The sequence below is a fragment of the Serratia sp. JSRIV002 genome (assembly GCF_019968725.1).
Classification (GTDB): Bacteria; Pseudomonadota; Gammaproteobacteria; order Enterobacterales; family Enterobacteriaceae; genus Chania; species Chania fonticola_B.
This window is the reverse complement of sequence record NZ_CP074143.1, coordinates 4,828,029-4,885,699: the sequence shown is the minus strand read 5'-3', so window position 1 is coordinate 4,885,699 and position 57,671 is coordinate 4,828,029. Positions and strand designations below refer to the sequence as shown.

General features: G+C 55.5%; 52 protein-coding genes and 1 other RNA gene. 42 read left to right on the top strand and 11 right to left on the bottom strand.

Annotation, left to right across the window (positions count from 1 at the left end; all coding sequences use genetic code 11):
* The first annotated feature begins 609 nt into the window (after positions 1–609).
* The 19 genes from speA to KGP26_RS22855 all read left to right on the top strand — a co-directional run bounded on the left by speA (position 610) and on the right by KGP26_RS22855 (position 19,363).
* Positions 610–2,586, top strand: coding sequence for a biosynthetic arginine decarboxylase (gene speA / locus KGP26_RS22945; protein WP_021806238.1), 1,977 nt, complete (start codon positions 610–612; stop codon positions 2,584–2,586).
* 227 nt (positions 2,587–2,813) lie between these two features.
* Entirely contained in the window at positions 2,814–3,314 is a 501-nt protein-coding gene (gene msrB, locus KGP26_RS22940; protein WP_223498321.1) for a peptide-methionine (R)-S-oxide reductase MsrB, read from the top strand.
* A 20-nt stretch (positions 3,315–3,334) separates the two neighbouring features.
* Positions 3,335–4,057 (top strand): peptide-methionine (S)-S-oxide reductase MsrA, encoded by a 723-nt coding sequence (msrA, locus tag KGP26_RS22935; RefSeq protein WP_021806237.1) that lies wholly within the window; start codon positions 3,335–3,337, stop codon positions 4,055–4,057.
* Between the two features lie 193 nt (positions 4,058–4,250).
* Entirely contained in the window at positions 4,251–5,171 is a 921-nt protein-coding gene (gene speB / locus KGP26_RS22930) for an agmatinase (protein WP_021179757.1), read from the top strand.
* A gap of 111 nt (positions 5,172–5,282) precedes the next feature.
* Complete coding sequence (rluF, locus tag KGP26_RS22925) at positions 5,283–6,155, top strand: 23S rRNA pseudouridine(2604) synthase RluF (protein WP_223498320.1); 873 nt, start codon at positions 5,283–5,285, stop codon at positions 6,153–6,155.
* 246 nt (positions 6,156–6,401) lie between these two features.
* Positions 6,402–6,719, top strand: a complete 318-nt coding sequence (locus KGP26_RS22920; RefSeq protein ID WP_021179759.1) for a non-heme iron oxygenase ferredoxin subunit — start codon at positions 6,402–6,404, stop codon at positions 6,717–6,719.
* A gap of 2 nt (positions 6,720–6,721) precedes the next feature.
* The gene (locus tag KGP26_RS22915) at positions 6,722–7,030 is read left to right on the top strand and encodes a recombinase-like helix-turn-helix domain-containing protein (RefSeq protein WP_021806235.1); all 309 of its coding nucleotides are present in this window, start codon (positions 6,722–6,724) and stop codon (positions 7,028–7,030) included.
* Between the two features lie 20 nt (positions 7,031–7,050).
* Entirely contained in the window at positions 7,051–8,094 is a 1,044-nt protein-coding gene (locus tag KGP26_RS22910) for an aromatic ring-hydroxylating dioxygenase subunit alpha (RefSeq protein WP_223664651.1), read from the top strand.
* The gene (locus KGP26_RS22905; protein ID WP_059201723.1) at positions 8,091–8,846 is read left to right on the top strand and encodes an SDR family oxidoreductase; all 756 of its coding nucleotides are present in this window, start codon (positions 8,091–8,093) and stop codon (positions 8,844–8,846) included. Before KGP26_RS22910 ends, KGP26_RS22905 begins: the two co-directional genes overlap by 4 nt.
* Positions 8,847–8,882: 36 nt before the next feature.
* Complete coding sequence (locus tag KGP26_RS22900) at positions 8,883–9,677, top strand: IclR family transcriptional regulator (RefSeq protein WP_024528299.1); 795 nt, start codon at positions 8,883–8,885, stop codon at positions 9,675–9,677.
* A 127-nt stretch (positions 9,678–9,804) separates the two neighbouring features.
* The gene (locus tag KGP26_RS22895) at positions 9,805–10,746 is read left to right on the top strand and encodes a VOC family protein (RefSeq protein WP_094981464.1); all 942 of its coding nucleotides are present in this window, start codon (positions 9,805–9,807) and stop codon (positions 10,744–10,746) included.
* Positions 10,743–11,954 carry an NAD(P)/FAD-dependent oxidoreductase gene (locus KGP26_RS22890; RefSeq protein ID WP_094981465.1) on the top strand — a complete coding sequence of 404 codons (1,212 nt, stop codon included), beginning with the start codon at positions 10,743–10,745 and terminating at the stop codon, positions 11,952–11,954. Before KGP26_RS22895 ends, KGP26_RS22890 begins: the two co-directional genes overlap by 4 nt.
* A 24-nt stretch (positions 11,955–11,978) precedes the next feature.
* Entirely contained in the window at positions 11,979–13,241 is a 1,263-nt protein-coding gene (locus KGP26_RS22885) for an MFS transporter (protein WP_021806229.1), read from the top strand.
* A 20-nt stretch (positions 13,242–13,261) separates the two neighbouring features.
* Positions 13,262–13,786 carry a cupin domain-containing protein gene (locus KGP26_RS22880; RefSeq protein ID WP_021806228.1) on the top strand — a complete coding sequence of 175 codons (525 nt, stop codon included), beginning with the start codon at positions 13,262–13,264 and terminating at the stop codon, positions 13,784–13,786.
* The gene (locus tag KGP26_RS22875) at positions 13,786–14,604 is read left to right on the top strand and encodes an alpha/beta fold hydrolase (protein ID WP_179250659.1); all 819 of its coding nucleotides are present in this window, start codon (positions 13,786–13,788) and stop codon (positions 14,602–14,604) included. Before KGP26_RS22880 ends, KGP26_RS22875 begins: the two co-directional genes overlap by 1 nt.
* Positions 14,601–15,395 (top strand): SDR family oxidoreductase, encoded by a 795-nt coding sequence (locus tag KGP26_RS22870; protein WP_223500302.1) that lies wholly within the window; start codon positions 14,601–14,603, stop codon positions 15,393–15,395. Before KGP26_RS22875 ends, KGP26_RS22870 begins: the two co-directional genes overlap by 4 nt.
* 13 nt (positions 15,396–15,408) lie before the next feature.
* Positions 15,409–16,203 (top strand): aspartate dehydrogenase, encoded by a 795-nt coding sequence (locus KGP26_RS22865; protein ID WP_021806225.1) that lies wholly within the window; start codon positions 15,409–15,411, stop codon positions 16,201–16,203.
* Between the two features lie 16 nt (positions 16,204–16,219).
* Positions 16,220–17,689, top strand: coding sequence for an aldehyde dehydrogenase (locus KGP26_RS22860; protein WP_115159295.1), 1,470 nt, complete (start codon positions 16,220–16,222; stop codon positions 17,687–17,689).
* Between the two features lie 36 nt (positions 17,690–17,725).
* Positions 17,726–19,363, top strand: a complete 1,638-nt coding sequence (locus tag KGP26_RS22855) for a thiamine pyrophosphate-binding protein (RefSeq protein ID WP_223665685.1) — start codon at positions 17,726–17,728, stop codon at positions 19,361–19,363.
* 56 nt (positions 19,364–19,419) lie between these two features.
* Here the strand turns inward: KGP26_RS22855 and KGP26_RS22850 are convergent, their stop codons facing one another.
* Complete coding sequence (locus tag KGP26_RS22850; protein ID WP_021179773.1) at positions 19,420–20,172, bottom strand: M48 family metallopeptidase; 753 nt, start codon at positions 20,170–20,172, stop codon at positions 19,420–19,422.
* Positions 20,173–20,397: 225 nt separating this feature from the next.
* Here KGP26_RS22850 and tkt point away from each other — a divergent pair, with 225 nt between their 5' ends.
* The 4 genes from tkt (at position 20,398) to KGP26_RS22830 (ending at position 27,028) form a co-directional block, all read left to right on the top strand.
* Complete coding sequence (gene tkt, locus KGP26_RS22845; RefSeq protein ID WP_223664650.1) at positions 20,398–22,392, top strand: transketolase; 1,995 nt, start codon at positions 20,398–20,400, stop codon at positions 22,390–22,392.
* Between the two features lie 276 nt (positions 22,393–22,668).
* Complete coding sequence (locus KGP26_RS22840; RefSeq protein ID WP_371824954.1) at positions 22,669–23,733, top strand: ABC transporter substrate-binding protein; 1,065 nt, start codon at positions 22,669–22,671, stop codon at positions 23,731–23,733.
* A 462-nt stretch (positions 23,734–24,195) separates the two neighbouring features.
* A complete protein-coding gene (locus KGP26_RS22835) occupies positions 24,196–25,965 on the top strand; it encodes an iron ABC transporter permease (protein ID WP_074029700.1) in 1,770 nt (589 codons plus the stop codon).
* Positions 25,958–27,028 (top strand): ABC transporter ATP-binding protein, encoded by a 1,071-nt coding sequence (locus KGP26_RS22830; RefSeq protein WP_223664648.1) that lies wholly within the window; start codon positions 25,958–25,960, stop codon positions 27,026–27,028. Before KGP26_RS22835 ends, KGP26_RS22830 begins: the two co-directional genes overlap by 8 nt.
* A 69-nt stretch (positions 27,029–27,097) precedes the next feature.
* On the opposite strand, the gene KGP26_RS22825 is transcribed toward KGP26_RS22830, so the two are convergent.
* Entirely contained in the window at positions 27,098–27,385 is a 288-nt protein-coding gene (locus KGP26_RS22825) for a putative quinol monooxygenase (RefSeq protein ID WP_021806219.1), read from the bottom strand.
* A 459-nt stretch (positions 27,386–27,844) separates the two neighbouring features.
* On the opposite strand from KGP26_RS22825, the gene epd reads away from it, so the two are divergent.
* The 3 genes from epd to fbaA all read left to right on the top strand — a co-directional run bounded on the left by epd (position 27,845) and on the right by fbaA (position 31,332).
* The gene (epd, locus tag KGP26_RS22820) at positions 27,845–28,861 is read left to right on the top strand and encodes an erythrose-4-phosphate dehydrogenase (protein WP_059201700.1); all 1,017 of its coding nucleotides are present in this window, start codon (positions 27,845–27,847) and stop codon (positions 28,859–28,861) included.
* A 72-nt stretch (positions 28,862–28,933) separates the two neighbouring features.
* A complete protein-coding gene (pgk, locus tag KGP26_RS22815) occupies positions 28,934–30,097 on the top strand; it encodes a phosphoglycerate kinase (RefSeq protein WP_037375818.1) in 1,164 nt (387 codons plus the stop codon).
* A 155-nt stretch (positions 30,098–30,252) separates the two neighbouring features.
* Positions 30,253–31,332 carry a class II fructose-bisphosphate aldolase gene (gene fbaA / locus KGP26_RS22810; RefSeq protein WP_021179781.1) on the top strand — a complete coding sequence of 360 codons (1,080 nt, stop codon included), beginning with the start codon at positions 30,253–30,255 and terminating at the stop codon, positions 31,330–31,332.
* 92 nt (positions 31,333–31,424) lie between these two features.
* Here the strand turns inward: fbaA and KGP26_RS22805 are convergent, their stop codons facing one another.
* Positions 31,425–32,093, bottom strand: a complete 669-nt coding sequence (locus KGP26_RS22805; protein ID WP_223665684.1) for a DUF1345 domain-containing protein — start codon at positions 32,091–32,093, stop codon at positions 31,425–31,427.
* A 230-nt stretch (positions 32,094–32,323) separates the two neighbouring features.
* Here KGP26_RS22805 and mscS point away from each other — a divergent pair, with 230 nt between their 5' ends.
* The gene (gene mscS / locus KGP26_RS22800) at positions 32,324–33,190 is read left to right on the top strand and encodes a small-conductance mechanosensitive channel MscS (RefSeq protein WP_021806216.1); all 867 of its coding nucleotides are present in this window, start codon (positions 32,324–32,326) and stop codon (positions 33,188–33,190) included.
* A gap of 265 nt (positions 33,191–33,455) precedes the next feature.
* Here the strand turns inward: mscS and KGP26_RS22795 are convergent, their stop codons facing one another.
* On the bottom strand, positions 33,456–34,655 hold the full coding sequence (locus KGP26_RS22795; RefSeq protein ID WP_223664647.1) for an NAD(P)/FAD-dependent oxidoreductase: 1,200 nt from the start codon (positions 34,653–34,655) through the stop codon (positions 33,456–33,458).
* A 229-nt stretch (positions 34,656–34,884) separates the two neighbouring features.
* Between KGP26_RS22795 and KGP26_RS22790 the strand changes: the two genes are divergently transcribed.
* Both KGP26_RS22790 and argO read left to right on the top strand, forming a co-directional pair.
* A complete protein-coding gene (locus tag KGP26_RS22790; RefSeq protein WP_021806214.1) occupies positions 34,885–35,391 on the top strand; it encodes an Rrf2 family transcriptional regulator in 507 nt (168 codons plus the stop codon).
* Positions 35,392–35,515: 124 nt separating this feature from the next.
* Positions 35,516–36,139: an arginine exporter ArgO gene (gene argO, locus KGP26_RS22785; RefSeq protein ID WP_021806213.1), complete on the top strand. Its 624-nt coding sequence runs from the start codon at positions 35,516–35,518 to the stop codon at positions 36,137–36,139.
* 159 nt (positions 36,140–36,298) lie between these two features.
* Here argO and cspA read toward each other — a convergent pair whose 3' ends face one another.
* A complete protein-coding gene (cspA, locus tag KGP26_RS22780; protein ID WP_021806212.1) occupies positions 36,299–36,511 on the bottom strand; it encodes an RNA chaperone/antiterminator CspA in 213 nt (70 codons plus the stop codon).
* A 1,343-nt stretch (positions 36,512–37,854) separates the two neighbouring features.
* Here cspA and KGP26_RS22775 point away from each other — a divergent pair.
* Positions 37,855–38,586, top strand: a complete 732-nt coding sequence (locus KGP26_RS22775; RefSeq protein ID WP_021179787.1) for an oxidative stress defense protein — start codon at positions 37,855–37,857, stop codon at positions 38,584–38,586.
* Positions 38,587–38,623: 37 nt separating this feature from the next.
* On the opposite strand, the gene KGP26_RS22770 is transcribed toward KGP26_RS22775, so the two are convergent.
* A complete protein-coding gene (locus KGP26_RS22770) occupies positions 38,624–39,517 on the bottom strand; it encodes a LysR family transcriptional regulator ArgP (RefSeq protein WP_021179788.1) in 894 nt (297 codons plus the stop codon).
* Positions 39,518–39,733: 216 nt separating this feature from the next.
* On the opposite strand from KGP26_RS22770, the gene rpiA reads away from it, so the two are divergent.
* On the top strand, positions 39,734–40,393 hold the full coding sequence (gene rpiA / locus KGP26_RS22765; protein WP_037375716.1) for a ribose-5-phosphate isomerase RpiA: 660 nt from the start codon (positions 39,734–39,736) through the stop codon (positions 40,391–40,393).
* A 426-nt stretch (positions 40,394–40,819) separates the two neighbouring features.
* The gene (gene serA / locus KGP26_RS22760; RefSeq protein WP_223664646.1) at positions 40,820–42,058 is read left to right on the top strand and encodes a phosphoglycerate dehydrogenase; all 1,239 of its coding nucleotides are present in this window, start codon (positions 40,820–40,822) and stop codon (positions 42,056–42,058) included.
* Between the two features lie 47 nt (positions 42,059–42,105).
* On the opposite strand, the gene KGP26_RS22755 is transcribed toward serA, so the two are convergent.
* The 3 genes from KGP26_RS22755 to zapA form a co-directional block, all read right to left on the bottom strand.
* Positions 42,106–42,714 carry a 5-formyltetrahydrofolate cyclo-ligase gene (locus KGP26_RS22755; RefSeq protein WP_021806210.1) on the bottom strand — a complete coding sequence of 203 codons (609 nt, stop codon included), beginning with the start codon at positions 42,712–42,714 and terminating at the stop codon, positions 42,106–42,108.
* Positions 42,715–42,766: 52 nt separating this feature from the next.
* Positions 42,767–42,950, bottom strand: a non-coding RNA gene (gene ssrS / locus KGP26_RS22750) — 6S RNA.
* Positions 42,951–42,991: 41 nt separating this feature from the next.
* A complete protein-coding gene (gene zapA, locus KGP26_RS22745; protein ID WP_021179791.1) occupies positions 42,992–43,321 on the bottom strand; it encodes a cell division protein ZapA in 330 nt (109 codons plus the stop codon).
* Positions 43,322–43,616: 295 nt separating this feature from the next.
* On the opposite strand from zapA, the gene KGP26_RS22740 reads away from it, so the two are divergent.
* From KGP26_RS22740 to KGP26_RS22705, 8 genes are all read left to right on the top strand, one after another.
* Positions 43,617–44,195 carry a YecA family protein gene (locus tag KGP26_RS22740; RefSeq protein WP_024486381.1) on the top strand — a complete coding sequence of 193 codons (579 nt, stop codon included), beginning with the start codon at positions 43,617–43,619 and terminating at the stop codon, positions 44,193–44,195.
* Positions 44,196–44,285: 90 nt separating this feature from the next.
* Positions 44,286–45,599, top strand: a complete 1,314-nt coding sequence (gene pepP, locus KGP26_RS22735) for a Xaa-Pro aminopeptidase (RefSeq protein ID WP_021806207.1) — start codon at positions 44,286–44,288, stop codon at positions 45,597–45,599.
* A gap of 1 nt (position 45,600) precedes the next feature.
* Positions 45,601–46,779, top strand: a complete 1,179-nt coding sequence (gene ubiH / locus KGP26_RS22730; protein ID WP_223664645.1) for a 2-octaprenyl-6-methoxyphenyl hydroxylase — start codon at positions 45,601–45,603, stop codon at positions 46,777–46,779.
* 228 nt (positions 46,780–47,007) lie between these two features.
* Entirely contained in the window at positions 47,008–48,210 is a 1,203-nt protein-coding gene (gene ubiI / locus KGP26_RS22725) for an FAD-dependent 2-octaprenylphenol hydroxylase (RefSeq protein WP_094981474.1), read from the top strand.
* A 509-nt stretch (positions 48,211–48,719) separates the two neighbouring features.
* Positions 48,720–49,817, top strand: coding sequence for a glycine cleavage system aminomethyltransferase GcvT (gcvT, locus tag KGP26_RS22720; RefSeq protein WP_059201694.1), 1,098 nt, complete (start codon positions 48,720–48,722; stop codon positions 49,815–49,817).
* 29 nt (positions 49,818–49,846) lie between these two features.
* Entirely contained in the window at positions 49,847–50,233 is a 387-nt protein-coding gene (gene gcvH / locus KGP26_RS22715; RefSeq protein WP_021806203.1) for a glycine cleavage system protein GcvH, read from the top strand.
* A gap of 85 nt (positions 50,234–50,318) precedes the next feature.
* Complete coding sequence (gene gcvP, locus KGP26_RS22710) at positions 50,319–53,198, top strand: aminomethyl-transferring glycine dehydrogenase (RefSeq protein WP_166733285.1); 2,880 nt, start codon at positions 50,319–50,321, stop codon at positions 53,196–53,198.
* A 174-nt stretch (positions 53,199–53,372) separates the two neighbouring features.
* The gene (locus KGP26_RS22705) at positions 53,373–54,119 is read left to right on the top strand and encodes an SDR family oxidoreductase (protein WP_115159283.1); all 747 of its coding nucleotides are present in this window, start codon (positions 53,373–53,375) and stop codon (positions 54,117–54,119) included.
* Between the two features lie 33 nt (positions 54,120–54,152).
* On the opposite strand, the gene KGP26_RS22700 is transcribed toward KGP26_RS22705, so the two are convergent.
* Positions 54,153–54,761, bottom strand: a complete 609-nt coding sequence (locus tag KGP26_RS22700; RefSeq protein ID WP_094981477.1) for an HD family hydrolase — start codon at positions 54,759–54,761, stop codon at positions 54,153–54,155.
* 236 nt (positions 54,762–54,997) lie between these two features.
* Here KGP26_RS22700 and KGP26_RS22695 point away from each other — a divergent pair, with 236 nt between their 5' ends.
* Together KGP26_RS22695 and KGP26_RS22690 are read left to right on the top strand one after the other, a co-directional pair.
* Positions 54,998–55,672 carry a hemolysin III family protein gene (locus tag KGP26_RS22695; RefSeq protein ID WP_037375710.1) on the top strand — a complete coding sequence of 225 codons (675 nt, stop codon included), beginning with the start codon at positions 54,998–55,000 and terminating at the stop codon, positions 55,670–55,672.
* Positions 55,673–55,903: 231 nt separating this feature from the next.
* Entirely contained in the window at positions 55,904–56,401 is a 498-nt protein-coding gene (locus KGP26_RS22690) for a DUF2165 family protein (protein WP_071681920.1), read from the top strand.
* A gap of 39 nt (positions 56,402–56,440) precedes the next feature.
* Here the strand turns inward: KGP26_RS22690 and ygfZ are convergent, their stop codons facing one another.
* On the bottom strand, positions 56,441–57,433 hold the full coding sequence (gene ygfZ / locus KGP26_RS22685; RefSeq protein WP_223665683.1) for a tRNA-modifying protein YgfZ: 993 nt from the start codon (positions 57,431–57,433) through the stop codon (positions 56,441–56,443).
* Between the last annotated feature and the right edge of the window lie 238 nt (positions 57,434–57,671).

Below are 57,671 nucleotides of genomic sequence, written 5' to 3'. Positions count from 1 at the left end.
TTCATTTTGCATTTTGCCCGGGGGTCCGGTATAAACTGCGCGCGCGGTTCATTTGGTGCACAGCGTGTTGCAGAAAATTGAAACTTTCTGTAAACCCGGCAACGCCGCGCCATGATCTACCGTAGGTACCCAATGATGGGGCCGCCGCTTCATTGAACGTTCACGTTCTTATACTATATAGAGGCTTTGTCGTTCATCGCGAGCGGCATGCGTGGAGGTGGTTGGATTAATGATCCGTTGTCTACTGGTTGTTGGTTCTCAACAGCAGTGCCGTTCTGGCGCGCATTCTTGTGCTATTTCCCGTCTTGTCTCTACGCCATCTACCCGATGTTACACACATCTGGGCGCCACTCAGGATTCTCGGGCCGGTTAACGGCTGTCTGAAGCACTGAACAAGGGTAGCCTGCAGCCAACTGTGGGATGATTCTTTACCCGATTCACGAGGTTTGAACAGGGTGTCTTACAATAAATCTATTGGGTATAAACCGATCGCTGACCACGAACGGCAGGTGAATTCACTGCTAAAATGGGGTGTTTCCGGGTTGTTCTCGCGGGTTGTAGCTGCGATAGTGGCTGACTATATCGTCAGTATGCAAGGTGAGGCGAGTAATGTCTGAAGATATGCCGATCCAACGCCCGTCAGTAGCGGGTGATAATTTATCTTTACGCTCCATGCAGGAGGTTGCCATGAATGATCGTAATGCCAGCAAGATGCTGCGCACTTATAACGTCGCCTACTGGGGCAACAATTACTTTGACGTCAATGAGCTGGGCCACATCAGCGTGTGCCCGGACCCAGACGTCCCGCATGCGCGCGTCGATCTCGCCGAGTTGGTGAAAGAGCGCCAAAAAGATGGACAGCGCCTGCCAGCCCTGTTCTGCTTCCCGCAGATCTTGCAGCATCGCCTGCGTTCCATTAACGCCGCGTTCAAACGTGCGCGTGAATCCTTCGGCTATGAAGGTGGCTACTTCCTGGTTTACCCGATCAAGGTTAACCAGCACCGTCGCGTGATTGAATCACTGGTCAACTCCGGTGAACCACTGGGGCTGGAAGCCGGTTCCAAGGCGGAACTGATGGCGGTACTGGCCCACGCCGGTATGACCCGCTCGGTGATCGTCTGTAATGGCTACAAAGACCGTGAATATGTTCGTCTGGCGCTGATCGGTGAAAAGCTGGGGCACAAAGTGTACCTGGTGATCGAGAAGATGTCGGAAATCCAGATGGTGCTGGAAGAAGCTGAGCGCCTGAATGTCGTACCACGCCTGGGCGTGCGTGCCCGCCTGGCCTCACAAGGGGCAGGTAAATGGCAGTCGAGCGGTGGCGAGAAATCCAAGTTCGGTCTGGCCGCCATTCAGGTATTGAAGCTGGTGGAGACCCTGCGTGAAGCGGGCCGCCTGGATAGCCTGCAATTGCTGCATTTCCACCTTGGTTCTCAGTTGGCCAATATTCGCGATATCGCCACTGGCGTACGTGAGTCTGCGCGTTTCTATGTCGAGCTGCATAAGCTGGGCGTAAACATTCAATGTTTCGACGTAGGTGGCGGCCTGGGTGTGGATTATGAAGGCACCCGTTCGCAGTCCGACTGTTCGGTCAACTATGGCCTGAATGAATATGCCAACAACGTGATTTGGGGGATCGGTGATGCCTGTAATGAGCATGGCCTGCCGCATCCAACGGTGATCACTGAGTCTGGCCGTGCCGTAACTGCCCACCATACCGTGCTGGTTTCCAACGTTATTGGCGTTGAGCGCAACGAATTCTGTGAGCCGGTTCCTCCGGTCGAAGATGCGCCGCGCGCTCTGGAAAGCATGTGGGAAACCTGGCAGGAAATGAACGAGCCGGAAAACCGTCGTTCGCTGCGTGAATGGTTGCACGATAGCCAGATGGATCTGCACGATGTGCATACCCAGTATGCCCATGGCATGTTGGATCTGACCAAGCGTGCCTATGCCGAGCAGCTGTATCTGAATATCTGTAACAAGATCCAGCAGCAGCTCGATCCGAGCAATCGCGCGCACCGGCCAATCATTGATGAATTGCAGGAGCGGATGGCGGACAAGTTCTACGTCAACTTCTCACTGTTCCAGTCGATGCCGGATGCCTGGGGTATCGACCAGCTGTTCCCGGTCTTGCCGTTGGAAGGCTTGGACAAGCCGCCGGAAGGCCGTGCGGTATTGCTGGATATCACCTGTGACTCCGATGGCACCATCGATCACTATATTGATGGTGACGGCGTAGCCACTACCATGCCGATGCCGCCGTACGATCCGGAAAACCCGCCTTTGCTGGGGTTCTTTATGGTTGGTGCCTATCAGGAAATCCTGGGCAATATGCACAACCTGTTTGGCGATACGGCGTCGGTGGATGTGTTTGTGTTCCCTGATGGCAGCGTAGAAACCGAGCTGTCTGATGAAGGCGATAGCGTAGCCGACATGCTGGAATACGTGCAGCTCGATCCGATCGCGCTGCTGGCTAAATTCCGCGATCAGGTGAAAGAAACCGATCTTGACGCGGAGTTGCAGGCGCAATTTGTCGAAGAGTTCGAGGCTGGTCTGTATGGCTATACTTATCTCGAAGATGAGTAAGTTATGCCGATAGGCTGACATACTTCCTATCCAGGGGCGCGGCAGAGGCTGCGCTCCTTCATTTTTCCCTCTTAGCCCTTACCCCGCCAAATTAGAAATTCCATTTAAACTTTCAACGTATTAATGCAGCGTTCCCAGTTATCACAAATTTGTGAACTCTCCGTGAGGATTTGGTCACGACTTTCTCTGTAGTTTGTCATTGTCGGTGAATAGCACCAGAGGTAACGATGATGATCAACAGACGGTATTTTATTCTGGGCGGCGGGGCACTCTCTGTGGCCTATGCCGTGGGCGTGCTGCCTGCCCTTTTTTCTCGTTCGGCGATGGCGGAGACGTTTGCCGTCAACTATACCGCAGAGCAATGGCGGCAACGGCTCTCTGCCAGCCAATATGCGGTTTTGCGCGAGGAAGGCACAGAGCCCCCTTACAGCAGCTCGCTTAACGATGAGCATCGCGAGGGGCAGTTTGCCTGTGCGGGTTGCCAGCAGGCGCTGTTTTCTTCCCACACCAAGTTTGACAGCCACACCGGCTGGCCCAGTTTCTGGCAACCCCTCGAACAGGCGGTGGCGACGCGTAAGGATCGAACGCTGGGCATGGTCCGCGAAGAGGTGCATTGCAGCCGCTGTGGTGGGCATTTGGGGCACGTATTTGATGATGGCCCGCAACCCACCGGTTTGCGCTACTGCATGAATGGCATCGCCATGCGGTTCACGCCAAGCTCTGCCTAACCAGAATAGTGAGGAATAACATGAGAAACGTAGACAAAACGCTACCATCGCTAGGTAAATACGGCATATGGGGCGCGATAGTGGTTGCCGCCGGATTCTGTTTGCAGAGCGTGGCTTGGCCACTTGGTGATGCCGAGGCGGCGGTAGCGATCCCTGCGCCGGTAATAGACGAAGCGCCGACGACATCGCGCTCGGAAACCGCGATCTTTGCCGGTGGTTGTTTCTGGGGCGTACAAGGGGTGTTCCAACATGTTAAAGGCGTGACCAATGCCATATCCGGTTATACCGGAGGTGCGGCACAAACGGCTAATTATGAGGCCGTCAGTGGAGGGGATACCGGCCATGCAGAGTCGGTGCAGGTCACCTTTGATCCACAGCAGATTACCTATGGCCAACTGCTGCAAATCTATTTTTCGGTAGCACATAACCCAACCGAGCTCGATCGCCAAGGGCCGGACAGTGGCACGCAATATCGCTCAGCCGTTTTCCCACTGACGGCGTCACAACAGCAGGTTGCCAAGGCTTATATTGCACAGCTGGATGCCAGCAAGCGCTTTGCCAAACCACTGGTGACCCGCATTGAGGACAATGGTCATTTTTATCCTGCCGAGGCTTACCACCAAAACTATCTCACCCTTAACCCGGATCAGCCCTATATCGTGGTGAATGATTTACCGAAGATAAAACAGTTACAACGGCTGTTCCCGGTGCAATATCGCACAGAGCCGCTATTGGTTAACTGATGACAGGTTGTCTCTTCTATACTTGGTAATGACGAGTACCTTGAAGAGTGAACCAATTGCGGCGATAATCTACCCATTGAAACAGACATCGAATAAATCCCTTTCTCGTCGGGCTAACGACGCGGGAGGGATTTTTTTTTGCTACCGCCCAAGCGTCCGGCTACGGGCGAACCGTTGAAAAATGAGGGTAAATATGAGTACCTTAGGCCATCAGCCCGATAATTCCTTAGTGTCCAACGCCTTTGGTTTCCTGCGCTTTCCGCTGAATTTTATGCCTTACGATAGCGATGCAGAGTGGGTGATCACCGGTGTTCCTTTTGATATGGCTACCTCCGGCCGAGCCGGTGGGCGTCATGGCCCTGCGGCGATCCGTCAGGTTTCTACCAATCTGGCATGGGAAGGGGCGCGCTGGCCGTGGAACTTTGATCTGCGCGATCGTCTGAACGTGGTCGATTGTGGTGACGTGGTATTCAACTTTGGTGATGCCCAGGATATGAGCGACAAGCTGCAGGCGCACGCAGAAAAACTGCTGGCAGCCGGCAAGCGCATGCTCTCTTTCGGCGGTGACCACTTTGTTACGCTGCCGCTGCTGCGCGCGCATGCCAAGCATTTTGGCAAAATGGCGCTGGTGCATTTCGATGCCCATACCGATACCTATGCCAACGGCAGCAAGTTTGACCACGGCACCATGTTCTTCCATGCGCCGAACGAAGGCCTGATCGATCCCAATCATTCGGTGCAGATCGGTATCCGTACCGAGTTCGATCGTGACAACGGTTTCACCGTACTGGATGCTGCACAGGTTAACGATCGTGGCGTGGACGATCTGCTGGCGCAGATCAAACAGATCGTTGGCGATATGCCGGTTTATCTGACCTTCGATATCGACTGCCTGGATCCGGCTTTCGCACCTGGCACCGGCACCCCGGTGATCGGCGGCCTGACCTCCGATCGCGCCCTGAAACTGGTGCGTGGTATGCAATCGCTGAACATTGTCGGCATGGATGTGGTAGAAGTGGCTCCGGCTTACGACCAGTCTGAGATCACCGCACTGGCAGCGGCAACGCTGGGCCTGGAAATGTTGTATCTACAAGCGTCCAAAAAGCAGGCATAGTCAGATTGCTGGATGGGGAGGGGCGCTGTATGCTGCGCCCCGAATCTCCCACACCCCATCATGAAAATATTGCCGTGAAGATAAAGTGTATTTCGCGTTTACGGAGGAACCGTGCTGACTAAACCATCTATACGCCTCAACAAATATATTAGCGAGAGCGGTATCTGCTCTCGTCGCGATGCCGATCGTTACATCGAACAGGGCAATGTTTTTATCAACGGTAAGCGCGTGGCGCTCGGCGATCGGGTATTCGCTGGTGACGTGGTCAAGGTTAACGGGCAGCTGATTGAACCCCGTAATGAAGACAACCTGATTTTTATTGCGTTGAACAAGCCGGTGGGGATCGTCAGTACCACCGAAGACGGTGAGAAAGACAATATTGTCGATTTCGTCAACCACAGCACCCGTGTCTTCCCGATTGGACGCTTGGATAAAGATTCACAGGGACTGATCTTCCTCACCAACCATGGCGATCTGGTGAACAAGATCCTGCGCGCCGGTAACGACCACGAGAAAGAATATCTGGTCACGGTTAACAAACCGGTGACCGACGATTTTATCCGTGGTTTGGGTGCCGGAGTGCCGATGCTGGGCACGGTGACCAAGAAATGCAAGGTGAAGAAAGAAGCCCCCTTTGTATTCCGTATCGTGCTGGTGCAGGGGCTTAACCGCCAGATCCGCCGCATGTGTGAACATTTTGGATATGAGGTGACCAAGCTGGAGCGCACCCGCATCATGAACGTGGGTCTGTCTGGGCTGCCGTTAGGGGAATGGCGCGATCTGACGGACGACGAACTGGTTGAGTTGTTTAAGTTGATCGAGGACTCGTCCTCAGAGGCCAAACCGACCAAGAAAGCGGCCAAGCCCAAGCCTGCGGTAAAAAAACCGGTGAGCGGCGGGCAGAAAACTGCGGATAAAGCGGGCAGTCACGCACCGGCGCGTAAGCGTTTTGCTCAGCCAGGGCGCAAGAAGAAAGGGCGCTAAGTCGGCGTTTTCTGCCAATCACTACGGATTAAACGGCCTCAGTCTTGATGACTGGGGCCGTTTTGCTTTGTTTTCACCCCCAGTGCATTTTTTCGTGATCCACTCCGCAGTTGTAACTTTAAAATAACCAATCATTAACATTCTTCCCTTTGCTGGCTTGACGAAAGATTCGCCATATCTATAGTGACTGTATTAAATAAGAAACTGAGTTTCATATATGAAACAATCAGATAGAGGACAGAAGCAATGAGCTGGAAGAACGTGTGCGAAGTGTCTCAAGTTAAAGAAGATTTTCCTTTCTCCGCCAATATTGAGGGAAAAGAGGTCGGCGTCTATTTGATCGACGGTCAATATTACGCGCTGGAAGACGTCTGTCCGCATGCCTATGCCTTGCTCAGCCAAGGGTTTGTCGATGACGGAAAAGTGGAGTGTCCACTGCACGAAGCGGTGTTCGATGTGCGTAGCGGCCAATGCCTGCGCGAACCCGGTGGCCGTGATCTGCAAACCTACCCTACCCGGGTGATCGACAATCAAATCCAAATCACCTTTATCGCGGAGGAATAAGCATGCAGCACATTACCGATTTCAACCCTTGGCTGCCGGATACCCAACAGGTGATCCCGGCGCGTGAGGGCGGCAACGGCCAAATCCACCAACCCGGCCAGTTTCAGAATGTGATCTGGCAAACCCGGGCGCGCGTGCCAGACGGGTTTGAAACCGCGCTGGTAGCCGCGCTGGAAGAGATCTTCGAGCAAGGGGCGGAGGAACTGGAGCAGATCGTCAGTGCGCTCAATCAGCGTCGCCTGTTCGATCGCAGTGGTCAGCCATGGAATGAAGCCACGTTCCGCGAATTCCTACACGTCAACGGTTTCTGAGCCGCACAGGGAGAAGGACAATGACAGCAAACACAGCATCCTCCGCGCAGACGGTACAAGACTATCTGGATCAGGGCCTGCGCGGTATGTGGTACCCGGTATTGGCCAGTTGGGAAGTGGGTAACAACCCGGTGGGCATCACCCGTCTTGAACAACAGATTGTGGTGTGGCGCGATAAACAAGGGGCGATCCACGCACTGGAAGATCGTTGCCCGCATCGTGGCGCTCGCCTGTCGATGGGCTGGAACCTTGGCGATCGCATTGCCTGCTGGTATCACGGCGTTGAAGTGGGTGGCGATGGCGAGGTTAAAGATGTGCCAGCGGTAGACCGCTGCCCGCTGGTAGGGCAAAAATGCCTGAAATCCTACCCGGCGAAAGAGGCTTACGGTGCGGTGTTCCTGTATTTCGGCGTCACCGCCGACGAACAGCCTGCCGAACTGAGCTTCCCGCAGGAACTGGCGGATGAGGCCAATTACAGTCACTTCCTGTGTACCGCCAACTGGGACTGTAACTATCAATACGCATTGGAAAACGTGATGGATCCGATGCATGGCACCTACCTGCACTCTTCATCACATTCGATGGCGGAAGGGGATCGCAAGGCGGATATGGCGTTGGAACCTACCGACAGCGGTTTCATCTTTAAAAAGAACGGCCAGATTGGCGTGAACTTTGACTGGGTCGAATTTGGCAGCAGCGGTGCCTATTGGATGCGCCTGTCGATCCCTTACAAAAAGCGTTTTGGGCCGGGCGGCCACTTCTGGATCATCGGCATGGTGGTGCCGGAAGATAAAGATCACTGCCGGGTATTCTTCTGGCGTATCCGCAAAGTGAAAGACTGGCAGCGTGACGCATGGCGTTTTATGTACCGCAACCGTCTGGAAGAACTGCACTGGGACGTACTGGAGCAGGATCGCATCGTGCTGGAGAACATGGCACCGAACGCGCGCGGTCGTGAATACCTGTATCAGCATGACGTGGGCCTCTCCCGCCTGCGCCGTATGATGCAGAAAGAGGCACAAAAGCAGCTGGCAACGCTCAGCGAGCTGGAGGCGGCACAGTGAGCGGCTTGCTGGCAGGAAAGCGTATCGTAGTCACCGGAGCGGCGCGTGGGCTGGGGCGCAGCTTTGCCGCTGCGGTGGCTCAGGCCGGGGCCAGCGTGGTGATGTGCGATATCCTGGCGGAAGAGTTGCAGGACAGCGCCGCCAGCCTGCGTGAGCAGGGGGCACAGGTTGAAGCTCAGGTTATCGATCTGGCTTCACCGCAATCCATCACTGCGGCGTTCAGTGCGATTGCCAAGGGCGGCGCGATCGATGGGCTGGTGAACAACGCTGCGATGGCAACCGGTGTCGGTGGCAAAACCATGATGGAATACGACATTGAACTGTGGGACAAGGTCATGCAGGTCAACGTGCGGGGGACCTGGTTGGTGAGCCAGGCGGCGGTGCCATTATTGGCCCAAACGCCGCATGCCAAAATCGTCAATGTTGCCTCGGATACCGCCTTGTGGGGCGCGCCGAAACTGATGGCCTATGTGGCGAGCAAAGGGGCGATCATCTCGATGACCCGCTCCATGGCGCGCGAGCTGGGGCCGCAGGGCATCTGCGTCAACGCCATTGCACCGGGCCTGACGCGCGTTGAAGCCACCGAATATGTCCCTGCCGAACGGCATCAGCTTTACGAGCAAGGCAGAGCACTGGCAGGCGCACAGCATCCGGACGATGTTACCGGTAGCGTGCTCTATCTGCTGTCGCCGCTGGCGGATTTTGTCACCGGCCAACTGATACCGGTCAACGGTGGTTTCGTGTTTAACTGACCGCCTGACGGACAGGCAAACATTTAGGAGCAGCACATGGCAGACGATCAAGCGTGTAAATATCTGATCCCGGGGCTGGATCGCGGGTTACAACTGCTGCTGGCCTTCGGCGAGCAGCATAAGGAAATGACCTTTGCAGAATTACATCGCCTGGTCGATATGCCAAAGGCAACCGCCTACCGCGTGGTGCAAACGCTGGAGCATCTGGGCTTTTTGGAGCGCAATCCGCGCACCAACACCTTTGCGTTGGGGATCAAAGTGCTGCGTCTGGGCTTTGAATATATCGCCTCGTTGGACGTGGCCCAGGCTGGCCAACCGGTAATCGAGCAGCTGCGCGATCGCAGCCAATGCAGCAGCCATCTGGCGATCCGCGATGGGCATGACGTGATCTATATCGCCCGCGTCAGCGCGGCTGGCTCGCAGATCAATCAGGTCAGCGTCGGTACCCGTTTACCAGCGCACCGCACCTCGCTTGGCCGTATGCTGCTGACCAGCACCAGCCGGGAAGAGTTTGAACGTCTATACCCACATGACGCCTTGCCCGATGCGGCTCCGGGGACACCGGCCAATCGCGAAGCGCTGTGGCAGATGGTGCAGCAGGATAAGGCTCGTGGCTATGTGATTGGCGAATCCTTCTACCGCCACGGCATTTCCTCGATCGTCTATCCGATTTTTAACCGCGAGCAGCGGGTGGAGGCGGTGGTCAGCATTATGGTGCCGTCCGATGAGATCCCGAAGGCGGATCGCGAGCGGTTGCGCATGGAAGTCCGGGACGCGGCGGTGAAAATTTCCGGCCTGTTGGGCGCGCCACCGCAGGCTAACGTCGGCTAACTATGTTGTCTGGGCGGAGTTTTTCGCCCATTACCAATCACTCAGGCAGGGATAAGACTCATGAGCTTCATGGGCCGGGATCGATCATGCCTGAAAAACGCATTCAGCGAGAACGTGAGGCACAATAATGAGCATAACCGGAATCGAAAAGCTGGAATTTGGCGTTGAAGATCTGCCAACGTGCGAAAAGTTTATGCAGGACTTCGGTCTGCAACCGACGCTACAGCATTGGGGCGAACCGCGCCGTGAATTTACCACGTTGAGCGGGGCTAGCGTGGTGCTGTATCCGCAAGACAGCGAGGTCTTACCGGCCGCGTTTGAGGCAGGTTCGACCTTGCGCCGTATGACCTGGGCAGTTGAAAGCCCTGCGGCGCTGGCTGCGTTGCAACCCCTGTTGGCGCAGATGCCTGGCTTTCGCCACGTCGGCGAAGAGTTGGAATGCCGCGATCCCAACGGTATGACGCTGCGTTTTGCCGTTACTGCGCAGCAACCGGTGGCGCTGCCCGTTTCGCCGATCAACCAATGGGGCGATGTACGCCGCATTGACCAGCCTAGCCCGGTTTATGCCAAAGCCGAGCCGGTCAATATTGGCCACGTAGTGTTCTTCGTTGAGGATTTGGCTGCTACCGAACGCTTCTACTGCGATCTGCTCGGTTTCCAGGTTTCCGACCGCTATATCGATCGCGCCGTCTTCCTGCGCACCCAGGCACGCGGTGGCCATCACAACCTGTTCCTGCTGAAACTGCCTAACCGCCCACGGGGCCTGAACCATGTCGCCTTCACCGTACGCGATATCCATGAAGTGATCGGCGGCGGCATCGCGATGAATAAAGAGCAGTGGAGCACCTTTATAGGCCCAGGCCGCCACCCGATCTCCTCGGCTTATTTTTGGTACGTCAACAGCCCGACCGGCGGTGCCTTTGAGTATTACACCAATGATGACTACCTGACGGAAAACTGGCAGCCGCGTGAGCTGGAGCATTCGCTGGTGTCGTTTACCGAATGGGCGGTCGAAGGCGGTATCGATCACGATACCCGCCGCCAACATAAGAAGCCGGGGGCGGTATGAGTCAACCAACCCGTGCAGGCATTGTCATTATCGGCGGCGGCCAGGCCGGTGGTTGGGCAGCGAAAACGCTGCGCGATCGCGGTTATAGCGGCAGGCTGTCGGTGATCAGTGACGAGCCTTATGATTTTTACGAACGCCCACCGCTCTCCAAGGCGGCGCTGTTGGATGGCAATGCGCCACTCAGCCGCCTGTTTAGTGAGGAGGTGGTGGCCGGGATGAATATCGATTGGCACCGTCCGCTACGTGCCGAAGCCATCGACGGGCAGCAGCAAATCGTCACGCTTAGCGACGGCAGCCAGCTGCAGTTCGATCAGCTGCTGATCGCCACCGGTGGCCGACCACGCCTGCCGGATGCCAACTGGGCCAAGCACCCGCGAGTGATGACACTGCGTTCCTGGGATGATGCGGCACGCCTGCGCCAGGGCCTACAGCAATGCCAAAAGCTGGCGATTGTGGGTGGTGGCTGGATCGGGCTGGAGATTGCCGCCTCTGCCCGCAAGCTGGGTGTTGACGTGACGGTGTTTGAGCGCCAACCCGCGCTGTGTATGCGTAGCGTAGGGGCTAGCGTTTCCCAGGCATTGTTGGAACTGCATCAACAGCAAGGCGTCACCGTGCATTGCGACTGCGGCGAAATCACGCTTGAAGATCGCGAGGGTGAAGCCTGGATTGGCTGCGCCAGCAGTGCTGCGCAGTCCTTCGACCTGGTGGTCGTTGGCATTGGCGTTGAACTGAATCTGGAACTGGCCCACAGCGCCGGGCTGAAGCTTGAGGGCGGGATCGTCGTAGATGGGCAAGGGCGTACCAGCCACCCGGCCATTTTTGCTGCAGGCGATGTTGCGCGCCATCCCACTCTCGGCCTGTGTCTGCAATCCTGGGCCTACGCACAGAATCAGGCGATCAGCACCGCTTGCGCGATGTTGGATGCGTTTGCCGCACCTTACGATGATGTTGCCTGGCTGTGGTCGGATCAATACGACGCCAATATCCAAATCCTGGGCGTCCCTACCGGCGGCGTTCACCAGATAGTGCGCCGTACGCCGCAGTCACAACTGTTCTTCACCCTGAATGCCGATCGGCAACTGGTGCAACTGGTGGCGTTTAACGACGCGCGCACCATCAAGCTGGGTAAACGCTGGCTGGCCAGCGGCCGGGTACTGGATCCGCAGCAACTGGCGGATGTGGAATTTTCTCTGATGGCGTTGAAATAACGCCCGACCCAAAGGGAGCGTTTTATGACTACGCAAGATATTGACGCCCGCAGCGGTCGGGTGGGGGATGCTGTTGCCGAAAATTCACCAACCAGCGTGCGTTGGTCGGTGCCGGCAGCCCTGTTTGCCTGCGTATTGCTGGCGTTTTTCGACAAGATCAGCATTGCCGCGCTGTTTTCTGACCACGAGTTTCAGCAGGCGATGGGCATCGGCTTTGATCCCACCCGGCTCGGGCTGCTGATGAGCGCCTTTTTGTTCTCCTACGGCTTCTCTTCGATGCTGTTGAGCGGCATTGGCGATCGGCTCAATCCGGTCAAGGTGCTGATTGGCATGATGGTGACCTGGGGCGTACTGATGGTGCTGATGGGGATGACGCGCTCTTATCACACCATGATGACGCTGCGTATCCTGCTGGGCATCGCCGAAGGGCCGCTGTTGCCAATGGCCTATGCCATCGTGCGCCAGGCTTTTCCGCAACGTCTCCAGGCGCGAGCCACCATGCTGTGGCTGTTGGGAACCCCGATTGGCGCAGCACTGGGCTTCCCGGTCACGCTGTTCATTCTCAGCCGCTTTAACTGGGAAACCACCTTCTTCTTTATGGCGTTTCTGACCGTGCCGGTGATGTTGCTGGTGCTGTTTGGTATGCGTCACCTTAACGTGGCACGTCCGGCGGCCAGCACCACCAGTAAACCGGCCGTTGCCGAGCGTAAGCAGCTGCGCCGCGAACTGTTCAGCACCCCGCATTTTTGGATGATTTGCCTGTTTAACATCGCGTTTCTCACCTACCTGTGGGGCATGAACGGCTGGCTGCCGAGCTATCTGATCGAAGGCAAAGGCATTCATCTGGAGCACGCCGGATACCTGTCGTCACTGCCGTTTATTGCCATGTTGCTTGGCGAGGTGGTGGGGGCCTGGCTGTCGGACAAGATGGATCGCCGCGCGTTGGCCTGTTTCATCTCGCTATGCGGTGCCGGGATCGGTTTGGGTGTCGTTCTGTATATGCAGGGCACCTACAGCGTGATCGCCGCCATGTCCTTCAGCACCTTTATGTGGGGAGCCGGCGCGCCAAACATCTTCGCGCTGTTGGCCAAGGCCACCAGCAGCCGGGTGAGCGCTACCGCTGGTGGGGTGTTTAACGGATTGGGTAATTTTGCCGGCGCATTGGCACCGGTGCTGATGGGGGCTCTGATCGCCGCCACCGGCAATATGGATAACGGTTTGCTGTTCCTGGTGGTGATGGCCTTTGTCGGCTGCGCCATTCTGCTGCCGTTACTGAATAAGTATTGATGCAACGAAGGAGAGACAACATGTCCCAGGTTGAGAATAAAGCCGGCATCAAGCCGCAGGATCTGACGATGGAAAACTGGGTGGAATCGCGTATCGCCCGTTTTGAAGGCCGTAAATATGACTGGAACGCGCTGAAGTTCCAGGCCGATTACGATCCGAAGTACCGCCGTGCGCAGATGCGCTATATCGGCACCGGTGCCACCGGCGTCGTCAGCGACACCAACACCATTCCGGCGGGGAACTTTACCTTCTCCACCATGGTGCTGCCGTCGAAATGTGAAGGGCCATTGCACCTGCATGACGACGTTGAAGAAGTGTTCTTTATGCTCAAGGGCAAAATCACGCTGATGATCCAGGACGGCGAAGAGTATTACGAAACCATCCTGAAAGAGCGCGATCTGATTTCTGTCCCGGCGGGAGTTTATCGTGGCCTGTTCAATCACGGCGAAGAGGAAGCGCTGATGTGCGTGATGCTCGGTACTGCGAAGCCGGAAACCCCGACTTACCCGGCCGATCATCCGTTGTCGAAAGTGAAGCGCAACTGATGAACGGCTTACCGGAACGCCAGCAGGCGGATTGTGGAGGCCAGCGGCTAAGTTGGCGTGAAGCCGGGCATGGTCGGGCAGTAGTGCTGCTGCATGGCATCAGTTCCGGTTCTGCTTCGTGGGTGAAGCAGTTCAGCGATCGCGCCCTGACCGACGGCCACCGCCTGATTGCTTGGGATGCTCCGGGTTATGGCGGTAGCGCAGCGCTGGCACAGGCACAGCCAGATGCTGCCGCTTATGCCAACGCGCTGGTGGAGCTGATCGCCGAGTTGCAGTTGCAACAGCCGCTGATCGTGGGGCATTCGCTCGGTGCGTTGATCGGCAGTGCCTTTGCCGCTGCCAACCCGGATGGGTTGAGTGGACTGGTACTGGCCGACCCGGCTCAGGGTTATGCCACTGCGCCGCTGGAAAAACGCCAGCAGGTGTTTGGCCAACGCAAACAGATGATCGAAACGCTTGGCCCACAGGGCTACGGTGAACAGCGTGCGGCAGCATTGCTGCGTGACGATGCGCAACCACAGGATATTGCCTGGGTACGCAGCGGTATGCAGCAACTTGATCCGGCCGGTTTTCTCAGCGCCGCCTGGATGCTGGCCAATGACGATATCAACCGCTACCTGTTGCGCTATCGCGGCCCGTTACAGGTGTGGTGTGGCAGTGTCGATCGCATCACGCCACCGCAGGGGGCCGCAACGTTGGCGCAACAGCATGATGCGACAATGCGTCTGATTGATGCAGCGGGGCATGCCAGCTATCTCGATGCGCCAGCGCGGTTTAACCGCTATTTGCAGGACTTTACGGGGGCAATCCAACCATGAATTTTCAGATTGAACGGCGAGTGGCGGTGGTCACCGGAGGATCCTCGGGGATCGGTTTTGAAACGCTGCGTCTGTTGCTGGCCGAAGGAGCGAAAGTCGCTTTCTGTGGCCGCAATCAGGACAAACTGGCCAGCGCCGAGGCCAGCCTGCGTGAAGAGTTCCCGCAGGCGGAGATCCTGGCGTTACGCTGCGACGTGCTCGACGCCGAGCAGGTTACCAAGTTTGCCGAGCAGGTCAGCACGCATTTTGGCGCAGTGGATATGTTAATCAACAACGCCGGGCAGGGGTTTGTGGCACATTTCGATCAGACACCGCGCGAAGCCTGGTTGCATGAGGCAGAGCTGAAACTGTTCGGGGTGATCAACCCGGTGCAGGCCTTTTTACCGGCGTTGGAGCGCTCGGATATCGCCTCCATTACCTGCGTTAACTCACTGCTGGCTCTACAGCCGGAAGAGCACATGATTGCCACCTCGGCAGCCCGTGCCGCGTTGCTCAACATGACGCTGACCTTATCGAAAGAGCTGGTGAGCAAAGGGGTTCGCGTCAATTCCATCCTGCTAGGCATGGTGGAGTCGGGCCAATGGCGGCGGCGCTTTGCCGAACGCCAGGATCAACAACAAAGCTGGGAACAGTGGACGGCGGCGATTGCCGAGCGGCGTGGCATCCCAATGGGGCGTTTGGGTAAACCGCAGGAACCGGCACGGGCGCTGCTGTTTTTAGCCTCCCCCCTGGCCTCATTTACCACCGGTGCGGCGCTGGACGTTTCCGGCGGTTTCAATCGCCATCTCTGACGGGACTGAAAAGATGAAGAAGATCATGATGATTGGCTATGGCGCGATGGCAAAAGAGGTGCTGGCGCGCCTGCCGGAGGGCGTGGCTGTCGGTTGGATCGTGGCACGGGAAACGCATCATGCCGAGATCGACGCAGCGTTTGCCGGACAGGTGCAGGCGCTGGCCCATCCTGACCAGTGTACCGAGCAACCAGATTTGGTGCTGGAGTGTGCCAGCCAGCAGGCGGTCGCCGAGTTTGGTGAGGCTATCGTTAAGCGTGGCTGGCGGCTGGCGGTGATCTCTACTGGCGCCCTGGCCGATGCCGCATTGCAACTGCGTTTGCAGCAGGCCTGCTCACGCTACCACGGGCGGCTGATCGTGCTGTCTGGGGCGGTGGCGGGTATGGATGGTCTGGCTTCGGCGCGAGAAGGCGGGTTGGACAGCGTGACCTACCAGTCCAGCAAAAGCCCGGCCAGTTGGCGCGGCAGCCCGGCGGAAAAGCTGATTAATCTGGATGCCGTCAGCGAAGCGCAGGTGTTCTTTGAAGGATCGGCACGTGAAGCCGCAAGCCTGTTCCCGGCCAACGCCAACGTAGCGGCCACTATTGCGCTGCATGGCTTGGGGATGGACGCCACGCGGGTACGCTTACAGGTAGATCCGCATACTCAACGTAATACTCACCGCTTACAGGTGTGTGGTCAGTTTGGCGAGTTCCAGATTGAGCTGTGCGGCACCCCGCTGGCCAGCAACCCGAAAACGTCAACGCTGGCGGCGCTGAGTGCGGTACAAGCCTGCCGCAGTTTGGTGGACGGCGGTTTTATTGCCTGAATGGCAGGAGCAAAGCATGGAAACGTTAAAGATTTTTCTTGCCGGCCGCTGGTGCGAAGGGCGCGGCGAAGAGATGAGTTCGGTTTTCCCGGCGGATGGCAGCGTGAATGCTCGCCTGCGAGCGGCCAATGTCGAGGATGTGAATGAGGCGGTTGCGGCGGCAGAAAAAGCCTGGCGCGAGCCGAGCTGGCGTGGATTGGTGCCGCATCAGCGCGCGGCGATCCTGCATCGCGTCAGCGATTTGATTACTGAACAAGTGGAAGCCCTGGCGCAGTTGCAAACCCGTGACAATGGCAAACCGTTGGCGGAAACCCGTGGTCTGGTCATGAGTGCGGCAGCCACGGCTCGCTATTTTGCTGCCGCCTGCGAGGTGTTGGAGGGGGAGCTTCCCACCCAACGTAACCGTGAAGCGATGACGCTAAGCCAGTATCAGCCGCTGGGCGTGGTAGCGGCGATCACGCCGTGGAACTCACCGATTGCCAGTGAAATGCAGAAGGTGGCTCCGGCGCTGGCGGCAGGGAATGCGGTGGTACTGAAACCGGCAGAGGCTACGCCGTTAATGGCGCTGAAACTGGCCGAACTGTTTGAACAGGCAGGCTTGCCTGCTGGCTTGCTCAGCGTATTGCCGGGCAAGGGCTCGGTGATTGGTGAAGCCTTGGCTCGCCATCCGTTGGTGAAAAAGATCTCCTTCACCGGCGGGACCTCCACTGGCCGTCATTTGGCGCATATTGCCGCAGAAAAACTGATCCCTACATCGTTAGAGTTGGGGGGCAAGTCGCCCACCATCGTGCTGGAAGATGCGGATCTGGAACAGGCGGCGCGTGGTATTTGTTATGGCATTTTCAGCTCGGCCGGGCAGGCGTGTATCGCCGGTTCACGGCTGTTTGTGCACCGCTCGCTGTATCAGCCGCTGTTGACCCGTTTATGCGAGCTGACCGCCGGACTGCGTATTGGTAACCCGCTGCAAGCCGGTGTGCACCTCGGCCCGCTGATCAGCGACAAGCATCGCCAGAGCGTGGCGGATTACGTGGCCTTGGCCCAGCAGGAAGGGGGCCGGGTGCTCATTGGTGGTGAAGTTCCTGCCGATCCGCAGTTGGCCCAGGGCAGCTATTACCTGCCGACCATTATTGAAGGGCTGAGTAACAGTGCCCGCACCTGCCAGGAAGAGATCTTTGGCCCGGTGCTGGTGGTGATGCCGTTTGATGATGAACAGCAGCTGATCGAACAGGCCAACGACTCGATCTATGGCCTGGCTGCCGGGATCTGGAGCCGTGATTTTGCCCGCTCGATGGCGCTGGCAGAACAGCTGGAAACCGGCACCGTCTGGATCAATACCTACAAGACATTCTCGATTTCCACACCGTTTGGTGGCTTTAAACAAAGCGGCCTGGGGCGCGAAAAGGGCCTGCATGGCATCCAGGCCTATATGCAGCAAAAGAGTTTGTATCTCTCCCTCAGCAATCAGCCTAACCGCTGGAGCGACTGACGTACCCTACGATCAAAGACAATAAGAAGGCAGATGATGAGCGAAAAAATTACGGTTGGTGAGGCGATAGCCCGAACGTTGGAACAGTACGAGGTGGCGGCAATGTACGGCATCATCTCGATCCACAATCTGCCGATTGCCGATGCCGTTGGGCAGCGTGGCGCGATCCGTTTTGTACCGGCGCGCGGTGAGGCAGGTGCTGTAACCATGGCCGATGCCCACGGGCGCTTTTCTGGCTTGGGGGTGGCGCTGACAAGTACCGGTGCCGGAGCGGGTAACGCCGTCGGTGCGATGATTGAAGCGCTGAATGCCAATACGCCGCTGTTGCATATCACCGGGCAGGTAGAGAAAGCCTACCTGGATGCGGATGCCGGGTTTATCCATGAAACCAAGGATCAACTAGGCTTCCTGCGCGCCTGTTCTAAACAGGCTTACCGGGTGAACTCGCCGGAGCAGGCGGTCGCGGTGATCCAGCGCGCCATTCTGGATGCGCAGACTGTGCCTTGTGGCCCGGTGGCGGTAGAGATCCCGATCGATATTCAGAACAGCCTGGTCCCCGCCAGCCTGGTAGGGAAGGTGGTACCGCCTCCTGCTCTGCCTGCTGCGGATGAAGCTGCGGTTGAGCGTCTTTATCAGCTAGTAAAACGCGCCAAACGTCCATTGCTGTGGGTTGGTGGTGGTGCGCTGGCCTGTCGTGAGGCGGTGAAACAGTTGGCGGATGCCGGTGTGGTAGTGATCTCCAGCACCCATGGGCGTGGGATTTTACCGGATAGCCATCCGCGCAGCCTGCGGGCCTTCCACAACTCACCAAGCGTTGAGGCGATCCTGACGCAGTGTGATTTGACGCTGGTGGCCGGTTCCCGCCTGCGGAGTAACGAAACTCGTACCTGGTCACTCCCTCTGCCGCGTCCGCTGGTACAGATTGATATCGATCCGGCAGCAGCGAACCGCAATTATCTGGCGGATGAACAGGTTTATGGCGACTGTTCCGCCTTACTGAGTGCGCTGGCAGCACGCCTGGCCCCCGGCGAGAAGGTGAATGCCGAGTGGGATGCCGAGATTGGCCGCGCGGTTGAGTTGGCCGAAACGGCGCTGCGCCAGCAGTCTGGTGAATATGCCAAACTGAACGATGCCATCGCCGCCGCGCTGCCGCAGGATGGCCTGCTGGTACGTGATATCACCGTTTCTGGCAGTGTATGGGGTAGCCGCCTGTTCCGGGCCATCTCGCCTTTATGCAATATTCACTCGCTGGCAGGAGCGATCGGCATGGGGTTACCGATGGCGATCGGCACGGCCATTGCCAACCCGCAGCGTAAGGTAGTTGGCTTGGTCGGGGACGGCGGTTTGGCGCTGGGCCTGGGGGAACTGGCAACCATGGCGCAGGAACAGGCCAATATCACCTTGCTGATCATGAACGACGGCGGTTATGGCGTGATGCGTGGCATTCAGGACAAGTATTTCTCTGGACGCCAGTATTATAACGAATTGCATACTCCGGCGTTCTGCCAGGTAGCAGAGGCGATGGGGCTGAAAGCCTGGAAAGTAAGCGATGCTGCGCAGTTTGGCGGCGTGCTGGCGGAGGCGATTAATTACCCTGGGCCATCGGTGGTAGAGGTTGATATGAAAAGCGTTGGGCCGTTGACCTTCGCTGGCCCACCGCAGAAGCTGTACTGATTGCTTACTCGGTTCCCTCTCTCCAGAGGTGTACTCCCAAGAGAGGGAACATAGCGTTACTTACCAGCGGCGATGCGATCGCGAATGTGCTTGGCACGGGCTTCGGAAGTTGGGTGGCTGTCAAACATGCTGCTTTCATGACCACCGTCTAATTTCGCCAGTTTATCGAAACTGGTAGCCAGACCTTCTGGATTGATGCCGCGTTTCTTCAGCAGATCGAACGAGTAATCATCCGCTTCACTTTCCTGTTTTTGTGAGAACTGGGCATTGACCAGTTTTTCGCCCAGATCGGCCAACTGCGACTGAGACAGTGAGGCTGCTACGCCGCCAGCTGAAGATGCTGCGGTACGTAATGCCACTGTCCCATAAGCGACCTGCATGGCTTTACGAGTGTGGCCCAGCGCAACGTGGCCCATTTCATGGCCCAGTACGCCTTCGACTTCGTTATCATCCATCATGTCCATCAGGCCGCTGTAGACGCGGATACAGCCGTTGGCCATCGCCCAGGCATTGACGTCTTTGGTCACGTAAACCTTGTAGTTTGCAGGGGTACCGTTGATGTTATCCCCCAACGCGGCGGCAATCTTGTTCAGGCGCTTGGTATAGTCGCTGCTTGCTGGCGCGATTTGCTCCTTGCTATCCATCTCTGCACAGGATTTATCACTGAGTGCCTTGACGTCGCTATCGCTCAGCGTCGCCGCCTGGTAGGCCTGGGCGCCGGATTGTAGTAGGGTATCGGTATTAAGGTTTTGACAGCCGCTCAATAAAGCAGTAATGCTCAGTGCAATCAAAGAAGTACGGATTTTCATCGTTCTATCGTCCTGTGATAGTTAAGGGGGGATCTGCTGCCATTATTCTGCGCATAGCCTAGTGTACGGCAGGCTTGGCCGAAATAGCTATATTCCGAAATGTGTCCCGAACGTGCGCATTAGTGATGAACTCGCTCTCATTCGGTATTAGGGATTGCTGTTTCAATGCCGAGTCTGAGAAAATAGAAATCTTGATCGCTTTTTTAATCCGACCTGGAGTAAAACATGTCCTCTCGTAAAGAGCTTGCCAACGCCATCCGCGCACTCAGTATGGACGCCGTTCAAAAAGCAAATTCCGGCCACCCGGGCGCCCCTATGGGCATGGCTGATATCGCCGAAGTCCTGTGGCGTGACTACCTGAACCACAACCCTACCAACCCGCACTGGGCTGACCGTGACCGCTTCGTGCTGTCCAACGGCCATGGCTCCATGCTGATTTATAGCCTGTTGCACCTCACCGGCTACGATCTGCCGATGAGCGAGCTGGAAAACTTCCGTCAGCTGCATTCCAAAACTCCGGGTCACCCAGAATATGGTTATACCCCAGGCGTAGAAACCACCACCGGCCCACTGGGCCAGGGGATCGCCAACGCGATCGGTTTCGCCATTGCCGAACGTACGCTGGCCGCGCAGTTCAACCGCCCGGGCCACGAGATTGTTGACCACCACACCTATGCCTTTATGGGCGATGGTTGCATGATGGAAGGCATCTCTCACGAAGTCTGTTCCCTGGCGGGTACCATGAAGCTGGGTAAACTGACGGCGTTCTATGATGACAACGGTATCTCCATCGACGGCCACGTTGAAGGCTGGTTCACCGACGATACCGCCAAGCGTTTCGAAGCCTATGGCTGGCACGTGGTGCGTGGCGTTGACGGCCACAACAGCGACTCTATCAAAGCCGCGATCGAAGAAGCCCATAAGGTCACCGACAAACCTTCCCTGCTGATGTGCAAAACCGTGATTGGCTTCGGTTCACCACACAAAGCGGGCACCCATGATTCCCACGGTGCACCACTGGGTGCAGCCGAAGTTGCGGCTACCCGTGAAGCTCTGGGCTGGAAATACGCCGCCTTCGAAATCCCGCAGGACATTTATGCCCAGTGGGATGCCAAAGAAGCTGGTAAGGCTAAAGAAGCCGCCTGGAACGAGAAACTGGGCGCTTATACCAAAGCCTTCCCGGAACTGGCCGCAGAGTTCAAACGCCGCACCAGCGGTGAACTGCCAGCCAACTGGAAAGTGGAAGCGAAGAAATTCGTTGAGCAGTTGCAGGCTAACCCAGCCAACATCGCCAGCCGTAAGGCATCACAGAACTCACTGGAAGCCTTCGGCAAACTGCTGCCTGAATTCCTCGGTGGTTCTGCGGACCTGGCACCAAGCAACCTGACCATGTGGTCTGGCTCCAAGTCTCTGGGTGACGATCTGGCAGGTAACTACATCCATTATGGCGTGCGCGAATTCGGCATGACCGCCATCACCAACGGTATCGCGCTGCACGGTGGTTTCCTGCCGTACTCTGCAACCTTCCTGATGTTCGTGGAATACGCCCGTAACGCGGTGCGTATGGCTGCGCTGATGAAAATCCGCAACGTGTTCGTCTACACCCACGATTCTATCGGTCTGGGTGAAGATGGCCCGACGCACCAGCCGGTTGAGCAGTTGGCCAGCCTGCGCGTGACCCCGAACATGAGCACCTGGCGCCCTTGTGACCAGGTCGAGTCGGCTGTTGCCTGGCAGTACGGCATCGAGCGCAATGATGGCCCGACCACGCTGGTGTTCTCCCGTCAGAACCTGACCCAGCAGCCACGTACCGCCGAGCAGTTGGCGAACGTTTATCGCGGTGGTTATGTGCTGAAAGACTGCGCAGGTACTCCGGACGTGATCCTGATTGCCACCGGTTCTGAAGTGGGCATCACCGTTGAAGCTGCTGACAAGCTGACCGCCGAAGGGCGTAAAGTGCGCGTGGTCTCCATGCCGTCTACCGACGCCTTCGACAAGCAGGACGCGGCCTACCGTGAATCTGTGCTGCCAGCGGCAGTTTCCGCTCGCGTAGCAGTGGAAGCGGGTATCGCGGATTACTGGTACAAGTATGTTGGCCTGAACGGCGCTATCGTGGGCATGACCACCTTCGGTGAGTCTGCTCCGGCAGAGCTGTTGTTCAAAGAGTTCGGCTTCACCGTCGACAATGTGGTAGCCAAGGCTAACGCACTGTTGAAATAACGACTGAGCTTCAACTGTGCGAGGGGCGAATATTCGCCCCTTATTTTTTGCTCCCCGGCCACTCACCTTTCTCTCTCCTCAGCCTAGACAACATTAAGAAATCCTTAATGATTGGATAAACATGGCTGTTGCTGTCCAAAAATCGCCCACCATCACAAAACAGCAACATAGCGAATTAACGGCGTTGCTTAACCACCGCCATTCGCTATATGTTAATTTTTGGTTTTATAAATGTAACCAGGAGTTAATGATATGTTTTTTAAAATTGGCGTATCCATGGCGACGGCGGCCGTCTTGATCTCTGCTCCGGCCTTCGCGCAGTTCCCGGCAGGCTACCCGGTCGATTATCAAAAGATTGTCGATGCGGCGAAAAAAGAAGGCAAGGTAGTGGTGTATTCCACTACGGATACCAAAGCCGCAGGGCCACTGATCCAGGGGTTTGAAGCGCTGTATCCTGGTATCAAAGTCGAATACAACGATATGAACAGCACCGAGCTGTATAACCGCTATATCAGCGAGCAGGCGGCTGGGGGCACCAGTGGTGACGTGGTGTGGAGTTCCTCGATGGATACCGCGCTGAAGCTGGCCACCGACTATGCGTTGGAATATGCCTCGCCAGAGCAGGGGCAATTGCCTAAGTGGGCCGTGTGGAAAGATAAGGCCTATGGCACAACTTATGAGCCGGTGGTGTTTATCTACAACAAGCGCCTGATCCCGCAGAGTGAGGTGCCGGACTCCCATGCTGCACTGGCCAAGCTGATTGCCAGCCAGCCGGATAAATTCAAAAAGAAAGTCACCACCTATGACATCGAGAAGTCGGGCCTGGGCTTCATGCTCTCGGTGCAAGACTTCAAGGCCGATCCAAACTACTTCGCTACCTTGGCCGATATCGCCAAGGGCGGGTTGGCCGTGCAGTCTTCCACTGGCACCATGATGGAAAGGGTTTCCTCAGGCGAAAACCTGATTGGCTTTAATATCCTGGGGTCCTATGCCGAGGCGCGAGCCAAAACCGACCCTTCACTCGGGATCTCGTATCCCAAAGACTACACGCTGGTGTTGTCACGCGTGACCTTTATCAGCCAGGAAGCGGCCAACAGCAATGCGGCCAAACTGTGGGTGAACTACGTGCTGTCTGAGCAAGGGCAGAACATCCTGGCCAACCAGGCGGATATCCCCTCTATTCGTAACGATATTGAAGGCAAGAACGACATCGATGGTATGACGCAGATGTTGGGCAAGGCGTTGAAACCGATCCCGGTGGACGAAAGCCTGCTGGAATATCTGGAACCAGCCAAACGCCTGGACTACATCAAACAGTGGCGTACCGCCGCTGCGAAGTGATGATGGGAGGTGGCCCCTCACCCCAACCCTCTCCCACAGGGAGAGGGGGCTAGTACGGAGTTGTGGGTCAGGTGCAGAAGTTAATCTGTGACAGGGTTAATGCTTGGGGTGGGTGCCGTGATTGAGTTGTGGCACATTCAATCCCCTCTCCATGCGGGAGAGAAGTTAATCTGTAACAGGATTAATGCTTGGGCGGGTGCCGTGATTAAGTTGTGGCATATTCAGTCCCCTCTCCATGTGGGAGAGAAGTTAATCTGTACCAGGATTAATGCTTGGGGCGGGTGCCGTGATTGAGTTGTGGCACATTCAGTCCCCTCTCCCTGTGGGAGAGGGTTAGGGTGAGGGGAAATGCACAGCACACTCTCCTGTGTTCTCCTTCAGCATGAAGCCTGTATTGCTTAAACAGGGAATTCTACCCCGGTGCATCTCAGGATGCAGGGGATATCACCATCGGGACAGTCTATGAAAGCATTGCGCAACAAGTGGCAGAGTCTGCCGCGCGGCTTGGTGGTGCTGATAACCGCGCTGGTTATCTACGTACCACTGTCGTTTATCGTGATCCAAAGCTTCCTTTCCGCGCCGTTTTTCTCGCCTTCCAAGGTGTTCAGCCTTGAGGCATTCCGCTTTATCTTTACCGACCCGGATTTCTACAAAGCGCTGAAAAGTGGGTTTATTCTGGCATTTGGTCTGGTGGTCATCTCCATTCCGTTAGGCGGTGTGCTGGCGTTCTTGATGGTAAGAACCGATCTGCCGGGCCGCCGCTTTATTGAACCGCTGATCCTGGTACCGATCTTCGTCTCGCCGATGGTGTTGGGCTTTGGCTACGTGGTGGCCGCCGGGCCGGTCGGCTTCTTCTCGCTGTGGGCGGAATCCTTGCTGGGTTTTGTGCCCTGGAATATCTATGCGATGGGCAGCATCGTGGTGATCGCCGGACTCACGCACGTTCCCCACGCTTATCTCTATATTTCATCGGCACTGCGCAGCGTCGGATCGGATGTCGAAGAGGCAGCCCGCACCGCCGGGGCTTCTCCGCTACAGGTGATGACTGCCGTCAGCTTGCCTATGGTACGCCCGTCGATCCTGTATGCCAGCGTGTTGCTGTTCTTCCTGGGGCTGGAAGTGTTTGGGCTGATGCTGGTGCTGGGCGATCCGGAAGGTAACCTGGTGCTGGCGACTTACCTGTATCAACTGACCAACAAGCTGGGCACGCCGTCTTACCATCTGATGGCGGCGGTGGCGGTGGTGTTGATCTGCATCACCATTCCGCTGGTGATGCTGCAACGGCGTCTGATGCGTACCGCCAACCGCTTTGTCACGGTCAAGGGAAAAGCCTCACAGGCCCGTGCATTGCCCTTGGGTAAATGGCGCTGGGTCGCCGGTGGCGTGGTGGTCTTGTGGCTTACCGTGACCATCGGTGTTCCGCTGGTGGGCGTGGTGCTGCGTGCCTTTATCTCCAACTGGGGCGTCGGGGTTTCCATTTGGGATGAGCTGTCGCTCAACACCTTCCGCACCATTTGGCAGCAGCCCAACCTGCTGCGGGCGATTGTCAACTCGATGGCGATCGGGGTGTTCGGTGGTGCGCTGGCGGTGGTGTGTTATCTGTTTATCGGCATTGCGATGCACCGTAAACCTGACGGCGTGACCCGTTTTCTGGATTACAGCGTACTGGTGCCGCGAGCCGTGCCTGGCTTACTGGCAGGCCTGGCCTTCCTGTGGGTGTTCTTGTTCCTGCCGATGTGGCTGGATAAATCGCTAAAAGCCGGTTGGCTCTCCGCACTGCCGATCGCCGAATGGTTACGTGAAAACCTGGTGGTGTGGCTACGCTCCCTGCGCAGCACCATCTTCAGCGTCTGGCTGGCTTACACCGTGGTATGGATGGCTTATGGCCTGCGGCTGATCTCATCGACGCTGTTGCAGGTTGCTCCCGAGTTGGAGGAGGCTGCGCGCAGCACCGGAGCCTCTCGCGGGCAGATCACGCGCCATGTGACGATCCCGCTCTCCCGCTATGGCCTGATTGGTTCCTGGTTGTTGATGTTCCTGATCTTCGAACGTGAATATTCCACCGGGGTCTATCTGCTGTCACCGGGTACGGAAACTATAGGTTCCATGCTGGTTTCCCTGTGGGCGGCGGGGGCGATCGATATTGTCGCCGCGCTTTCTTTTATTAACATCCTTCTGGTCGTGTTAGGACTAGGGATTGCCCTGCGATTTGGAGTGAAAATCCATGATTGAGCTTTCGGTAGATAACCTGCACCTGACCTACGGCGATAACCCGGTATTGAAGGGCGTTTCCATGCAGCTCAAACGGGGGGAGGTAGTTTCACTACTCGGGCCGTCAGGCAGTGGCAAAACCACCTTGCTGCGCGCGGTGGCCGGATTGGAAAAACCCACCCAGGGGAAAATCGTCATTGGCAACAATACCGTCTATGACGGCACGGCACGCAGCGAGATCCCGGCGGAAGAACGCAATCTGGGCCTGGTGTTTCAATCCTATGCGTTATGGCCCCACAAAACCGTGTTTGATAACGTGGCCTATCCGCTGAAATTACGCAAAACGCCTGCGGGGGAAATAACTCAGCGTGTGCAGGCGGTACTTGAGCAACTCGGTTTGGGGCAGTTGGGTAAGCGCCATCCCCATCAGCTCTCCGGTGGTCAGCAGCAGCGCGTGGCGATTGGCCGTGCGCTGGTCTATAACCCACCGGTGATCTTGCTGGATGAGCCGCTATCTAACCTGGACGCCAAGCTGCGCGAGGAAGCACGGGTGTTCCTGCGTGAGCTGATCATCAAGCTGGGCCTTTCTGCGCTGATGGTAACCCACGATCAGAACGAAGCGATGGCGATCTCCGATCGGATCCTGCTGCTCAATAACGGCAAGATTGAACAGCAGGGCACGCCACAGGAAATGTACGGCTCACCAGCCACGCTGTTTACCGCCGAATTTATGGGTAGCAACAACCGGCTGTTTGGCAAGGTGACGGAGATCCGTGAAGGCAACGCGCGGATCGAAGGTAAAGACTGGGCGCTGTGGGGCAAGGCCGGGGCTGGGTTAACCACCGGGCAGGAAGCAACGGCGGTGATCCGCGTTGAGCGCGTACGCTTGGGGGAAGATCCGCAAGGCAATCAGATCGCGTTACCCCTGCTGACCAGCATGTACCTGGGCGATCGTTGGGAATATTTGTTCCGCACGGTAGCAGAGGACTTTGTGGTTCGCGCCTATGGCACAGAAGGCCGTGGCCAGGAGATGTGTGCGCTGTCTCTGCCCGCCGAACATCTGTGGATTTTCCCCAAGGGCTGATTAACTGAAATGGTTTGCCATTGATAGAGTGTGAAGGGGCGCGCCGAACAGCGCCCCTAATCATTACAATTACAGCTGAGTCAGTTTTTTCACTTCCAGGCTGACTAACTTTCCTTCCAATTCGGCCAGGAAGGCATCGTGGTAAGACATTGCCATGTGCTCTTTCAGCGCTTGCTCAGAAGTCCAGCGTTCGATAAATACGAAAGCGCCCGGATGGCCCTGCTCTTCATGCAAATCATATTGGATACAGCCCGGCTCGGAACGGCTCGGGGCGACCATGGCGCGTACCGCTTTGTCTACCGCAGCACGGTGTTCCGGCATGGCTTTGATCAGGGCGACTACTTTGATTTCACTCATTTTGGTTCCTTGTAAATAACATTAACCACAAAAGAAAGAGAGTTAGACCCATCAGCATTTGCTTCACCTAACAAACGCAGGGTCTATTATGGTGGTCTTGGCGTTAGCGGCAAGTCATTTGCGCATTCGAACTCAATTCGGCTAGCGGGGGCTGAGGGTAAAAATGTGCGCTAGATCATTTTATTTTCGCAAAGTCCCCTCGACATGACAGGCAGCGCATTGCACCTGTTCCTTTTGGCAAAACTTTGGTTTATGCTCGGCTGAAGCGTTTCAGTTATCACTGTTGTTAGTGGAAATGCAGAGTGAGCGGTTGCGATGAGCAACGGGGGTTTGACGAATAATGCAAAGCAGCGATTCACAGCAGGCAGTACGCTAAAGTACTCTAGGCGAGATAATCAGTCTGCGCGATCCTTGAAGTGGAACACCACCGTCAGGGAGCGCCCTTTTTCAGGGAGTAGCATGACCATCCGCATAGCGATAAACGGCTTTGGCCGTATTGGCCGCAGCGTTTTACGCGCACTGTACGAATCGGGACGACGCGCCGAAATTTCCGTCGTCGCCATCAACGAACTGGCACATGCCGAGGGGATGGCCCACCTGCTGAAATATGACTCCAGCCACGGCCGCTTTGCCTGGGATGTGCGCCAGGAATGTGACGTGTTGAGCGTGGGGGATGACAGCATTCGTTTGTTGCATCAGCCAGCGCTGGACCAGTTGCCCTGGGGCGAACTGGGCGTGGATGTGGTGCTGGATTGCAGCGGTGTGTACGGCAGCAGGGCAGATGGCGAAGCTCATCTGGCGGCAGGGGCAAAAAAGGTGCTGTTTGCCCATCCGGGTGGTAACGATCTGGATGCGACCATCGTGTTTGGGGTTAACCACCAAACGCTGCGTGGCGAGCATCGCATCGTGTCCAACGCCTCCTGTACCACCAACTGCATTATTCCGATTATCAAGCTGTTGGACGATGCCTACAGCATTGAGTCCGGCACGGTAACCACCATCCACTCCTCGATGAACGATCAGCCGGTGATAGACGCCTATCATCAGGATTTGCGGCGTACCCGCGCGGCGAGCCAGTCGATTATACCGGTCGACACCAAGCTGGCAGCGGGCATTACGCGCATCTTCCCGCAGTTTTGCGATCGTTTTGAAGCGATCTCCGTGCGGGTGCCGACGATCAACGTAACGGCCATCGATCTTAGCGTCAGCGTAAGCTCGAAGGTGTTGGTCACAGAGGTAAACCAGCTGTTGCAAAAGGCGGCACAGGGATCATTTCGTGGTATAGTTGACTATACAGAACTACCATTAGTCTCGATTGATTTTAACCATGACCCGCACAGCGCCATCGTTGATGGGACGCAAACCCGGGTCAGCGGACAGCACCTGATCAAGACCTTGGTCTGGTGTGATAACGAATGGGGCTTTGCCAACCGGATGTTGGATACAACACGGGCAATGGCCGCAAGCGGTTTCTAGTAAGGCGCTATCAACGTGGTGTTGATGCGTCGCTCAGGCAACTTTATAGAGAATCAACAAAGAGGGTTCACCATGTCTGTAATTAAGATGACCGATCTGGATCTGGCGGGTAAACGCGTTCTGATCCGTTCCGATCTGAACGTACCAGTGAAAGACGGTAAAGTGACTTCCGATGCGCGTATCCGTGCCTCCCTGCCGACTATCGAAGCTGCGCTGAAACAAGGCGCCCGCGTGATGGTAACTTCCCACCTGGGTCGTCCTACCGAAGGCGAGTACAACGAAGAATTCTCCCTGCTGCCAGTGGTCAACTACCTGAAAGAGCATCTGAAATCCCCAGTCCGTCTGGCGAAGGATTATCTGGAAGGCGTTGACGTTGCAGAAGGTGAACTGGTTGTTCTGGAAAACGTTCGCTTCAACAAAGGCGAGAAGAAAGACGACGAAGTGCTGTCCAAGAAATATGCTGCGTTGTGCGACGTGTATGTGATGGACGCCTTTGGTACCGCACACCGTGCACAGGCTTCTACACATGGCGTGGGCAAATTTGCTCCGGTTGCCTGTGCAGGCCCGCTGCTGTCTGCGGAACTGGAAGCCCTGGGCAAAGCGCTGGGTAACCCGGCTCGCCCAATGGTGGCTATCGTTGGTGGTTCTAAAGTGTCTACCAAACTGACCGTGCTGGATTCTCTGTCCAAGATCGCCGATCAGCTGATCGTGGGTGGCGGCATCGCTAACACCTTCGTGGCGGCGCAAGGGAATAACGTGGGGCAGTCCCTGTACGAACCGGATCTGATCCCGAACGCGCAAAAGCTGTTGGAAACCTGCGATATTCCGGTGCCAACCGACGTACGCGTAGCGACCGAGTTCTCTGAAACCGCAGTGGCCACTGTGAAGCAGGCCAACGAGATCCAGGACAACGAGCAAATTCTGGATATGGGCGACGTCTCTGCCGAGCGTCTGGCCGTGATCCTGAAGAACGCCAAAACCATTCTGTGGAATGGCCCGGTTGGCGTATTCGAGTTCCCTAACTTCCGTCGTGGCACCGAAATCGTTGCACGCGCTATCGCAGATAGCGAAGCCTTCTCCATTGCAGGCGGCGGCGACACTCTGGCAGCTATCGATCTGTTCGGTATCGCTGACAAAATTTCCTACATCTCTACCGGCGGCGGCGCCTTCCTGGAATTCGTTGAAGGGAAACCTCTGCCTGCAGTAGTGATGCTGGAAGAGCGCGCTAAGCAGTAATTCAGATAACGGGGGGCGCAAGCCGCCCGTTTGTTTATGCTCCCCAGCTTGGCTGTGGGAGTAAAAAATCGCTATTTATCCATCGCTACCACTAGCTTGCAGGTTGTAGCTTGCAAGACGACGGGTATACGGCCAACGAAACAGGACAACGTCTAATGTCTAAAATTTTTGATTTCGTAAAACCAGGTGTCATCACAGGTGATGACGTGCAGAAAGTCTTCGCAGTTGCCAAAGAGAACAACTTTGCACTGCCAGCGGTAAACTGCGTGGGTACCGACTCCATCAACGCAGTGCTGGAAACAGCAGCCAAGGTGCGTGCTCCAGTAATCGTTCAGTTCTCTAACGGCGGTGCTGGCTTTATCGCGGGTAAAGGTATCAAAACTGACGTGCCACAAGGTGCTGCGATCCTGGGCGCAATCTCTGGCGCACATCACGTGCATCAGATGGCTGAGCATTACGGCGTGCCAGTGATCCTGCACACCGACCACTGCGCGAAGAAACTGCTGCCATGGTTAGACGGCCTGTTGGACGCGGGTGAGAAGCACTTCGCGGCGACCGGTAAGCCACTGTTCTCTTCACACATGATCGACCTGTCTGAAGAGTCACTGGAAGAAAACATCGAAATTTGCAGTAAGTACCTGACCCGCATGGCGAAGATCGGTATGACCCTGGAAATCGAACTGGGCTGCACCGGCGGTGAAGAAGATGGCGTAGACAACAGCCACATGGACGCTTCTTCCCTGTACACTCAGCCACAAGACGTTGATTATGCGTACGAAAAACTGAACGCTATCAGCCCGCGCTTCACCATCGCTGCCTCTTTCGGCAACGTACACGGTGTTTACAAGCCAGGCAACGTGAAACTGACCCCAACCATTCTGCGTGATTCTCAGGACTATGTTTCCAAGAAACACAACCTGCCGCACAATGCGTTGAACTTCGTGTTCCACGGTGGTTCAGGTTCTACCGCAGCAGAAATCAAAGAAGCGGTTAGCTACGGCGTAGTGAAAATGAACATCGATACCGACACCCAGTGGGCAACTTGGGAAGGTATCCTGAACTATTACAAAAAGAACGAAGGCTATCTGCAGGGCCAACTGGGTAACCCAGAAGGTGCCGATAAGCCGAACAAGAAATACTACGATCCACGCGTATGGACTCGTGCTGCCCAGACTTCCATGATCACCCGTCTGGAACTGGCATTCAAAGAACTGAACGCGGTAGACGTGCTGTAATAGCGTCCCTCCGTTCATGTCGCTAAAAGGCTCCCGAGGGAGCCTTTTCTTTTTTTGTGCAAAGCTATCCAGGCACCCATTAACCCAGTCAGCTACCCCAATAATCCCGCTCCGACGTTAATCGACAGCCCCAGGATCAAGATATTGAAAACAAAAGCGATCACCGATTGCAACAGGGTGATTTTACGCACGTCCGCGGTGCCCACTGCCACGTCGGCGGTTTGGGTTGCCACGGCAATGGTGAAGGAGAAATAGGCGAAGTCCCAATAGTTTGGCTCCGTCAGCTTGCCGGGGAACAATAGCGGTAACACCTCCGTATTGGCCCGCTGGTGGTAAAACAGGTGGGCGTAGTGCATGGTGAAGGCCGTGGGTAACAGCAGCCAGGAAACTACCAGTGTGGAGCCGGTCAGGGCCAGGTGCAGCGTTTTCAACGTGCCGCTGACGTGTTTGGCGGTGCTCAATTCAAACAGGATGGCCAGAATGCTCACCACGCAGCCCAAAGTGACCATCGCCAATACCTGGCGGGCACTCTCGTCCTGCTTGCGTGCTAATTGCCGAGTACGTTGTGGCGTGCAGCCCAGCATCAGATGCCAAAGACACAATAAATAGATCCATGCCATCACGTTCCAACCAACGATCAAACGTTGCAGCCATGGGAGATGCGCAGGAAGCAGCCCGACACACACAAGCCCAGCACCTACCGAAATCAATAATCTGGGGCGCACTTGCCAATAGTGTTTAAGCGAGGTGGAAATGGCGATCACGATAAGCTCTCCTTGTCCCGTAAATTCATTTCTATCATAGTTGAAATCAGGTTAACCCGAGATTTATTCAGGTTATACCCGGTAAAACTGATGGAAAATTTTACCTGTAGTGGTTGGCACTGCGGCAAAATGTTGGTTACCCTTAGCTGTGGTTGGTTTATTGGCCCTGTTTTGCCAGTATATTTTGCTCATTTTCCCCGCACGGGGATGTCAAGTAGGACGTCAGAATGGAAGAACTTAACGTAGTAGAAGGCATTAACAATGCCAGCAGTTGGCTAGTCAACCATCAGGATATGCTGATCCAGTATGCGGTGAATATTGTTGCCGCGATCGTGATTTTCATTATTGGTTCAGTGGTGGCTCGTGTAGTGAGTAATGCGCTCAGCCGCGTGATGAAGCTGCGTGGCATCGATGCAACCGTGGCAGATTTCCTGGCTGCGATGGCACGTTACAGCATCCTGGCGTTTACCTTTATTGCGGTGCTGGGGCGTATTGGTGTCCAGACCACCTCAGTGATTGCCGTGCTGGGTGCCGCTGGCTTGGCTGTGGGGCTGGCACTACAAGGTTCACTTTCCAACTTTGCGGCCGGTGTGCTGCTGGTAGCCTTCCGCCCTCTGCGGGCTGGTGAGTTTGTCGATTTGGGTGGCGTTTCTGGTACGGTAGATCAGGTGCAGATCTTTTCCACCACACTGCGTACCTCTGATAACAAAACCATTGTGGTGCCGAACGGTAAAATCATCGCGGGCAATATCATCAACTATTCCCGTGAGCCAAACCGCCGCGTGGATATCGTGGTCGGTGTGGCCTATGACGCCGATATCGATCTGGTGAAGAAAGTGTTGGGCGACGTGATCGCGGCAGATAAGCGCATCATGCACGATAAAGGCGTGACGGTTCGCCTCAATGAAATGGCACCTTCTTCACTGAACTTTGTGACTCGCTCCTGGACCACCAATGCCGAGTACTGGAACGTGTACTTTGATCTGATGGAAAACTTCAAGCGTCAGTTGGATGCCCACCAGATCGGTATTCCATTCCCGCAGATGGACGTGCATGTCCGCCATGTAGCCAAGGCGGCTGAACAGCCGGAGTAATAACCGCCCCTCACCTTAACCCTCTCCCACTGGGAGAGGGTACCGATCGAGTCCGCTGATATTTCTGCTTAATTTCCCCACTTTCGTTTTCTTTACTCCCCACTAAGCGCTCCAGGTCGCTCCCTCTCCCTATGGGGTGTACAGATAGAGTGGGTGACGCACCTCGGGTGAGTGAGCGTCGAGTTTGCTGGGATGACTTCTTTACTTCCAAAAGAGCAGGGCCTAACAGCTCCCTCTCCCTTTGGGAGAGGGTTGGGGTGAGGGCTTAAACAAACGGGGCTAACGGATCGGCGGCGGCAAAGGCTACTTCACGTTCTGCCTGTGGGGGATAGATCAACTCGTTGGTAATGGAGACTTTGATTTTCTTTCCCTCTTCTTGGGTGAATTTCACCACCTGATCCCAACCTTCGCTGTAAACCGCGCCCCATGCTCCAAGATCCAGACAGGTAACGTAATTCACCTGGCGGTAGGGCAAGGGGTCAATACCGATCAAATCGGCGGCGACGTTATGGCCGACAAAGCGCCCTAACATAATGGCGTGCTGGCAGGTCATCAGGGCGTGATTGCCTTGATCGTCAGTACTGGCAAAGGCGACATCGCCGGTGGCATAAACTGCGTTCTGCCCAATCACTCTTAAATGCTGATCGACGTGCAGCCTGCCTTGCGGATCGCGCTCACCTGGGATTTGCCGGGTTAACGGGCTGGCCTGTACGCCCACGGTTAAAATCACGGTGCTGGAGGCGATATGTTCGCCGTTTTTCAGCGTCAGCCCGCTCTCATCAATGGCCTTAATCTCGCTATTCAGCCGCCACTCGACGCCTAACTCTAGCGAGGCTTGGCTAATCACGTCGCGCAGTTGCTCGCTGTAACGGCCCCCCGCCACCGGGCTGCGGTCGACAACAATCACACGAATTGCAGCAGAGTCACCGAGGATCGCCCGTAAGCGTGCAGGCATTTCGGTGGCCACCTCAATACCGGTAAAGCCGCCGCCACAAACGATGACGGTATTACGTGCGGCGCTCTCAGGCTGCTCGGCCAACGCATCAAGATGCTGCTCCAGGCGGGCTGCGTTCTCCATTTTATCGACGTCGAAGGCGTACTGCTGTGCTCCAGGCAAGGTATGAGCGATGTGGCTACCGGTCGCCATGATCAGGCGATCGTAACGTACGGCAGTCAGTTGGTTCTGTTCGTTGTGGTACCAAACCTGCTGGCTGGCGCTATCAATCTCACTGGCAACCCCGGCGATAAATTTTACCCCGGTTACTGCGAATAATGGCAGCAGCGGAGCGGCGTAGTTCTCCACCTCGGACTCATAGAAACGGGGGCGAATACGCAGCTCTGCCTGAGGGGACAGCACGGTGATCTCGATATCGTGACGACCATAGAGATCGGTTAATCGTGCAGCGCTCAATGCCGCCCACATCCCTGCAAAACCGGCACCCAGGATAAGAATTTGTTGTTTCATGCAGTCACTCCGCTGTTGTTTCATCTGTAAATTGGCTCAATCTTTAACTACGACTATATTGATCGCAGTTTGTATCATCAAGCCTTTTACACTCAATCGTTAGCAGGTTTTATTTAATTATATGAATTTTATTGTTTTTTAATTTTTCTGGTGTGGGCGGGATGCTGGCGTTGCATCATTAAGGAGAAGAAATTACTATTTAACTCAGAGTTAATCGTGCGGAGAAAACATGGCGTTCTACAGTTCCGGGGTGGAGTATGGCATCCATAGCCTGATGTGTATGGTCGATAGCAAAGGCGAAGGGCGTGAGATGAGCGTGCGCGAAATCGCCGAATTGCAGGGCGTGCCTTATGATTACCTGGCCAAGATATTCACCAAGTTTTCCAAGGCTAAGTTGGTTGAAAGCAGCGAGGGTAAGGGCGGCGGCTTTCGGCTGGCCAAACCGGCCGATCAGATCACCGTACTGGATATCGTGGCGGCTATCGACGGTGAAAAGGCCATCTTCGACTGCAAAGAAATCCGCCAACGCTTGGCCGTCTTTGATGAACCTGCGCCCGACTGGGCCTGTGAAGGCATCTGCGGCGTGCGCCAGGTGATGAATATTGCCCAGCAACGTATGGAAGAGGCGCTATCGCAACATACCGTGCTGGATCTGGTGCGGCGGATGCTGAGAAAGGCACCGGATGTCTTCCCGATCCAGATTGAAGAGTGGATAGATCATCGCCGTAACGATTGAGCATTAGTATTACTGATGCCTGATTAGAAATATCCATTTCCCCTAATAATTTTATCTTCGTATGATGCGCGTGTTGAACAGCACACGCCGCTTTCCCGGCGCTGATATTTCCAGAAGGAACACCATGTTAGCCATCTATCTGCAAGGCTTTGCCTTGAGCGCCGCGATGATCCTGCCGCTTGGCCCACAAAATGTGTTTGTGATGAACCAGGGGATCCGCCGCCATTATCATCTGATGACCGCCTCGCTGTGCGCGTTGAGCGATATCATTCTGATTTGCGCCGGTATTTTTGGCGGTAGCGCCTTGCTCAGTAGTTCACCTATGCTATTGGCGCTGGTGACCTGGGGCGGCGTTGCTTTCCTGCTGTGGTACGGCTGGGGGGCTTTCCGCACCGCGTTTAGCCAACATATGGAGCTGGCAGCGGCGCAAGAGATGAAGCAAAACCGCTGGCGCATTGTGGTAACCATGTTGGCTGTCACCTGGCTGAACCCACATGTGTACCTCGATACCTTTGTGGTGCTCGGCAGCCTGGGAGGGCAACTGACGCCAGATATTCGTTCCTGGTTTGCCCTTGGCGCGGTCAGCGCTTCGATCGTCTGGTTCTTTGCCTTGGCATTGCTGGCCTCATGGCTGGCGCCGTGGCTGAAAACCCTGACGGCACAACGGATTATCAACGTTCTGGTCGGGCTGGTGATGTGGGTCATTGCGCTACAATTAGCCTGGCATGGGCTAACCTCTAATTGGTAGGAATCGACCATACCAACCCTAGTAGTATTTGAGTCATATTCTTGATTTTTCTATACGAAAAAGCCCGCTTTACGAGAGCGGGCTTTTTATCGCTATGGCTTAACTGCTCAGGCTATTTGCCCTCATCGCTATTGCAAGCTCTAGCAAACTGATCGGTCTTTAAAGCGCAAAAACGTTACCAGCTGAAGGGCCTTTAGCACCATTCTCAATAGAGAATTCTACTTTTTGCCCTTCATCTAACGTTTTAAAATCGTTACTTTGGATCGCAGAAAAATGCACGAAGACATCTTTGCTGCCATCAGCAGGAGTAATAAAACCAAAACCTTTACCTGCATCAAACCATTTTACTAAACCAGTCATTTTATCAGACATAGATACTTCCTTTAATTTTGAGCCACTCAATGTGGCGAACATGGCCTGTTTTGCAGAGATTTACTTATTGGGCACTTAGGAGGAGGCTCATGAAGAAGGATATCTATGGATAGCACTTGGACTGAGGACTGCTTTACTAAAACTGCTTTCATAAGGTCTGTGTTCCAAACCGATGAGCCATAATAGTCACGTGCTGATTAATTTTGCAAGCATTAACTTCACTAACTTTTTTCACACGTGTACCGCGCCTTATCTTTTCGATGGCTGTATGTACGGAACACGAAGCTTGGCTGAACCATGAAAGCTAAAAGCCCCGACCGTTGCAGTCAGGGCTTTTAGGGTACTACAAACTTAAGATTTAACATGAATCAACTTACATAACTTGATACTACTGATTTTGGTACTACTCTAAATGCACTTGTTTATCACAGATAATATTGGGTGATAAAAGATAGCTATATCATCCTCCCTATACTGACTGATGTATAACGCCTACTAATCCGAAGAAATATGAAAGATTGAGCAGGTTAAACCAGTACATCTCCCCTCGCGATATAAAGTACTTGATGCGTGGCCTTACTTTCGTTGCGATAACATTCTTTCAACAACACGCAACATCAAAAAGCTATAAATCAGAGCCTTACACCATCGCGTTAACATACATACTTTGCGATTGTAGAGACTGACTACATGGCCTTAAAACGTTATCGCGTGAGCCTGCTACTCTAGCCAACTGCGATTATCCCATACAAAAATATTTCGTGGCCTTTATCGCAGAAAAACAAAAAACCTATTAAAAATACATACTGCTTGCGCTCTATATTAACAGCGAGCTGTTTTATGTGCCGCTGTTGATGCCTAATTTACGGGTTTTAGATACTGTGTCAATACTGTTTTTAACAACATGTTTTTATTATCAGTAAATCCAAGTTAAAACAGGCTCAGTATGAAGGTGTGACAAACTCTGATCCTGTTAATACCGGGTTAAAGGGTGTGTTTCTCGCCTGATTTCCTGATCGGTATTCTCACAATGAAAACCTCAAGAATTCCGCTCCCACCTTTTTTGGCTGAACTCCGTAATACTTTCTCATTATGCCAATGACGTTTTAGCTTTCGATGGGGGTTATTTATGCAATTTAAGTGAGTTGCGTAATCGGTGGATGGAGGCGTTGCTTCGTCTGTCGCAGATCGTACGTACCTTTCCTACCAGAAAACGCAATTTCCGTGATGCGATTTTTCAATTTTTTGCAGGACAACGCTACCCTTTGTCACTAATCCGAATTCCAAGGGCGGCAGGATGTGTTAGCTTTGAAGGTAAGCATTTAGTCATTCAAGGAGACACTGTGAAGCTTAAAGCATTGGCCATGGCCGCAATGATTGGATTAGGCACGTTACCTCTGGCGCTGCAGGCAGCAGAAGTACCTGAAGGGCCGCATGTGGTCACTTCCGGTACGGCCAGCGTTGACGCCACCCCGGATATTGCCACACTGGCGATCGAAGTCAGCGTTTCTGCCAAAGATGCTGCCCAGGCGAAAAAACAGGTTGATGAGCGCGTAGCGCAGTATTTTGACTTCCTGCAAAAAAACGGCATTGAAAAGAAAGATATCAATGCGGCCAACCTGCGGACCCAGCCAGAATATGACTATCTGAAAACCGGTGAATCGCAGCTGAAGGGCTACCAGGCCGTGCGCCAGGTGCAGGTAACCTTGCGCCAGTTGGATAAACTCAACGAGCTGTTGGACGGTGCGCTGAAATCGGGTTTGAACGAAATTCGTGCGGTTGAGCTTGGGGTGGCCAAGCCAGAGGTTTATCGCGAGCAGGCACGTCAGAAAGCGATTGAAAACGCCACTCAGCAAGCTGCCTCGTTAGCGCAGGGCTTTAAGGCCAAGCTGGGGCCGGTGTACAGCATTCGCTATCACGTTGCCAACTACCAGCCGATGCCGGTCGCGCGCATGTTTAAGGCCGCTGCTGCGGCACCGGAAAGCGATGCCGCTCAGACTTACGAACAGCAAAGTATTCACTTTGACGATCAGGTGGACGTGGTATTCGAGCTGAAAACCAACGCCGCACAGTAAGCAATCTCTTGCCGGGGCGCGGTGTTATGCCGCGCCTTTAATCCTGCCTTAATACCTGATGCCCGTGAGACAGCAGCGCATCGGTGACCTTACGCATCATGCGGCTCTCCGGTGCAAAGCGGTGCCAGAACAGCATACGGCGCTGGAACAGGCCCGGTGTCAGGTCGATCAGTTCTCCGCTAGCCAGCTCTCTCTCAATCTGCAGATGCGGGATCATACAGCAGGTGGTGCCTTGCCGTGCCAACTGAACAAACGCCTCTGACGAGTTAACGATATGGCAGGGAACGCTGCCCGGCGAGAGATCGAAGTTCTGCTGTAAAAACGCCTGATGCATATCATCGAGATGATCGAATGCCACCGCCGGTGCCTTCAGCAGGGCGGAGCGGGTCACGCCGTTGGGGAAATAGCGATCGGCAAAGGCTTTTGAGGCGACGAACAGATAGTCCAACGCGCCCAACCGATCGACCAGGCAGCTCGGCAGCGGCTGCGGCTGGATACTCACCGCGCCCACTACTTCCCCCCGGCGCAGACGTTCCTGCGTGCGGGTTTCGTCTTCCACCTGCAAATTCAGGCGCACCGGGGAATCGGCCAGTACCGGTTTTAGTGCCGGTAACAGCCAGGTTGCCAGGCTGTCGGCGTTGACCGCCAGTGACAGCAACAGCGGCGTATCGACCCCATTGTCATTCCCTAACCACTCCTCTTCCAGCAGCTCGACCTGATGCAGCAAGGCCAGCAGTTTTTGACCCTGCTCGGTTGGGCGCGGTGGCACGGTGCGTACCAGTAGCGGTTGGCCGAACAGGTTTTCCAACTGTTTGATGCGCTGGGATACCGCCGATTGGGTGATACAAAGTTTTTGTGCCGCGCGCTCAAAGCCACGCTCACGGATCACCGCGTCCAGCGCTTGCAGCGTTCTATAGTCTGGGCGTTTCATCGGAGAGAAGATCCCTTTTAGTAAATTGATTCAGGCACTATGCCACATTTTTGCACTTTCTCAGGTGAAAAAATCCCGCCGCTCTTTTCAGCGCGGGCGTCGTAGGGAGGGGCAGAAATGTGCGTCAGGTTAAATAAGTGTGTTTTAGCCTAAGTTGCCGTCAGTGATTTACCCTATAATACGCACACGTTTTCGTACATAGGCAATGAGCACATCATGACTCAGGATGAACTGAAAAAAGCGGTAGGTTGGGCAGCATTGGAATACGTGAAGCCTGGCACTATCGTGGGCGTGGGCACCGGCTCTACCGCGGCTCACTTTATTGATGCGTTGGGTTCGATCAAACACCAGATCGAAGGCGCGGTATCCAGCTCAGACGCGTCGACCGCCAAGCTGAAAAGCCTGGGGATCCACGTTTTCGATAGCAATGAAGTGGATTCGTTGGATATCTACGTGGACGGTGCCGATGAAATCAACGGCCACATGCAGATGATTAAAGGCGGTGGCGCGGCTCTGACCCGTGAGAAGATCATTGCTGCCATTGCTCGTCAGTTTATCTGCATTGTCGACTCCACCAAGCAGGTTGATGTGCTGGGTAAATTCCCGCTGCCGGTAGAAGTGATCCCGATGGCCCGTTCCTACGTAGCGCGTGAGTTGGTCAAGCTGGGCGGCCTGCCGGAATATCGCCAGAACGTGTTAACTGATAACGGCAACGTGATCCTGGACGTGCACAACCTGGAAATCCTTGACGCTATCGCGCTGGAAAATAAGATCAACAGCATCGCCGGTGTGGTTACCGTGGGTCTGTTTGCCAACCGTGGCGCGGACGTTGCACTGGTCGGCACGCCGGATGGCGTAAAAAAAGTGGTCAGATAATCTGGCCATGAAAGCGGCGAGTCTGCTGACATAGCCTCAGCCGGTTCGCCGCTTTTTACGGGCTAACGGCCCGCCACGCATAATTCTTGTCTTAAAATATCTTTTCTCAAAATCGACGAATTTGGTGACATATGTCACATTCCGTGAATAACCTCCGTTAAGCTTCTGCCTAAATCTTTCCCGATGGCATTTTCCACCAGAAAGCACCGACATCGCTGAGCCTTGTGCTAACGGGCAGGCAATCGTTTGTATTGCCGGGCGCGTTATTTTTGTTATGTTGGAGGGACGTGCTGTTGATTTTGGGTTGCTGCCGGTCTGGCGGTAATGTGAAAGCTATACCCTCTGGATTTCAAGCAGTCGCTTGGAATATGACGGGTATAAAGGGGAAAACAGCCGCTTCTGAAGTCTGATTATAGGGTCGGGTAAATGGCAAAAGTATCATTGGAGAAAGACAGGATTAAGTTCCTGTTGGTAGAAGGGGTTCATCAGAGCACCGTAGATAACCTGCGTGCTGCCGGATATAGCAACATCGAATATCACAAAGGTGCGTTAGACACCGAAGCGCTGAAGGCATCGATCCGTGATGCACACTTCGTGGGTATCCGATCGCGTACGCATCTGTCCGAGGAAGTTTTCGCGGCCGCAGAGAAGCTGGTCGCGGTGGGCTGTTTCTGTATCGGCACCAACCAGGTTGATTTGAAAGCGGCGACCAAACGCGGCATTCCGGTGTTTAACGCGCCTTTCTCCAATACTCGATCCGTGGCCGAAATGGTGCTGGGTGAGCTGCTGTTGATGCTGCGCGGGATCCCACTGGCCAACGCCAAGGCACACCGTGGCCAGTGGCAGAAACTGGCCGTGGGCTCGTATGAAGCGCGGGGCAAAAAGTTGGGGATCATCGGCTACGGCCATATCGGGACTCAGCTTGGCATCCTGGCGGAAGGCCTGGGGATGAAGGTGTTCTTCTACGACATCGAGAACAAGCTGCCGTTGGGTAATGCCCAACAGGTGCGTCATCTTTCCGATCTGCTCAATATGAGCGACGTGGTTACGCTGCACGTGCCGGAAACGCTGTCGACCAAGAATATGATCGGCACCGAAGAGTTGGCGCTGATGAAGCCAGGTGCGATCCTGATCAACGCCTCACGTGGCACCGTGGTAGATATCCCGGCACTGTGTAACGCCTTGGCGAGCAACCATCTGGCCGGTGCGGCAATCGACGTGTTCCCGGAAGAGCCGGCAACCAACAGCGATCCGTTCAATTCTCCACTGTGCGAGTTCGATAATGTGCTGTTGACGCCGCATATCGGCGGTTCAACCCAGGAAGCGCAGGAGAACATCGGTGATGAAGTGGCTGGCAAGCTCGCGAAGTATTCCGATAACGGCTCAACGCTGTCTGCGGTCAACTTCCCAGAGGTATCGCTGCCAGCTCATGGCCCGAACGCCAGCCGTTTGCTGCATATTCATGAAAACCGTCCAGGCATCCTGACGCAGATTAACCAGATCTTCGCCGAAGAAGGGGTGAACATCGCGGCCCAGTATCTGCAGACCAGCTCGGAAATCGGCTACGTGGTTATCGATATCGAAGCGGAAACCGAACGTGCTGATGCCGCGTTGCAACGTATGAAAGCGATCGAAGGGACTATCCGCGCCCGCTTACTGCTCTAGTCGGTAACCGACGGAAAACATCAAGGCCGGAGCAATCCGGCCTTTTGCTATGCGGAGACTGGCCAGGCCCAGGTTTGTGACGGGGTGATAATCTCTGGCAGAGGAATATCCCATTGTTCCACCGGCAAGGCGCTAACCCGTTGGCAATCGTGCGCAATCCCCATCGGATAGGGGCCAATGTGTTGCCAGTTCTGCAAGGTGCGATCGTAAAACCCGCCGCCCATCCCCAGACGTTGCCCTGCCGAATCGAAGGCGACCAGCGGCGTCAAGACTACATCCAATTGCGACACCGGCAAGACGTTGCGGACATCGAGCGCTGGCTCGAGGATTTTGAAGCGGTTACTCACCAGAGGTGTTTGCGCGGTGTAATGCAGGAATAACAGGTTACCGGGGCTGAACGGATGTAACACCGGCAGATAAACCTGTTTACCCAGTTGCCACAGTCGCTCGATCAGCGGGCCTGTATTTAGTTCGCCATCAAAAGAGAGAAACGCCGCAATGCTTCTGGCCGCCTGAATGCGGGGATGTTGCGCAATATTGCAGGCCATTTGCTGGGCAAAATCATGCTGCTGAGCGGGCGTTAAGGCACGACGTCGTTGGCGTATTTCGTTACGGATGAGTTGGCGTTGCTGAGCGAACTGAGGTTGCAAAGACATAGTGTGAGATTCGCCAAAAGTGGTGAGTTAACACACTGAAAACGCAGGTGAAGGGATCTCCGAGATGCCGTCGCAGGCTGTAACCCTTGAACCCATGGTTCAAGGTGAACGTGCTGTCACAATCTTAAGGCTTCTCGGACGGGCCGAGCATGCACACCGATCATGGATCATCACATTCTGTTGGTACTAAATATCGGCTCAGGGGACTGGCCCGCTGGCAAACATCTCAGAGAAATTTTTCACTCATTGCCGGAGCCTTCAACTCCAGCAACTTAAGTTATTCGAATTGTGCATCCTGACGTTCAGAGATGCGACCCTGTTCAAGCAGTGCTTGTTCAATGGTCTGTTGCAGCATACGAATTCGTTGTTCCATATTGGCCGCATAGTCACGCGTTTTCAAGCGTTCTTGAGCAAGTTCGTGACAGACGTTCAATGCCGCGATAAATACGAGTTGCTCTGTATTTGTGACTCTAGTGCGAACTTTAAGATCTTGCAACCGTTGGTTAAGATCTTCTGCTGCCATGTTCAACGCATCTTGTTGTTCTGGCGGGCAATTGACTCTTAACGAGCGGCCAAAAATTTGAATATCTACCGGTTGTGCAGACATGCCACCTTCCTGCCTAAATTTCGCGCCAGCACCGGTCAGCCATTGCCGGGCTGCCGAAGCGGGCGTCACTATATATACCTGGGTACCAAGATTCAACACTTTTTCAGTACCTGGTTGTAATCTACCGCGCCTAACCTTACCAGACAAAAAACGGTTGCAAAATGCGTATTTACCGTACGTTTGCCCGGACTGCGCTGATTATAACTAGCCACTGAGGTGTTGCCTCAACTGGTATACCAACGGACCTTGGTGGTAGCATAACACGAACTTATCCTGCCAACGATGACGAATGCGCATGTCTATACAGAATACATTTCCAAGTTACCAATCTTTGACCGTGGCTCTTAACCAGCAGGCGGTTGCTTTGACCGCAGCCGAGATGCACGGTTTGATCAGTGGCCTGCTGTGCGGTGGCAACCGTGACGCCAGCTGGCAGACGCTGGTGTTTGATCTGACCAACGAAGGCATTGCCTTCCCGCAGGCGTTGAGCCAACCGTTACAGCAGCTGCATGAAATCACTCGTGATACGCTGGAAGATGACGAGTTCATGTTCCAACTGATGATGCCGGAAGGCGAAACCGTCAGCGTGTTTGACCGTGCGGATGCCTTGGCGGGGTGGGTAAACCACTTCCTGTTGGGGTTGGGCATGATGCAACCGAAGCTGGCGCAGGTGAAAGATGAAGTGGGCGAGGCGATCGACGATCTGCGTAATATCGCTCAACTGGGTTATGACGAAGGCGAAGACCAGGAAGAACTGGAACAGTCGCTGGAAGAAGTGGTGGAGTACGTGCGCGTTGCTGCGCTGCTTTGCCATACTGAATTTACCCGCCAGAAACCGACGGCCCCGGAAAATAAACGGCCGACGTTGCACTGACCGGCGGATCCCGCGTCCGTTGGCCGAGAGCGCTGATAACCCCTACTGACTGCGTTCAGCAGGTGGCATAAACCGATTTCAGGAGATGTGATGACCCAGCAGGAATTCCATAAACGCCGTCAGGCTTTGTTGGCACAGATGGCTCCGGCCAGCGCGGCAGTGATATTCGCCGCACCGGAAGCGACGCGTAGTGCAGACTCTGAATATCCTTATCGTCAGAACAGTGATTTCTGGTATCTGACCGGTTTCAACGAGCCGGAAGCGGTGTTGATCCTGGTGAAGAGTGATGAAACTCATAACCACAGCGTGCTGTTCAACCGCGTACGCGATCTGACGGCAGAAATCTGGTTTGGCCGCCGTTTGGGCCAAGACGCGGCTCCGGCCAAGTTGGGGGTAGACCGCGCGCTGGCCTTCGACGAAATCAACGATCAACTGCACCTGCTGCTCAACGGCCTGGACGTGGTGTATCACGCCCAGGGGCAATATGCCTATGCCGATGAAATTCTGTTTGGCGCGCTGGATAAACTGCGTAAAGGCTTCCGTCAGAACCTGGAAGCCCCTGCAACCCTGACGGATTACCGTCCTTGGCTGCATGACATGCGCCTGTTCAAATCGGCAGAAGAAGTTGCTGTTATGCGCCGCGCCGGTGAGATCAGCGCCATGGCGCATACCCGTGCGATGGAAAAGTGCCGCCCGGGTATGTTCGAATATCAGCTCGAAGGGGAGATCCTGCACGAATTTAACCGCTTGGGTGCCCGCTTCCCGTCTTACAACACCATCGTCGGCAGCGGAGAGAATGGCTGCATCCTGCATTACACCGAAAACGAGTGTGAAATGCGTGACGGCGATTTGGTGCTGATTGATGCCGGTTGTGAATATCGTGGTTATGCCGGCGATATTACCCGCACCTTCCCGGTTAACGGCAAGTTCAGCAAGCCGCAGCGTGAGGTATATGACATCGTGCTGGCGTCGATCAACAAGGCGCTGGAAATGTTTAAACCGGGTATCAGCATTCGCGAAGTGAACGATCAGGTCGTTCGCATCATGATCGCCGGGTTGGTTGAGCTGGGCGTGATGAAGGGCGATGTGGAACAGCTGTTTGCCGAGCAGGCACACCGCCAGTTCTTTATGCACGGCCTGAGCCATTGGTTGGGGCTGGATGTGCATGACGTGGGCCACTATGGCTCAGCGAGCCGCGATCGCGTGCTGGAGCCAGGTATGGTGTTGACGGTAGAACCTGGCCTGTACATCGCACCGGATGCCGATGTGCCGCAGGAGTATCGCGGTATCGGTATCCGCATTGAAGATGACATCCTGATCACCCAAGACGGCAATGAGAACTTGACCGCCAGCGTGGTGAAGGATGCCGACGCAATTGAGGCTTTGATGGCGGCGGCCAGATAACATGAGCGTAATCATTGTGGGCGGTGGGATGGCTGGCGCTACGTTGGCACTGGCTATTTCATCACTGACGCAGGGCAAGGTGGCCGTCGATCTGGTGGAGGCCACTCGGCCGGACGATCGTGCGCATCCTGGCTTTGATGCACGGGCTATCGCTCTGGCGCAGGGAACCTGCCAACAGCTGGCGCGTATCGGCGTTTGGGCTGCCTTGCGGGACTGTGCCACGGCAATCACTCACGTCCACGTTAGCGATCGCGGGCATGCCGGTTTTGTGAACCTGCACGCGCGGGACTATCAGGTGGAGGCATTGGGGCAGGTGATTGAACTGCACGATGCCGGGCAGCGGTTGTTTGCGTTGCTGGCGAAAGCCCCTGGGGTCACTCTGCATTGCCCGGCCAAAGTGGTCGATGTGCTGCGCACCGCCGATCGTGCTGAAGTGCAGTTGGATAATGGGCAGCGCCTGACGGGCCAGTTGCTGGTGGCGGCAGACGGTTCACGTTCGGCGCTGGCGCAGGCCTGCAATATCCAGTGGCAGCAGAGTGATTACCCGCAGTTTGCCACCATTGCCAACGTTTCAACGGCCGAGGCTCCGCAAGGGCGGGCGTTTGAACGTTTCACCCGCTACGGGCCGTTGGCGCTGTTGCCGATGTCTGGCGGGCGTAGCTCGCTGGTGTGGTGCCACGCACGGGAAACTCGTCAGCAGGTCGATAGCTGGAGTGATGAGCGTTTTCTCAGTGAGCTGCAACAGGCCTTCGGCTGGCGGCTGGGTAAGATGCTGAAGGCGGGCAAGCGCCACAGCTACCCTCTTAGCCTGCTAAGGGCAAATCAGCACGTGAGCCACCGCTTGGCGCTGGTTGGCAACGCGGCGCAAACGCTGCATCCAATCGCTGGGCAAGGGTTCAACCTGGGTTTGCGAGACGTGATGTCGCTGGCGGAAACCCTGGCAGAAGCCGCGCAGGCTGGCACCGATCTGGGGGCCTATGCGCTATTGAGCCAGTATCAGCAACGTCGGCAACAGGATCAGCAGGCGACCATCGGCGTCACCGACGGTTTGATACGCCTGTTTGCCAATAGCTACGCACCGCTGGTTGCCGGGCGTAATCTGGGGCTGATGGCAATGGAGCAGTTACCGGCCATGCGCGATGCCTTTGCCAAACGCACGTTAGGTTGGGTTGAACGCTAATTTTTCCCTTAGCTATGTTGCTGAAGTCGGCCAGAATGTTGACTGTTGTCACCGTACCAACTCCCCCTCCTTTGGGAGAGGGTTGGGCCGAAGTTGGGATGAACACTAATTTTTGCCCTACCTGCCTTGCTGATGTGGGGCAATATTTTGATAAAAGTCACCAAATCAGCTCCCTCTCCCTGTGGGAGAGGGTTGGGGTGAGGGGCAAATTTAAGGAACTCAAGCAGCATGCAATCATTTGATGTGATTATCGCCGGTGGCGGTATGGTGGGATTGGCACTGGCCTGCGGTTTACAGGGCAGTGGCCTGCGCGTCGCGGTGCTGGAACAACGGCAGCCGGAACTATCGCCGTTGCCAGAACAACCCGCGTTGCGCGTATCTGCCATTAACGCCGCCAGCGAGCGCTTGCTGCAAAACATTGGCGTGTGGGATGAGATCCGCAACCTGCGCGCCAGCCCGTATAACGCGATGGAAGTCTGGGATCGTGACAGCTTCGGCAAGATCGCGTTTCGCGGCGACGAATGTGGTTTCAGCCACCTCGGCCATATCATTGAAAACGAGGTGATCCAGCAGGCTCTGTGGCACAAGGCGGCCACCTTGGCCGACGTAACGCTGCTCGCTCCGGCCGCGCTGAAACAGGTGGCATGGGGGGAAAACGACGCCTTCGTCACGTTGGAAGATGGCCGCATGTTAACCGCCCGGTTGGTGATCGGTGCCGACGGAGCCAACTCCTGGCTGCGCCAACACGCCGATATCCCGCTGACCTTCTGGGACTACCGCCACAGCGCGCTGGTGGCCACCATTCGCACCGAAGAGCCCCATCTGGCAACGGCGCGTCAGGTATTTCATGGCGAAGGGATCCTGGCCTTCCTGCCGTTTAGCGATCCACATTTGAGTTCGATCGTCTGGTCGGTTGCGCCAGAAGAAGCTGAACGGCTGCAACAGCTGGAACCTGAAGCCTTTAACCGCGAACTGGCGATGACCTTCGATATGCGTTTGGGCAACTGCCAGCTTGAAAGCGAGCGGCTGACCTTCCCGCTTACCGGGCGATACGCTCGCAGCTTTGCCGCCCATCGTCTGGCGCTGGTGGGGGATGCGGCACATACCGTGCATCCGCTGGCTGGGCAGGGCGTAAACCTGGGCTTTATGGACGCCGCCGAGCTGATATCCGAGCTGAAACGCCTGCAACGTCAGGGCAAGGATATCGGTCAACACCTGTATCTGCGCCGTTATGAGCGCCGCCGCAAGCACGGTGCCGCAGTGATGCTGGCGAGTATGCAAGGGTTCCGCGAACTGTTTGCAGGCCATAACCCGGCGAAAAAACTGCTGCGTGACGTGGGCTTAAGGCTGGCCGACAGCCTGCCGGGCGTGAAACCGAAGCTGGTGCGGCAGGCCATGGGGCTTAACGATCTGCCGGACTGGCTCGCCTAGTCAGCTTGGGGCTGACAAACCTCATTATGGGGCGCGGCATGCTGCGCCCGCTAATCTGCATGTTTACCCGTCATCGATTTCCCTTATACCTCCCTTCGTTTGAGAAATTCTAATTTCAGGCAGAATTTATCATTACTTTTTCTAATTCCATGGTCGGTTATCAAAAACCGAAAATCTCTATCCCAGCCTCTGTTTGTTATATAACTTCGGATTTTTGCCGCTTTAATTGTTAATTTTGTGCCTCAAAGCGCATTTTTCCAGTGAAAAACTCTGCAAACTAACGCGGCATTTTACCGACCCTGAATCCGGTCGAGCCTATTTTAACTTATGGTTAATAGGGGCGTTCGGTGTTAACGTCAGGGCAAAGGTATCGTTTGCGTCGTTGACCATTGGCGAGGCAATTTGTGTTGAGCAGCCAGCGTGTTTCGCGCAATCAGGCCCGCGAGCTACACCCGCCTTATTGCGTATAACACCCTGTCTTCGGCTACTTGAGTGGAAAGAGGGAAAAGATGGCAAAGCAAACCCCACTGTACGACCAGCACGTGGCGTGCGGTGCGCGCATGGTTGATTTTCATGGCTGGATGATGCCGCTGCACTATGGCTCCCAGATTGATGAACACCACGCCGTGCGTCAGGATGCCGGCATGTTCGATGTCTCCCATATGACCATCGTGGATCTGCACGGTGCTCGTACCCGTGAATTCCTGCGTTACCTGCTGGCGAACGATGTCGCCAAACTCACTCAATCGGGTAAAGCGCTGTATACCGGCATGCTGAATGCGTCCGGCGGCGTGATCGACGATCTGATCGTCTATTTCTTTACCGAAGACTATTTCCGCCTGGTGGTGAACTCCGCCACCCGCGAAAAGGATCTGGCCTGGATCGAACAGCATGCGGCTCCGTTCAACGTTGAGCTGACGGTGCGTGACGATCTGGCGCTGGTTGCGGTGCAAGGCCCACAAGCCAAAGAGCGCGCCGCCACCTTGTTTACCCCAGAACAGAAGCAGGCTGTGGAAGGCATGAAGCCGTTCTTCGGCGTGCAGGCGGGGGATCTGTTTATTGCTACCACCGGCTATACCGGCGAAGCGGGCTATGAAATTGCCCTGCCGAAAGAGCAGGTGGTGGATTTCTGGCAGAAACTGCTGGCAGCCGGGGTGAAACCTGCCGGCCTGGGCGCCCGCGATACTCTGCGCCTGGAAGCCGGTATGAACCTCTACGGCCAGGAAATGGACGAAGGCGTTTCACCGTTAGCCGCCAATATGGGCTGGACCGTTGCCTGGGAACCGCAGGATCGTCAGTTTATCGGCCGTGAAGCGTTGGAACAGCAGCGTGAAAAAGGCACCGAACAACTGGTCGGCTTGATCATGACGGAAAAAGGCGTATTACGTAATGAGCTGCCGGTACATTTCACCGATGCGAACGGTCAACCCCAGGTTGGGGTGATCACCAGCGGTTCTTTCTCACCGACCCTGGGCTTCAGCATTGCGCTGGCAAGGGTTCCGGCCGGTATCGGTGAGCAGGCTATCGTACAGATCCGCAACCGTGAAATGCCAGTGAAAGTCTGTAAGCCAGGTTTTGTACGTGCCGGTAAGTCACTGATCAATTAGTTTTTATTCTTCGAAGGAGTAGCAGGTCAATGAGCAATGTGCCAACAGAATTGAAATACGCCACCTCCCATGAGTGGGTGCGTGACGCAGGCAACGGCGAATACGTTGTTGGTATCACCGAACACGCGCAGGAACTGCTGGGCGATATGGTGTTTGTCGATCTGCCGGAAGTCGGCACCACGGTTTCCGCGGGTGATGACTGTGCCGTTGCGGAGTCGGTCAAGGCCGCTTCCGATATTTATGCGCCCATCAGCGGTGAGATCATCGCGGTTAACGGCGAACTGGAAAGCTCCCCGGAGCTGGTCAACAGCGAGCCATACGGCGAAGGTTGGTTGTTCCGCATCAAGGCATCCGATGCGGCAGAGCTAGACAAGCTGCTAGATGCGGGTGCTTATCAGGCCTCCATCGACGAATAATCACTATCACGCCCCACCACCCTGTGGGGCGTTTTGCAGTTCAGGCTATATCCCGTACCCCGCAAGCATTCAGGAATTTGTAGCAATGACTCAGACACTCAGCCAACTTGAACACAGCGAAGCGTTCATCGAGCGCCACATCGGCTCTTCCGCAGAGCAACAGCAGCAGATGCTGGAAGCCGTGGGCGCTCGCTCGCTCAGCGCGCTGATCCAACAGATTGTGCCAGCCGATATCCAACTGCCAGGGCCTCCGCCGGTAGGCGATGCGGCCACGGAACATCAGGCGCTGGCCGAACTGAAGGCGATTGCCTCACAGAATCAGCGCTACAAATCCTATATCGGTATGGGCTACAGCGCGGTGCTGACGCCGCCGGTGATCCTGCGCAACATGCTGGAAAACCCAGGCTGGTATACCGCTTATACCCCTTATCAGCCGGAAGTGTCGCAAGGCCGCCTTGAGGCGCTGCTCAACTTCCAGACGCTGACCCTCGATCTGACCGGGCTGGATCTGGCCTCTGCCTCCTTGCTGGATGAAGCTACCGCTGCCGCAGAAGCGATGGCGTTGGCCAAACGTGCCAGCAAACTGAAAGACGCCAACCGCTTCTTTGTGGCTGACGATGTGCACCCACAAACGCTGGACGTGGTACGTACCCGTGCCGAAACCTTTGGTTTTGACGTGATCGTTGATAAACCGGCGAAGGTGTTGGAGCTGCAAGGCGTGTTTGGCGTACTGCTGCAACAGGTTGGCACCACCGGTGAGCTGCACGATTACAGCGCCCTGTTGGCCGAGCTGAAAACGCGCAAAATCATCACCAGCATGGCTGCCGATATCATGGCGCTGGTGCTGCTGGCAGCACCGGGCAAGCAAGGTGCCGACGTGGTATTCGGTTCTGCGCAACGCTTCGGCGTACCAATGGGCTACGGTGGCCCACACGCGGCGTTCTTCGCCTGCCGTGACGAATTCAAACGCTCGATGCCGGGCCGGATTATCGGGGTATCACGCGATGCTGCCGGCAATACTGCGCTGCGCATGGCGATGCAAACCCGTGAGCAACATATCCGCCGCGAAAAGGCCAACTCGAATATCTGTACCTCGCAGGTGCTGCTGGCCAATATCGCCAGCCTGTATGCGGTGTACCATGGCCCACAAGGCCTGCAACGTATCGCCGGGCGCATCCATCGCCTGACCGATATCCTGGCCGCTGGCCTGCAACAAGCGGGTCTGACACTGCGCCATAAAACCTGGTTCGACACGTTGACCGTAGAAGTGAAAGACAAGGCGGCGGTGTTGGAACGCGCGCTGGGCTTCGGCATCAACCTGCGTACCGATATACACGGGGCAGTCGGCATCACGCTGGATGAAGCCACTTCCCGTGAAGATGTGCAGACGCTGTTTGCCCTGTTGGTCGGCGATAACCACGGTTTGGATATTGATGCGCTGGATGCGGCCGTGAGCAAAAACAGCCAGTCGATCCCTGCGGCCATGCTGCGTAAAGATCCGATCCTCACGCATCCAGTGTTTAACCGCTATCACAGCGAAACCGAGATGATGCGTTATATGCACCGTCTGGAGCGTAAAGATCTGGCGCTGAACCAGGCGATGATCCCGCTGGGCTCCTGCACCATGAAGCTGAACGCCGCTGCGGAAATGATCCCGATCACCTGGCCTGAATTCTCTGAACTGCACCCGTTCTGCCCACCAGAGCAGGCCGCAGGTTATCAAGTGATGATTGGGCAGCTTTCCCAATGGTTGGTGCAACTGACCGGTTACGATGCGGTGTGCATGCAGCCCAACTCGGGCGCTCAGGGTGAGTATGCCGGTTTGCTGGCGATCCGCCGTTACCATGAAAGCCGCAACGAGGCTGGGCGTAATATCTGCCTGATCCCAAGCTCGGCGCACGGTACCAACCCGGCTTCTGCCCAGATGGCGGGCATGGGCGTGGTGGTTGTGGCCTGTGATAAGAACGGCAACATCGATCTTCACGATCTGCGTGTGAAAGCCGAGCAGGCCGGGGAAGCCCTGTCCTGCATCATGGTGACCTACCCGTCAACCCATGGCGTGTATGAAGAAACCATCCGCGAAGTGTGCCAGATTGTGCATCAGTTTGGCGGCCAGGTTTACCTGGACGGTGCCAACATGAACGCGCAGGTGGGGATCACCACGCCAGGCTATATCGGTGCGGACGTATCGCACCTCAACCTGCATAAAACCTTCTGTATCCCACACGGCGGTGGCGGCCCAGGTATGGGACCTATCGGCGTGAAATCTCACCTGGCGCCGTTCGTTCCAGGCCACAGCGTAGTGCAGATTGATGGCGTTACCACTCAGCAGGGCGCGGTTTCTGCGGCACCGTTCGGCAGCGCCTCTATCTTGCCGATCAGCTGGATGTATATCCGCATGATGGGCGCGGAAGGGCTGAAGCAGGCCAGCCAGGTGGCAATCCTGAATGCCAACTACATCGCAACCCGCCTGAAAGACGCTTATCCGGTGCTGTATACCGGCCGCGATCACCGCGTGGCGCACGAATGTATTCTGGATATTCGCCCGCTGAAAGAAGAGACGGGTATTAGCGAAATGGATATCGCCAAGCGTCTGATCGACTACGGTTTCCATGCGCCGACCATGTCGTTCCCGGTGGCAGGCACGCTGATGGTTGAACCGACCGAGTCGGAAAACAAAGTGGAACTGGATCGCTTTATCGATGCGATGCTGGCTATCCGCAGCGAGATTGACCGCGTGCAGCAAGGCGAATGGCCACTGGAAGACAACCCATTGGTTAACGCACCGCACGTGCAGGCGGAACTGGTTAACGACTGGCAGCATGCTTACAGCCGCGAGCTGGCGGTATTCCCGATAGCTGGCGTGCGTGAGAATAAATACTGGCCGAGCGTGAAGCGCCTGGATGATGTCTACGGCGATCGTAATCTGTTCTGCTCTTGCGTACCGATGAGCGACTACGAATAACACTATCTTGCCAAAATGATGCTCGAGGGACACGGCATGAAGCCGTGTCCCTTTTTTATTGCAGCACCGCAGCAATTGCGCTTCACTGATTAATCTACCGTCGAGCAGCAAGTTGCCTGACTTGCTTGCGTAAATACCCGCTATCGTTTCTGATCTCAATAGCAAGGAACAATAATGACAAAAGTAGTGTTAGTGACCGGTGCCAGCCGGGGCATAGGCCGCGCGACGGCATTATTATTGGCCCAGCAGGGCTATGCGGTGGGCGTCAATTATCTGCGTGATAGTGCTGCTGCTGAGTTAGTGGTGGCGCAGATCCGCCAACAGGGTGGCAAGGCGATGGCTCTGCAAGCAGATATCGCCGAGGAAACTGAGGTGGTGGCGATGTTTGCCGAACTGGAAGCCACGTTGGGGCCAATTGATGCACTGGTCAATAACGCAGGTATTCTGTTCCAACAGGCGAGCATTGAGCAACTCACCGCCGAGCGGATCAATAAGGTGCTGACGACCAACGTCACCGGGTATTTTCTCTGCTGCCGCGAAGCGGTAAAACGTATGGCGTTACGCCATGGTGGGCAGGGAGGAGCGATCGTCAACGTGTCTTCCGCTGCGTCGCGTCTGGGGGCTCCGTGGGAATATATCGACTATGCGGCTTCAAAAGGGGCGGTGGATACGTTAACTACCGGTCTGGCGTTGGAAGTGGCGGCACAGGGGATACGCGTCAACTGCGTAAGGCCAGGTTGTATTTACACCGAGATGCATGCCAGCGGAGGAGAGCCGGGGCGGGTAGATCGGGTGAAGTCAGCGTTGCCAATGCAACGGGGTGGTCAGCCAGAGGAAGTGGCGCAAGCTGTTGTCTGGCTGCTTTCCGATGCGGCGTCCTACGTCACTGGCACTTTTATCGAAGCCGCTGGCGGGCGTTGAATCAGCAAGGGCGCCATCGGCGCCCCTCATCGATTACTTCAGCCAGCCTTTACGCTGTGCATCCTGCAAATGCTGCTCCAAATGTTGCCACAGCTCGGGATGGATATCGGCAATCATCGTATTACGGTCCAATACCTGTTGCAGGCTGATATCATTCTCTACCCAGCTCTGACCGCCGTTGTGCAGGTTCATCAGCATTGGCATGCAGCGATCCAGCACCAACGCGAAGCGGGCATCGGCGCTTTCGCCTGCTTCATACTCCTGCCACAGCGCGGTGAAAACCCCACGTTGTGGTTCCGGCAATATCCCGAATAACCGTTTTGCCGCCGCCACTTCCTGGTCGTGGATCGCCGCTCGTGCTGCCAGATCGTAAACCATGACGTCACCGGCATCGATCTCGACGATATCGTGTAGCAGGGCCATCTGGATCACGCGCTGAATATCCACCTCATCGCTGGCATAAGGGGCCAGACTCAAGGCCGCAATGGCAAAGTGCCAACTGTGCTCGGCCGAGTTTTCCTGACGCTGGGTACCCATCACCTTGGTACGGCGTTGCACGCTTTTAAGTTTGTCGATTTCCATCAGAAACTGGATGGTTTGAGTCATGGAGCCAAAGTCTAACGCGGGTACAGCGGATGACATGGTACGAACCTCGAGGTGAATGATGGGATACCCGCCGTCTTCCAGCCGTAACTGAAATCCATAGGGTGCAAAGCATATCGATTGTAGCCCAGCAGGCTGAGGATTTCGATGTTAGCGTGGTGTTACAAGCGCTCACAGTTTTATTTTAGCGTACACGTGTACACTGGAATCGTTCTCAGTTAATCTCATTTGCAGTTAATTCGCACAATATGCGTTGTTTTGAGGGGTTGCGCTTTATGGGGAAAAAGGACGAAGTGAAAGTCGGGGCAGACCAGTTGCCCGCCACGGCTTATCCATGGGCAGAGGAAATTGCCAACAGCATCAGCCACGGTATCGGCTTGGTGTTTGGGATTGTCGGCCTGGTGCTGCTGTTGGTTCAGGCGGTAAACGACGGCGCTGGGGTAACGGCCATCACCAGCTATAGCCTGTATGGCGGCAGTATGATCCTGCTGTTCCTGGCTTCCACGCTGTACCATGCTATTCCACATCAGAGAGCCAAGCACTGGCTGAAAAAATTTGACCACTGTGCCATCTACCTGCTGATCGCCGGAACCTATACGCCGTTCCTGCTGGTGGGGCTGGACTCACCGTTGGCGCGGGGGCTGATGGTGGTGATCTGGGGGCTGGCGCTGTTCGGCGTGATTTTCAAACTGGCATTTGCGCACCGTTTCGAGGTGTTGTCGCTGGTGACCTATCTGACCATGGGCTGGCTATCACTGATCGTGATCTACCAGTTGGCAATGCGCCTGGAAGTCGGAGGGGTAACTTTGCTGGCGGTAGGGGGCGTGGTGTACACGCTAGGGGTGATTTTCTATGCCTCGAAACGCTTCCGTTTTGGCCATGCGATCTGGCACGGTTTTGTGCTCGGCGGCAGTGTGTGCCACTTCATGGCGATCTACCTTTACGTATAACCCGCTCATCTGTTGTCGATATATTGCCAAAGCGTTTCTTTTGGGTTAAAAAGAGGCGCTTGTTTCTTTCGGGTATCCAGCAAGCCTTAGCTTTATTTCTGAGCCCGCCAAACCCCTCGCTTTCAAGTCGCAGGGGGTTGGCTGCGCTTGCTGCTGGCTGACCTGCATCTTGAGATCTATGGGGTATTTGCACCTCCCGGTGCCTTTAATCATTACCCAGGACTCTTCACTATGATCGTTCGTTTATCCAAAGCCCTGCTGGTTTGTGCTATCGCGCTATTTGCCTCACTGGTAGCCTTTGGCAATATCACCGATTACGACACCAACTTTGCCTTCGTACGCCATGTTTTTATGATGGATACGATCTTCCCTGATGCCACTATCACCTATCGCTCCATCCAGTCGCCATGGCTGCATCAGGTGGGGTATATCGGCATTATTGCGTTGGAAACCCTCACCGCGATTTTGTGCTGGATTGGGGGGATCCGTCTGCTGCGCGGCCTGAAACTGCCTGCGGCCAGCTTTAACCGGGCCAAGACCTTTGCCATTGCTGGGTTGACGTTAGGCTTCCTCACCTGGCAGGTGGCCTTTATGTCGGTTGGTGGCGAGTGGTTTGGCATGTGGATGTCAAAACAGTGGAACGGTGTGCCCGATGCCTTCCGCTTCTTTGTCACTATTTTGCTGGTGCTGATTTATCTGGTGCCGCGTGATGGGGAATTGGACGATTAACTCGTTTGGCCGCAGGCGCGATGCCTGCGGCCAAACCACTTACTTTTCTTCCGCCAGTGAGTAAGGCAGAGGCTTGATGGCGAGCTGGCTGCTGGCGTCATCGCGTACGCGCAGCACGCTGTCCGCTTCCAGATCGTTATTCATCACCACCTGCACCCACAACGTTCCGTCAGCCAGCGAGATTGCCGCCAGCACGGTGCCGGTGCGGCGCCAGTTGTCACCCAGCTTCAACTCTAGATCGTCACCTTCTTGTGGAACCTGGCTACCTTTACCTTCCAGCCAGTACAGGGCGCGCTTGTTGGCTCCCCGGAACTTGGCGCGAGCCACCATTTCCTGCCCGGTGTAGCAGCCTTTGCTGAAGCTGATCCCGTCCAGCGCCTGAAGATTGGTCGCCTGAGGGATCAACTGCGCACTGTTTGCTGCATCAATCACCGGATAACCGGCCTCAATATCCAGTGCCAGCCATTGGCGACTGTTGTTCAGCTCAGCCTGACCTTCCAGCTTGGAGGCTAGCAGAGCGGCGGTTTCTGCCGTGGTAATCAGGACAAAACGTTCTGCTGGCAGCGCAAAGTGCAGCAAGGTGGTATCGCCATCTTGCACCACTTGATGTTCTGCATCTGGCAGGGTGCTAAACACCTTCGCCAATGCGGCCCGCGCCTCAAGGCCAGCGAGGCCCAGCAGCACCGCATTGCTGTCTGCCGCGATGGTGATTTTGGAGAATACCGCGTATTTCTTTATTTCCGCCAGTTGGCTTTCCAGCACGCTGCGACGCTCAAGATAGGCAAAGCCTTCACCGCGGTGGAATAAACGCAGGTTGCTCCACATTTTGCCTTTGGCATCGCAATGGCCGCACAGCACGTGTTGATCGGCCGCCAGTTTGTCGATATCGGCCGTTACCTGGCCCTGAAGATATTTTACCGTGTCTGGCCCGCTCAACTGCACCATGGCCCAATCTTCCAGTGAGATCAGCGTCAGTGGCAGATGGGAAGAGGCGGAAGGTTGACGGGGTGAAAAAGGAATATTGAACGCCATAATCGGTTCCTGCTGCATGTTTAGCATACCTGTTGGGGTTGCTACCATGGTAAAAGAGGTGGCTGGCTTTGCAAACAGTTATTACCAGGCAGCGCTTTTTTTGACATTTTACGTTTTGTTGGGTGAACGCCCTTCCCGGCGAGTATGTCAAATTGTTACTCTAGGCGCTTACGGCCAACGAAACCCAATTGCACCCAAATCGTTGGCTGACGGAATTAAATTGCGCGCGCGTTGCCAT

Excerpts from the sequence above, each read along its gene's own strand:
- speA (WP_021806238.1), top strand. The coding sequence starts at position 610 with ATGTCTGAAGATATGCCGATCCAACGCCCGTCAGTAGCGGGTGATAAT.
- msrB (WP_223498321.1), top strand. The coding sequence starts at position 2,814 with ATGATGATCAACAGACGGTATTTTATTCTGGGCGGCGGGGCACTCTCT.
- msrA (WP_021806237.1), top strand. The coding sequence starts at position 3,335 with ATGAGAAACGTAGACAAAACGCTACCATCGCTAGGTAAATACGGCATA.
- speB (WP_021179757.1), top strand. The coding sequence starts at position 4,251 with ATGAGTACCTTAGGCCATCAGCCCGATAATTCCTTAGTGTCCAACGCC.
- KGP26_RS22920 (WP_021179759.1), top strand. The coding sequence starts at position 6,402 with ATGAGCTGGAAGAACGTGTGCGAAGTGTCTCAAGTTAAAGAAGATTTT.
- KGP26_RS22915 (WP_021806235.1), top strand. The coding sequence starts at position 6,722 with ATGCAGCACATTACCGATTTCAACCCTTGGCTGCCGGATACCCAACAG.
- KGP26_RS22910 (WP_223664651.1), top strand. The coding sequence starts at position 7,051 with ATGACAGCAAACACAGCATCCTCCGCGCAGACGGTACAAGACTATCTG.
- KGP26_RS22900 (WP_024528299.1), top strand. The coding sequence starts at position 8,883 with ATGGCAGACGATCAAGCGTGTAAATATCTGATCCCGGGGCTGGATCGC.
- KGP26_RS22895 (WP_094981464.1), top strand. The coding sequence starts at position 9,805 with ATGAGCATAACCGGAATCGAAAAGCTGGAATTTGGCGTTGAAGATCTG.
- KGP26_RS22890 (WP_094981465.1), top strand. The coding sequence starts at position 10,743 with ATGAGTCAACCAACCCGTGCAGGCATTGTCATTATCGGCGGCGGCCAG.
- KGP26_RS22885 (WP_021806229.1), top strand. The coding sequence starts at position 11,979 with ATGACTACGCAAGATATTGACGCCCGCAGCGGTCGGGTGGGGGATGCT.
- KGP26_RS22880 (WP_021806228.1), top strand. The coding sequence starts at position 13,262 with ATGTCCCAGGTTGAGAATAAAGCCGGCATCAAGCCGCAGGATCTGACG.
- KGP26_RS22875 (WP_179250659.1), top strand. The coding sequence starts at position 13,786 with ATGAACGGCTTACCGGAACGCCAGCAGGCGGATTGTGGAGGCCAGCGG.
- KGP26_RS22870 (WP_223500302.1), top strand. The coding sequence starts at position 14,601 with ATGAATTTTCAGATTGAACGGCGAGTGGCGGTGGTCACCGGAGGATCC.
- KGP26_RS22865 (WP_021806225.1), top strand. The coding sequence starts at position 15,409 with ATGAAGAAGATCATGATGATTGGCTATGGCGCGATGGCAAAAGAGGTG.
- KGP26_RS22860 (WP_115159295.1), top strand. The coding sequence starts at position 16,220 with ATGGAAACGTTAAAGATTTTTCTTGCCGGCCGCTGGTGCGAAGGGCGC.
- KGP26_RS22855 (WP_223665685.1), top strand. The coding sequence starts at position 17,726 with ATGAGCGAAAAAATTACGGTTGGTGAGGCGATAGCCCGAACGTTGGAA.
- KGP26_RS22850 (WP_021179773.1), bottom strand. The coding sequence starts at position 20,172 with ATGAAAATCCGTACTTCTTTGATTGCACTGAGCATTACTGCTTTATTG.
- tkt (WP_223664650.1), top strand. The coding sequence starts at position 20,398 with ATGTCCTCTCGTAAAGAGCTTGCCAACGCCATCCGCGCACTCAGTATG.
- KGP26_RS22840 (WP_371824954.1), top strand. The coding sequence starts at position 22,669 with ATGGCGACGGCGGCCGTCTTGATCTCTGCTCCGGCCTTCGCGCAGTTC.
- KGP26_RS22835 (WP_074029700.1), top strand. The coding sequence starts at position 24,196 with ATGAAAGCATTGCGCAACAAGTGGCAGAGTCTGCCGCGCGGCTTGGTG.
- KGP26_RS22830 (WP_223664648.1), top strand. The coding sequence starts at position 25,958 with ATGATTGAGCTTTCGGTAGATAACCTGCACCTGACCTACGGCGATAAC.
- KGP26_RS22825 (WP_021806219.1), bottom strand. The coding sequence starts at position 27,385 with ATGAGTGAAATCAAAGTAGTCGCCCTGATCAAAGCCATGCCGGAACAC.
- epd (WP_059201700.1), top strand. The coding sequence starts at position 27,845 with ATGACCATCCGCATAGCGATAAACGGCTTTGGCCGTATTGGCCGCAGC.
- pgk (WP_037375818.1), top strand. The coding sequence starts at position 28,934 with ATGTCTGTAATTAAGATGACCGATCTGGATCTGGCGGGTAAACGCGTT.
- fbaA (WP_021179781.1), top strand. The coding sequence starts at position 30,253 with ATGTCTAAAATTTTTGATTTCGTAAAACCAGGTGTCATCACAGGTGAT.
- mscS (WP_021806216.1), top strand. The coding sequence starts at position 32,324 with ATGGAAGAACTTAACGTAGTAGAAGGCATTAACAATGCCAGCAGTTGG.
- KGP26_RS22795 (WP_223664647.1), bottom strand. The coding sequence starts at position 34,655 with ATGAAACAACAAATTCTTATCCTGGGTGCCGGTTTTGCAGGGATGTGG.
- KGP26_RS22790 (WP_021806214.1), top strand. The coding sequence starts at position 34,885 with ATGGCGTTCTACAGTTCCGGGGTGGAGTATGGCATCCATAGCCTGATG.
- argO (WP_021806213.1), top strand. The coding sequence starts at position 35,516 with ATGTTAGCCATCTATCTGCAAGGCTTTGCCTTGAGCGCCGCGATGATC.
- cspA (WP_021806212.1), bottom strand. The coding sequence starts at position 36,511 with ATGTCTGATAAAATGACTGGTTTAGTAAAATGGTTTGATGCAGGTAAA.
- KGP26_RS22770 (WP_021179788.1), bottom strand. The coding sequence starts at position 39,517 with ATGAAACGCCCAGACTATAGAACGCTGCAAGCGCTGGACGCGGTGATC.
- rpiA (WP_037375716.1), top strand. The coding sequence starts at position 39,734 with ATGACTCAGGATGAACTGAAAAAAGCGGTAGGTTGGGCAGCATTGGAA.
- serA (WP_223664646.1), top strand. The coding sequence starts at position 40,820 with ATGGCAAAAGTATCATTGGAGAAAGACAGGATTAAGTTCCTGTTGGTA.
- KGP26_RS22755 (WP_021806210.1), bottom strand. The coding sequence starts at position 42,714 with ATGTCTTTGCAACCTCAGTTCGCTCAGCAACGCCAACTCATCCGTAAC.
- zapA (WP_021179791.1), bottom strand. The coding sequence starts at position 43,321 with ATGTCTGCACAACCGGTAGATATTCAAATTTTTGGCCGCTCGTTAAGA.
- KGP26_RS22740 (WP_024486381.1), top strand. The coding sequence starts at position 43,617 with ATGTCTATACAGAATACATTTCCAAGTTACCAATCTTTGACCGTGGCT.
- pepP (WP_021806207.1), top strand. The coding sequence starts at position 44,286 with ATGACCCAGCAGGAATTCCATAAACGCCGTCAGGCTTTGTTGGCACAG.
- ubiH (WP_223664645.1), top strand. The coding sequence starts at position 45,601 with ATGAGCGTAATCATTGTGGGCGGTGGGATGGCTGGCGCTACGTTGGCA.
- ubiI (WP_094981474.1), top strand. The coding sequence starts at position 47,008 with ATGCAATCATTTGATGTGATTATCGCCGGTGGCGGTATGGTGGGATTG.
- gcvT (WP_059201694.1), top strand. The coding sequence starts at position 48,720 with ATGGCAAAGCAAACCCCACTGTACGACCAGCACGTGGCGTGCGGTGCG.
- gcvH (WP_021806203.1), top strand. The coding sequence starts at position 49,847 with ATGAGCAATGTGCCAACAGAATTGAAATACGCCACCTCCCATGAGTGG.
- gcvP (WP_166733285.1), top strand. The coding sequence starts at position 50,319 with ATGACTCAGACACTCAGCCAACTTGAACACAGCGAAGCGTTCATCGAG.
- KGP26_RS22705 (WP_115159283.1), top strand. The coding sequence starts at position 53,373 with ATGACAAAAGTAGTGTTAGTGACCGGTGCCAGCCGGGGCATAGGCCGC.
- KGP26_RS22700 (WP_094981477.1), bottom strand. The coding sequence starts at position 54,761 with ATGTCATCCGCTGTACCCGCGTTAGACTTTGGCTCCATGACTCAAACC.
- KGP26_RS22695 (WP_037375710.1), top strand. The coding sequence starts at position 54,998 with ATGGGGAAAAAGGACGAAGTGAAAGTCGGGGCAGACCAGTTGCCCGCC.
- KGP26_RS22690 (WP_071681920.1), top strand. The coding sequence starts at position 55,904 with ATGATCGTTCGTTTATCCAAAGCCCTGCTGGTTTGTGCTATCGCGCTA.
- ygfZ (WP_223665683.1), bottom strand. The coding sequence starts at position 57,433 with ATGGCGTTCAATATTCCTTTTTCACCCCGTCAACCTTCCGCCTCTTCC.